The organism is Streptomyces daqingensis (assembly GCF_014645895.1).
GTDB classification, from domain to species: domain Bacteria; phylum Actinomycetota; class Actinomycetes; order Streptomycetales; family Streptomycetaceae; genus Streptomyces; species Streptomyces daqingensis.
The window spans coordinates 57672-103849 of sequence record NZ_BMMP01000003.1 but is presented as its reverse complement, the minus strand read 5'-3'; the positions used below and the strand labels follow the sequence as shown (position 1 = coordinate 103849).

The following is a 46178-nucleotide window of genomic DNA, read 5'->3' as shown; positions in this document are numbered from 1 at the left end:
ACCCGAACGACACGCAGCCGACGGCCTCCCCGACACCCCAGCACCCCCCGCACCGGCCCCGCCCACCCCCGGCCCGGCCGACGCTCCGGCCTCAGGACCGGCCGCCGCGCCGCCGCCCGCCGAGGGCCCCGCTCCCGCTCCGGCGCCCGTGCCGCCACCGGCGCAGGCTCCCGCGCCGCCGCCGGTGCCTGCGCCGGCCGACGTACCGCCGCCGCCGGCCGCCGCGTCCGCTCCGCCCAAGTGGGACCCGGCGAACCCGGCGAACTACGCCCCAGGCCGGAAGGGGGAGATCTCGCAGGTCGTCATCCACGTGACGCAGGGCAGTTACGACAGCACGATCAACTGGTTCAAGAATCCGGAGGCAGAGGTCAGCGCCCACTACGTGGTGCGTTCCGCCGACGGCGAGGTGACCCAGATGGTCGACGACGGCGACACCGCCTGGCACGCCGGTAACGGCAATCCCACGGCGATCGGCATCGAGCACGAGGGTTTCGTCGACGACCCGTCGTACTTCACCGAGGAGATGTACCGCTCCTCGGCCGCGCTGACGAGGAGCCTGGCCGACAAGTACGGCATACCGAAGGACCGGGAGCACATCGTCGGCCACGTCGAGGTCCCCGGTAACGACCACACCGACCCCGGCCCGAACTGGGACTGGGACAAGTACATGCGTTACGTGAACGAGTGACCGCGCGGCGGAAGCACCGTCCGTACTGAGGGAGGCAGCCGCCCGGTGGCTCGGCGTTCGCTGGGCCACCGGGCGGCTGCCTCGGGTCTCCCGGGGCGGCAGCGGCGCGCTCACCGCCGCCCCTGTCACATCCTCCGGGCGCCCTCCACGATGGCCTCCCGTATGCGGTTGTACGTGCCGCAGCGGCAGATGTTGCGGATCTCGTCGAGGTCGTCGTCGCCGATGTCCCGGCCTTCGGCCCGGGCCTGCCGGACCTTCGCGACGGCCGTCATGATCTGTCCCGGCTGGCAGTAGCCGCACTGGGCGACGTCGCGCTCCAGCCACGCCTCCTGCATGGGGTGGAGTCGGGCGTCCGCGGTCGCGGGCAGGCCCTCGATGGTGGTCACCTCGTCGTCGTCCGCGATGTCCCCGACGCGCACCGAACAGGGGTTGAACGCCTTGCCGTTGATGTGGCTCGTGCAGGCCCTGCAGACCTCGATGCCGCATCCGTACTTGGGTCCGGTCACGCCGAGCAGGTCGCGCAGCACCCACAGGAGCCGCACGTCGTCCTCGGCCTCGACGGTGACCTTCTCGCCGTTGAGAGTGAAGGTGTGGGTAGGCACGGGTGCTCCTCAGTGGGCGTGGTCGAGGCCGTCGGTCGGTGACTGCGGGATCGGTGGCACGGTCGGCAGCGGCTCGAAGCCGAGGTCGCCGCTGTGGCCGACGGGGAACTCCGTCGGCATGCGCCCGGTCGCGCGCCCGTAGGCGCAGGCGACCGCCGCCATCGCCGCCGCGACGCCGAGTTCGCCCGCTCCGCCGGGCTTGCCGGTGGTCGGGGGCATCACGATGACGTCCAGCTCCGGCGGCACGTTCCACTGCCGCGTGTAGAAGTAGTTGTCCCAGCTTCCTTCGAGGAAGTGGCCGTCCTTCAGGTGGAGGCTGGACGTCAGGGCGTGGGCGATGCCGTCCATGATTCCGCCCATCATCTGGGCCTCCAGGCCCCTGGGGTTGACGGCGAGTCCCACGTCCACGGCGCAGACGACCTTCGTCACCCGCGGCCCAGTGCGGGCGTCCGGGAGGTCCCGCCGCGCGGTGCCGGGCCGGCAGTCGATCTCGGCGAGGACCGCGACGACGCCGTGGTACTCGGGGTGGACCGCGATGCCCTGTGCCGTGCCCTCGGGCATGCGGCGACCCCATTCGCCCTTCTCCGCGACCTTCTCCAGCACGGCCGACGCCCGCTCGTCCTTGAGGAACTCGCGGCGGAACTCGTACGGGTCCTTCTTCATCTTCTTCGCCAGCTCGTCCACGACGAGTTCCTGCGCGCACCTGACGTTCGGCGAGTAGATGTTGCGCATGCTGCCGGTGTTGAAGCCCTTGTCGGCCTCGTTGAGGAGCTGGGTCGTCACGCCGAAGTCGTAGGGCGACTCCTGGGTCAGGGTGAAGATCGTCTCGGAGAACGTCAGGTCGCCGACGGGCAGCTTCGCCGCCATCGACGTGAGGATCTCGCCCAGACCGTGGCCGAAGTCCGTGGCGACGCTCGTGTGCCGCTGCTCGTAGCTGAGCACCTGGCCGGGAACGTAGGCCGCCCTGACCCGGGACGTCGACATGGGATGCGTGCGCCCCTGCCGGAAGTCGTCGGTGCGGTGCCACATCAGCTTGACGGCCTTGCCCGTCTTCTGGGAGATCTCGGCGGCCTCGAGGGCCGCGTCGTAGAACAGCTTCCGGCCGAACGAGCCGCCGCCTTCCGTCACATGCACGGTGACGGCGCTCTGCGGCAGGCCGAGCTTGGCGGCGATCTCCTGCTGGGCGACGACGGGTGACTTCAGTCCGGACCAGATCTCCGCCCTGTTCGAACGGACGTCCGCCACGGCGCAGTTGGGCTCCAGCGCCGAGTTGCTGGCGAACCAGAAGGTGAAGTCGGCGTCGACTGTCTCGGTGAGCGGCCCCAAGTCGGGGACGGCCAGGGGGATTTCGGCCTTGCGGAGCTCGCGGAGCACGTCCGCGTCGGACTTGCCCTCGGCGGTGCCCGGGTCCCACGTCACACGAAGTGCGCGGACCGCGTCGATGCACTGGCCGAAGGTGCGGCCGCGTACGGCGACTCCCGTCGAGACCACGGCCACGTCGGTGATGCCGGGCATCGCCTCGACGTCCGCCTTGTTGTGCACCGACTTGACCTTGCCGTTGATCGTCGGCGGGCGGCAGACCATGGCCGGGGCCGCGCCCGGCACGTCCAGGTCCATGGCGAACCTCTTGCGTCCCGTGACGGCGTCGAGGGCGTCGAGGCGGTTCTGTGGCGTGCCGACGAGCTTGAACTCCGACCGCTCCTTGAGCCGTACGGAGACCTGCTTGCTCTCCACGCTCGCGGCCTTCTCCGCCAGCGCCCCGTACGTGACGCGCCGGCCGCCCGGGGACAGCACGGCCCCCGCTCGTGTCGTCAACTCCGAGACGGCCGACCCGAGTTCGAGAGCGGCGGCTTCGAGCAGCCGGCGCCTGGCGATCGCCGCCGCGACGCGGATCGGCGTGAACGTCGAGATCGTTGTGTTGGAGCCGCCGGTGAGCTGGTTGAACAGCAGCTCCGGACGCGCGTCGGCCAGAGTGACGCGCACCTTCTCCAACGGGACGTCCATCTCCTCGGCCACGATCATCGCGCTCGACGTCGTGATGCCCTGCCCCACTTCGGCTCGCGGCAGGTCGAAGGAGACGGTGCCGTCCCGGTGCACCTGGACGGATATGAGGTTCGCCGTGGGCTTCGCGGCCAGGGTCAGCAGGTCGTTGAGGTCCAGCAGTTCGGGTGCCTGCGGAGGGCTCGGCACCGCGGCGGCGGCCTGCGGGGCGGCCACGGCCTGCACGCCGACCTCGGCCGCCGCGACGAGAGTGGGCGCCGCGAGCAGGTACCCCACGAACCGGCGGCGGCTGGTGCCGTCCTCGGGGGACCTCGCCTCCGCGTCGTCCCGGTCCGGCGCGTGACGGTGCGTGGCCATGGGATTCCTCTCGACGGACCTGGGCGGTCGAACCGCGGGCGAACTCTGCGGGCGGGCGGTCCGCGAGCCGGGGTACGACGCGCGCCGCGTCCCCGGCCGGAACCGGCACGGGTCGGGGGACACGGCCCGGCACGCCACGGCACAGGCCTGCACGCACGGCTCGGACCGTGTGGGACCACAGTGCTGCGCAGCCATGATCGTGCAGGTCGCGGCGGCGGGTCCACGGCTGTGATGTGCAGACTCTGTGCGCACCGGAGGCACGTCCGGCGAACGCGGACCTCCCCGCGGTTCGCGCCCGGCCGGTGCCGGCCGGGGCGCGAACCGGGGTCCGCCGTCCGGATGTACGTGGAGCGGGCCGCGGCGTCGAAAGCGGTGACGGGCCCTCAGGGCTGGATGACGACCCGGCCCGTCGTGATGCCGTCGAAGACGCGCTGCACCGCCGCCGCGCCCTCTTCGAGCGGCACCCGCTCGCTGACGAGCGGCTTGACCGCGCCGTCGGCCGCCAGCGCGCACAGTTCCTCGTGGCAGGCGTCCACCGCGGCCGGGTCCTTGGTGTTGTACAGGCCCCAATGCAGGCCATGGATCGAGTAGTTCTTGATGAGCGCGTGGTTGAGGCCGGGGGTCGGGACGGCCCCGCTCGCGAAACCGACGACGACGATGCGCCCTTCGAACGCGACGCACTTCGCGGACTTGGCGTACGCGTCCCCGCCGACCGGGTCGTAGACGACGTCGGCACCGCGCCCGCCCGTCTCGTCCTTCACCGCCGCGACGATGTCGTCCTGCCTGCGGTCGACGACCACGTCGCAGCCCAGCTCCCGCGCCGTCTCCGCCTTGGCCGGTCCGCCGACGACGCCGATGACCCGGGCGCCCGCGGCCTTGCCGAGCTGGACCGCCGCGCTGCCGACGCCCCCTGCCGCGGCGTGCACGAGCAGCGTCTCCCCGGGCTGCAGCCGGGCCCTGCGGTGGAGCCCGAACCACCCGGTCTGGTAGCCGATGTGCAGCGCCGCCGCCTCCGCGTCGTCCAGCGCGCCGGGCGCCTCGCGGGCACTCGCCGCCGACACGACGGTGCGCTCCGCGAAACCCCCGGCGGGCAGGACGGGCTGAGCGATGATCCGGGTACCGGCGGCGGGAGCGTCCGGGGTGTCCTCACCGGCTTCCAGTACCTCGCCGCACAGTTCGACCCCGGGCGTGAACGGGAGAGGCGGCCTCACCTGGTACTCGCCCCGGCACAGCAGCGCGTCGGGGAAGTTGACGTTGGCGGCGCGCACCTTCACGAGCAGTTCGCCCGGGCCGGGCCGGGGATCGGGGACGTCCTCCAGACGCATCACCTCGCGCGGTTCGCCGTTGCTGTGGACGCGCCATGCCTTCACCGTCGCTACCTCCGGAATGTGGGACGTGGATACCTGTGGTCGCTCGTCGAACGTGCGGGTTCCCTAGGGGCTGTCTGACAAATGGCGCCGTTCGCCCGGAGGGCGGGGCTCGCGTCGTCTGGTGCGTGCGGGTGCAAGGCGGAGGTCTGTCCTCGTAGTGGGCTACTCGGTCGGTCCGACAACGCAGCAGACGTGCGTGCCAGGCGGCGCGAGCCGGGCGGGATTTGTCAGACAGGCCCTAGGGTGCGTCGGGGGACGCGCGGACTCCGGAACCGTGGCCCGGCGCAGCGCACGCCCCTGCGCGGGCCACGGGTTCGCGTCACGGCCGCAACGCCCGCAGCAGCAGGTCGGCGAGGTGGTCCGCGACCTGCTGCGGCGTGAGCTTGCCGTCGGGCCGGTACCAGTGGCTCAGGTGGTGGACCGACCCGAAGTGGTAGTCGACCACCAGGTCGGGGGGCGTGTCCGCGTTGAAGACGCCGCTCCGCTGGCCCTCCTCGACGAGGTCGCGGAACCGCTCGTGGTAGAGGCGGCGCTCCGCCCGCACCTGCTTCTGCTTCTCGGGGCTGAGCTGGTGCATGGAGCGGAAGAAGATCTTCGCGTCGTCGAGGTTGTCGATGGTGGTGACCACGACGTCGGCGGCGGCCCTCCGCAGCCGCTGCTCGACGGGCTCGTCGGCGTCCGCGTAGGCGTCGAGCCGCTCCTTCTGGCGCCGCAGCAGCCGTCCGTAGATCTCGTGCAGGAGGTCGTCCTTGGAGCCGAAGTAGTGGTAGAGCGCCCCCTTCGTCACCCCTGCCGCCTCGACGATCTCCTGCACGGACGTGCGGTCGTATCCGCGCTCGGAGAAGAGTCGGGTGGCGGCGGCCATCAGCCGCTGCGGTACGGGCGGCGTTCCGCCCGTACCGCCCTTGTCCTTGACGCCGCTCCGGGTCGCCGCCCTGGGCGTGGCCATGAGCCCTCACCTGCCTCTCTTCCGTGCGCCGGCGTTCCGGCGTCACGCACCGCTCACTGCACCGGTCCCGCTCGCCTCACCGCTTCCACCGCGGGAACGCAGTTCCCGCCGGAGGATCTTCCCACTGGTCGTTTTGGGCAGTTCCGCCAGGATCTCGATCTCCCGCGGATACTTGTAGGCCGCCAGCCGCTCCTTGCAGTGCCCGGCGAGTTCGTCCGGCCCTGCCGCCGCGTCCGGCCGGAGGCTGACGTACGCCTTGACCGACTCGCCGCGATAGGAGTCGGGCACTCCGACGACCGCCGCCTCCCGCACCGCGGGATGGCTGTAGAGGACATCCTCCACCTCGCGCGGCCAGACCTTGAAGCCGGAGGCGTTGATCATGTCCTTCTTCCGGTCCACGACGTAGAGCCAGCCGTCCGCGTCCATGAACCCGATGTCCCCGGTGAGCAGTTCGCCGCCGGGGAAGGCCGCGGCGGACTCCTCCGGCCTGCCCCAGTAGCCGGGGACGACCTGCGGTCCGCGGACGGTGATCTCGCCGTGCGTGCCGAACGGCACCGGCCTGCCGTCGTCGCCGACGATGCGCACCACCGTGTCCGGCCCGGGCACCCCGACGGCCAGCGTGCCCGAGGCGGGGTCTACGGGCGCCCTGCGGCCGGGCGGGACGCTCGCGCAGGGCGCGGTGCACTCGGTCAGTCCGTAGCCGTTGCGCAGGTACTGGCCGAACGCCGCACCCAGCTTGTCGACGAGTGCCGGCGGCAGCGGGGCGCCGCCCGAGGCGAGGATGCGGAACGACGAGAAGTGCTCGGGGGTGGCTTCCGGGCGTGCGGCGAGCGCCATGTAGGCGGTGGAGGGTCCCACGGTGAACGCCGGCCGGTGCTCCAGGAACGCGTCGAGCACGACGCCGGCCTCGAACCGGTAGGCGAGTGCGAGGGTGCCGCTTCCGGCGATGCAGGCGGCCAGTTCGCAGACCATGCCGGTGATGTGGAAGAGCGGGGCGAGTACGAACACGCAGGAGCCGTCCGGCAGTTCATGGCCCACGTGCTGGCGTTCCGCGTTGTAGGCGATGTTGGCGTGGGTGTTCATGGCGCCCTTGGGCGTGCCGCTGGTACCCGACGTGTAGCTGATCAACGCCACGTCCGCACCGGCCGGTTCGCGCCCCCGCGGAGCGCTCGCCCTGCTCCGCGCCACCGCCAGGAGATCGTCTGCGTCGTCCGCCGGAGCGCAGCGGCCGAAGTCGAGGACACGCTCGTCGTGGCGGGTCTGGAGGTCGAGTTCGCAGGCCGTCAGGACGATACGCACCGGCGAGGCGGCCGCCGTCTCCCGCAGGTACGACTCCCACGCCCGGTCCGCGCACACCAGTGCCGTCGCTCCGGCGTCGGCGAGGACATGGGCGACTTCCCCGCCCTTGTACATGGGGTTGACCGGCACGACCGCCGCTCCGGCCTTCCACGCCCCCAGCAGCGCGATCACGAAGTGCGGGCTGTTCTGGAGCATGAGCGCGAGCCGGTCGCCCTTGGCGAGGCCGCGTCCGGCGAGGTGTGCCGCCACGCCGTCGGAGAGCGCGTCCGCCTCGGCATAGCTGATGCGTCCGTCGAAGTAGGCCAGGGCCGTCCGGTCGGGCACGGCGCGTACCGCTGCGCGGAAGGCGTGCAGGACGGTCTCGGGCGGGTCGACCGGGGCCCGCTGCGCCTCGTTGAGCAGCTTCAGCCAGGGCCTGTCCTCGTATGCCGGTGTCAACTCGCCGCCCCTGTCCGCCCGTCGGCGTCGGCCGCAGGAGCTGCCCCGCCGGGGGCGGGGGCACCGTCTGCCTCCAGCACGGCTTCGAGCTTGCGCTGCATCTTGTTCATGCCGCCCAGCCAGCGGTCCGGGTCGCCGGCGCGCGCCGCGTAGTAGCCGGCGGTCTCGGGGTGCGGCAGTACGAGGAAGCGCCGCTCGTCCATCGCCGCGAACAGGGCGTCGGCGACGGCCTCCGGTTCGATGGCCGTCTCGGCGAGGACGAGGTCGCCCGCCGGTCCCGTGCCGGCCAGCATGTCGGTGCGCACGCCCTGCGGGCACACGGCGTGCACGTCGACGCCGCGGTGGCGGTAGGTGGCCGAGAGCCACTCGGCGAAGGCGAGTGCGGCGTGCTTGGTCACGCTGTACGGCGCGGACCCGAGCATCGTGAGGATCCCGGCCGCCGAGACGGTCGCGACGAAGCGGCCTCCGCCGTCGGCGAGCCAGCCGGGCACCAGTTCACGCGCGGCCCGTACGTGCGCCATCACGTTGACGTCCCACGCGCCCTCCCACAGCTCCTCCGCCGCTTCGGGCCCGCCGTGCGGCGCGACGCCCGCGTTCGCGCAGAAGGTGTCGATCCTGCCGCCCAGGGCCTCCCGTGCGGCGGGCACGACGGTGGACGCGTCGCCGGGCACCGCGATCCCGCCGATCTCCGCCGCCACGGCACGGGCCTTGTCCGCGTCGAGGTCGTTGACGGCCACGCGTGCCCCCTCGGCGGCGAAGCGCCGCGCGTAGGCGGCACCGATTCCGCCTCCCCCACCGGTCACGACCACGCCGCTGTCGCGCAAAGACTCCATCCCGGCAACTCCCCTTCGCTGCTCCGCACGGTCTCTCCCCCGCTGCGGCAGACTAACCAGTCGGTATGTCATGGGGGAAGAGGCCCCGGGGCCTCCCTCCGGAAAGAGGGCGGCCCGGGATCAGGGCTTGCGGCCCACTCCGCCGTACGTCGTCACCGGCATGACCGGGAACGGAGTGTGGTCGGGACGCCAGTGCGTGACCGGCACCAGCCCCGGCTCCAGCAGCTCCAGTCCGTCGAACAGGTGCCCGAGACTCTCGGGGCTGCGCAGGTGGTACGGGACGGCGCCGCTGCTGTTGTACTTCTCGTGCGCCTGCTGGCGCGCCGCGCTGATGTCGGTGCCGTCGCTGAGGGTGAGGAAGCTGCCCGGGGGCAGGGCGTCGAGGAGCCGGCTCACCAGGGAGCGGGCGAGGTCGTCGTCGGGGACGTGGCCCATGATGCCGAGCATCATCAGGCCCACCGGCTCGCTGAAGTCCAGCGTGGCGGCGGCCCGTTCGAGGATCACCTCGGGGTCGCGCAGGTCCGCGTCGATGTAGTCAGTGACGCCGTCGGGCGTCGAGGTCAGCAGCGCGTGGGCGTGGACCAGTACCAGCGGGTCGTTGTCGACGTAGACGATGCGGGACTCGGGGGCGAGCCGCTGCGCGATCTCGTGGGTGTTGTCGACGGTCGGGAGGCCGGTGCCGACGTCGAGGAACTGCCGGATGCCCTCCCGGGTCGTGAGGTGCCGGACCGCCCGCGCGAGGAAGTACCGCGAGCCGCGGGCGGCGTCGACGATCCCGGGGAAGATCTTGGCGAACTCGTCACCCGCCTCGTGGTCGACGGGGTAGTTGTCCTTCCCGCCCAGCCAGTAGTTCCAGATGCGCGCCGAGTGCGGAACGGTGGAGTCGATCTTCGCAAGCAGGTCCGGATCCGGATCGTGCTGCTCGTCCGGCATCGTGATCATCTCCCCGTCGCCACTGTGGTCCGCGCCGGCCGCGGTGCCGGCGTCCCAGGTCCCAACCCTACGGCGTGCGCACCGACGGTGCGGGCTCTCTCCGCGCTCCTCCCCGACCGGCCCGCCACCCGGTCCTCCCGTGCCCGACTCGCCCTCGCGGAGGGCCGGTTGGGGCTCCCGCGGAGGGACGGGGCACGCGAAGGGCGCGTGAGGGAAGGGAGAACGTGTTGGGAGGAGCGGTGTGGGAGGGCCGACGCGTCTTGATTTCGGGGACGCGCAACGGAAACGCTCTGGTCCGGGCCGGTCGGACCTCATGTGACCCGCCGGTACTCGCCGTTGCGAGGTCTTCACGATCGATGAGAGATCTGTGAGAACTCATGAGAGCCCCGTGAGAATCCCGCTTCCCTGGGCGTGGTCCCGGCGGGCGGGGGTAGTTCACCGGACCCGGAGGGCCGGCACGACAGCGGCCCGGAACAACTGGAAAGTCAGGTACTTCGTAACGGGGGGGATCCGATTGCGCGGCAGTTGCGTCACATCGCCGACGAGTCGGGTCCAGTCCGTCGGAGGTGGGACTATTGGCCGGTTTCAGAGCCCTCGCAGAACAGGTGCGCGATCCCTACAGGGCACCTTCCCAGCGCCGCCAGGCGCTGCGTAAATGCCTGGAGCGCTTCGCTCCGTACGGGCACCGCGCGACGTGGCAACACCTTTGCGCCCGGGCGGGATTCAGCCCGGACGACCGCGATCCCGACCCGCAGCTTCTGGTCTCCGCACTGGAGGAGCTGGAGGAAGCGCGCGAGGTGTGGCTCCGGTACGAGGAACAGGTGGCGTCCCGGCGCAGAGCCGAGAAGCGGCACGGCATCAGACAGCCGGCGCCGCACGACGAATGGCACCGCCTGACGTGGGGCGGCAGGTCCCTGCTGCCGTGTGACCCCTCGACGCCGCCCACACCGCGGCTGGCGGACGTGCTGCGCCGCATGATCAGCGCCATGGACAAGGACGTGGGCAAGAACGTCATCCGCCTCGCCAGCAGCCGCGCTCCCCGGCAGGAGCTGGAGCCGATGGCCGCTTCGCGGAGCTGACGCCGACGCGGGCCGGACAGCGCCCGGGCGTCGCCGGCCCCCAGCCGCCCTTTCCCGTAGGCACCGCCGCGTACCACCGCCGCGACCCGCCGCCACGGCCCGTCCGCGAAGGCGGGCCCGCAGCGACGGCGTTGACAGGCGCCCGGCACTCCCAGCATGCTGAGCGAGCGCTTAGCACGCGGCGGCGCGAGACGTGCGGGAGGTTGCAGGATGGCGGAACCACGGGTCTTCTCCTCGACCGCCGAGCTGGCGGCCGCGGTCGGCCGGGAACTCGGCGTGAGCGACTGGCTGGAGATCGACCAGAAGCGGATCGACCTGTTCGCCGAGGCGACGGGCGACCACCAGTGGATCCACGTGGACCCGGCCCGCGCGAAGGACGGCCCCTTCGGCACGACCATCGCGCACGGTTACCTCACGCTCTCCCTGCTGCCCGACCTCGTACCGCGCGTCATGCGCGTCGAGGGAGCCCGCATGGGCGTCAACTACGGCGTGAACAAGGTCCGTTTCCCCGCGCCCGTGCCCGTCGGCTCGCGCCTGCGGGCGCGCGTGGAGCTCGTGGACGTGAGCGAGGCCGGCGAAGGCGTCCAGGTCGCCGCGAAGGTGACGGTCGAGCGTGAGGGCGGGGACAAGCCGGTGTGCGTCGCGGAGACCCTCAGCCGCTACTTCTGGTGAGGCCCCTTCCGGCGACGTGCCCCGCGGCGCGCTGCCGGAGGCGGGCCCGGGAGGGCCGGGTCACTCCGCCGGTGCGGGGCCGGCCGGTCCCGTGGACGCGACCATGCGCAGTACGAGGTCGGCGTAGAGCGCGCCGATCTCGTCGGGCGTCCTGCGTCCCGCGGGGCTGTACCAGCGGGCGACGTCGATGCACAGCGACATCACAGCGAGCGTCGTCCCGCGGATGTCCGCCACCTCGAACTCGCCCGAGGCGTGGCCGCTCTCCAGGATTCCGCGCAGGATCTCCTCGCTGCGCCGGCGGAGCCCCACGATCTCCTCGTAGTGCTCCGCGCCGAGCGCGGCCAGTTCGTACTGGACGACCCGGGCCGTGGTGTGGTGCTCGGCGTGCCACCGCACGAACGACCGCACGGCCTGCGCCAGCCGGACGGCGTCCCCGCCGCCACTGCCCGCCGCCTCGGCCAGCACGTTCACCGACCGCTCGTGCCCGACCTTGCTGATCTGGAAGAGCAGCTCTTCCTTCGTCTTGTAGTGGATGTAGAGCGCGGCCGGGCTCATGCCCGCGCGTCCCGCGATGTCGCGCGTGGTGGTGGCGTGGAAGCCCCGCTCCGCGAAGGCCTCGACCGCTCCGAGCAGCAGGCGCCGGGCGGCGTCGGGAGTGACGCCCTCGAAGGACTCGTCGGTCCGGGCCGGCTCCCCCTCGGCCTTCGCGACCGGGGATCCCGTCTCCGCTGCCATCGCGTCCCGCCCTTCCCTCGACCGGCGAACACCATACAACGGGCCCTGAGCAGATGCTTAGGTCTCGTGCGAGGGGGGTCAGGGCCCTGACGGGCACGGCACGACGGGGACCTCCGCGCGGACGGCCCCGGACTAGGGGTTGTCTGACAAATCCCGCCTGGCTCGCGCCGCCTGGCACGCACGTCTGCTGCGTTGTCGGACCGACCGAGTAGCCCACTACGAGGACGGACCTCCGCCTTGCATCCGCACGCACCAGACGACGCGAGCCCCGCCCTCCGGGCGAACGGCGCCATTTGTCAGACAGCCCCTAGCGGCGCTAGTTTCCGTTCCGGCGCGCTCTACCATGAGGCCCATGGCCCGACCGCCGAAGCCCCTGCTGAGCCGTGCGCGCATCGTCGAGTGCGCCCTCGCCCTCGTGGACGCCGAGGGCCTTCAGGCGGTCTCCACCAGGCGCCTCGCCGCGGAGCTGGGCGTCAGCGGGCCGTCCCTGTACAACCACTTCCGCAACAAGGACGAGATCCTCGACGCCGTCGCGGACACCGTGTGCGCGCAGGTCGACGTGTCGATGTTCTCGGACGGCACCGAGTGGCGGCAGGCGCTCCTCGACTGGGCCCGCTCCTACCGCGCCGCGCTCTCCGCCCACCCCAACATCGTCCCCTTCCTGGCGCAGGGCCCCGGCCGGCGCCCGAGCCAGCTGCGCATCGCCGACGCGGTGTTCGGCGGGATGACCAGCGCGGGCTGGCCCAAGGCGCAGGCCACCCACATCGGCGCACTGATGCGCTACTTCGTGGCGGGCTCGGCGCTCGGCTCGTTCGCCCGGGGCTTCATCGACGACGCGGAGATCTACGCCCGCGACTATCCCCACCTCGACCAGGCGCACCTGCTGGCGGAGCACCGGCAGCAGGTGGACGAGGGCGCGTTCGAGACCGGTCTGCGCGCGCTCGTCGACGGCCTGGCCGCACGCCGTCCCGGAGGAGCTTCCGCGCCCGCGCCCGGCCCGGTGTGACCGGGCCGGGCGCTCCCCCTTGCGCAGTGCGGCCTCAGGCAGTGCGGCGGCGGAAGAGGACCGCCGCCAGCACGACGGACACCGCGGTGACCCCCGCACACCAGGCCGCGGCCACCGCTGCGTCCGCCCCGGCCGGAGCGCCGTGCAGCAGGGCGCGCAGCGTCTCGATCACCGGCGTGACCGGCTGGTTCTCGGCGAATCCCCGCACCCAGCCCGGCATCGTCTCGACGGGGACGAAGCCGCTGCTGGCATAGGGCAGGAACATGATGACGAAGCTGAACCCGCTCGCTCCCTCCGGCGTGCGGGCCAGCAGCCCGAAGACCGCGGCCAGCCAGGACAGGGCCCACACGAACATCACCAGCACGCCCGCCGCCGCGATCCATCCCGCCGCGTCCGCCGTCGGCCGGAACCCGATGAGGAACGCCGTGGCCAGCATGAGCGCCGACGCGCAGCCGCACCGCACCAGGCTCGAGACGACGTGCCCCGTGAGCAGCGAGCCGCCCGCCACGCCCATGGAGCGGAAGCGGTCGACGATGCCCTCCTTCATGTCCCGGGTGACGCTGGTGGCGGTCAGCGCGGAGACGAAGCCCGTGCACACGAGCAGCACTCCGGGGAGCACGAAGTCCACGTACTGCTCCGTCGGCGTCCGGATCGCCCCGCCGAAGAGGTAGACGAACACCAGCATGATCAGCACGGGCAGGATGAGAGCGGTCAGCAGCCCGTCGATCTCCCGCATGGTCAGCCTGACGCTGCGCTGCGACATGGTGACGGTGTCCCGGAGGAGCGACGGCAGCCGGCCGGCGCGGGAGGGGGCGGGCGCGCGCGTATCCGTCAGCTCAGACACGGGCCACCTCCCCGCCCGTTCCGCCGGTCCGGCTTGCCAGGCCGTCCGTATCGGAGGCGGCGGTGCCGCCCGTCAGCGAGATGAACACGTCGTCCATCGAGGCCTCGTGGACGGCGAAACGTTCGACGAGGACGCACTCCGGGTCCAACTGCTGGAGCAGGCGGCGCACTTCGGCGGCCGTGCCGTCCGTCGCGACGCTCAGCCCGTGTTCGGCCGGGTCGGCGTGGAGCGCCCGCGGTCCCAGCGCGGCCCGCAGCCGGCCGAAGGCGGCGGGCCCGGACGCAGTGAGGTCCACCCTGCCTCCGCCCACCCGCTGCTTGAGCTCCGCCGGAGTGCCCTCGGCGACGATCCGCCCGCCGTCGAGCACCGCGACCCGGTCCGCGAGGCGGTCGGCCTCCTCCAGATACTGGGTCGTCAGGAGCACCGTCACGCCGGAGCGCGCGAGTTCCGAGATCACTGACCACATCGTCTGCCTGCTGCGCACGTCGAGTCCGGTGGTCGGTTCGTCGAGGAAGACGACGGAGGGATCGCCGACGAGCCCGGCGGCGATGTCGAGCCTGCGGCGCATGCCGCCCGAGTAGGTCCCGACCCTCCGTCCGGCGGCCTCGGCCAGGTCGAACCGGTCGAGCAACTCCGCCGCGCGAACCCTGGCCCCGCGGCTGCCGAGGCCCGCGAGCTTCGCCATCATCCGCAGGTTCTCCGCACCGCTCTGCAGGTCGTCAAGCGCCGCGTACTGCCCGGTGAGGCTGATGCTGCGGCGCACTCCGCCGCGTTCCCGTTCCACGTCGTATCCGGCCACCTTCGCGCGCCCGGAGTCCGGCGGACTGAGCGTCGCGAGGATGCGGACCATCGTCGTCTTGCCCGCGCCGTTCGGCCCGAGCAGCGCGGAGACGCTGCCGGTCCGCACCGCGAGGTCCACCCCGTCGAGGACGCGCACCGCTCCGTAGGACTTCGTCAGGCCCACCGCGTCGATCGCCGTGTCCAACGAGTCCACCCCCTTTCTGCGTACCACATACGCATTAACTACTGTGTAGGCTATACGCAGAAACGGACTTGTCAACGTCCTCCACGAATCGGAGCCATGAGCGAGACCACGGAGACCGGACTGCCCGCCAGCATCGAGCTGGCGTGGGGCTTCCGGGAGCAGCCGAAGAAGGGGCCCAAGCGCGCGCTGACGCTCGGCGAGATCATCGACGCCGGTGTCGCGGTCGCCTCCGCGGAGGGACTCCGGGCCGTCTCGATGAGCAGGGTGGCCCAGGAGCTCGGCGTCGCCACCATGTCGCTCTACCGCTACGTGAATGCCAAGGACGAGCTCGTCACGCTCATGGCCGACGCGGTGTTCGTCCCGGTCCCGGCGGTGCCCGAGGACGGGGACTGGAGGGCCGGGCTGACCCGCTGGGGCACGGAGTACATGGCGATCGCCCGGCGCCATCCGTGGTCCGCGGAGGTGGCCATCAGCGGCCCGCCCGTCGCTCCGAACTCGGTCAGGTGGATGGAGGCCGGGCTGAAGTGCCTGCGCGCCGCGGGACTCGGACCGGACGGGCAGATGGCCTCGCTCCTCCTCGTCAGCCAGTTCCTGCGGAGCCAGGCCCTGCTGGAGAGCCAGCTCGACGCGGCCATGCGCGCGAGCGGGCACACCGACGAGACCCTCCTGCACAGCTACAGCCGGCAACTCGCCATGCTCACGGGCCCGTCGGAGTTCCCCGCGCTGCGCGAGGTCCTGGACGCGGGGGTCTTCGACGGAGCGGCCGGGGACGCCGACGAGGACTTCCACTTCGGCCTCGGGCGGATCCTGGACGGCATCGAGGTGCTCGTCACGGGGCCGGCGCCGGCGTGAGGAGGACCGCTGACCGCCGGAGCCGACGCCCCTGAAGAAGCCGAACGTCCGTCCACCCGCCCGGAGGAGGTGCCGGTGGGAGGTGAACGGACGTACGCGGCAGGGCCGTTACCCGGTCATTCGAAGACCACCAGGGCGCGTCCGCCGCGGCCCGCCAGCATCGCGCCGAAGGCGGCGGGGATGCCGTCCAGGCCGATGCGTTCGGTGACCAGGGCCCCCAGATCGAGCCGTCCCTCACGTACGTGTTCCGCGAGTACCGGCACGTCCTGGGCGGGGTCGCAGTTTCCGTAGACGCAGCCCGAGAGCGTGCGGGCGAAGTGGAAGATCTCCAACGCGGAGAACTGCACCTGCTGTTCCTTGCCCCCGATGCCGACGACGCTCGTACGGCCGCCGCGGCGCGTCGAGTTCCAGGCCGCGCGGATGGTCTCGCCCCGTCCCACGCATTCGACCGCGACGTCCGCGCCGAATCCCCCGGTGAGCCGCCGTATCTCCTTCGCCGTCGTGTCGGAGGCGATCAGGTACTCGTCCGCGCCCGCCCTGCGCGCCAGTTCCTCCTTCTCCGGTGAGACGTCGACGGCCACGACCGTTCCGGCCCCGGCCAGCTTCGCGGACTGGACGGTGGCGAGGCCGACGCCGCCGATCCCGAAGACCGCCACCGACTCTCCGGCGCGTACGCGCGCGCTGTGGTGCACCGCGCCGTACCCGGTCAGGACGGCGCAGCCGAGGAGTGCGGCGTCCGCGAGGGGGACGCCTCCGGGGAGCGGCAGCAGCGCGTTCTCCGCTACGACGGTCTCCTCCGCGAAGACGGCCGCGCCCAGGCCGGGGTAGAGGTCCTCGCCGCCGGAGGTGCGGGCGTAGGGCACGGTGGTCCCGGCGTTCGCGTTCACGCACAGCCACGGCTCGGAGAGCCGGGCGCAGAAGTGGCATTCCCCGCACGACGGCGCCCAGTTGAGGATCACGCGGTCGCCCGGCGAGCAGCTCTCCACGCCGTCGCCGACCGCGGCGACCGTGCCGGCCCCCTCGTGTCCGAGCACCGCCGGCACGGGCTGCCGCAGCGTGCCGTTGGACAGGGACAGGTCCGAGTGGCACACGCCGGCTGCGGCGAGGCGGACCCGCACCTGCCCCGGACCGGGCTCGGGCAGGTCGATCTCGGTGATGTCGAGGGGGGCTCCGACTGCGGGGAGTACGGCGGCGCGGACCATGAGGGTGCTCCTGGCGTGAGGTTGGGCTCGGGCAGACGGCGAACAGGGAGACGGGCCGGCGGGCGGGACGGGTGCGGACCGGGCGGCGGAGGGACGGACCGCCGAAGTACGGGCGGTCTTCAGGGAGTCGGGCGGACGGGCCGGGCGCACCCGCCCGGCTCCCCTACAGCTGCAGCGACTTGGTCTGCAGGTACTCCCCCAGGCCGTACTTGCCCAGCTCCCGGCCGACTCCGGACTGCTTGTAACCGCCGAAGGGAGCCATCGGGTTGAAGCGCCCGCCGTTGATGTCCACCTGTCCGGTCTCGAGGCGGCGGGCGAAGGCGACGGCCTCCTCCTCGTCCTCCGACCAGACGGCGCCGGCCAGCCCGTAGACGGTGCCGTTGGCGATCCGGAGGGCGTCCTCGGCGTCCTCGTACTTCAGGATCGAGAGCACCGGCCCGAAGATCTCCTCCTGCGCGATGGCCATGTCCGGCGTCACTCCGGCGAAGACGGTGGGCCGTACGTAGCAGCCCCGCTCGAAGCCCTCCGGGGCGTCCGGTCCTCCGGCGACGAGCTCCGCACCGTCCTCGACGCCCCGCGCGATGTAGCCGCTGACCCGGTCGCGCTGCTTGGCGTTGACGACCGGCCCGACGCGCGTCTTCTCGTCCGCGGGGTCGCCCGGGACGTACTTGGCGACGGCCGCGGCGGCGAGCCGCACGGCCTCGTCGTAGTGGGCGGCGTCGACGAGCATCCGCGTCCAGGCGCTGCACGTCTGGCCCGAGTTGGCCATCACGTTGGCGACGCCCACCTTGACGGCCCTGGCCAGGTCGGCGCCGGGGAGAATGACGTTGGCCGACTTGCCGCCCAGTTCGAGCGCCACGTTCTTGACCGCCCCGCCCGCGGCGGCGCCGATGCGCCGGCCCACGGCGGTGGACCCGGTGAACGACACGAGGTCGACGTCCTCGTGCTCCGCCAGGGCCTGCCCGGCCACGGGGCCGAGCCCCGTGACGAGGTTGAACACTCCCGCGGGCACGCCCGCTTCGTGCACGGCCTCGGCGAACAGCTGGGCGACGAGCGGGGTGTCCTCCGCCGGCTTGAGCACCACGGTGCACCCGGCGGCGAGGGCCGGAGCGACCTTGGCGACGATCTGGTGGAGCGGGTAGTTCCACGGCGTGATGGCGCCGACCACGCCGACGGGCTCGTGGAAGACACGGGAGTTCCCGATCTTCTCCTCGAAGGCGTACCCGGCCGCCAGTTCCGCGTATCCAGCGCAGACGGCGACCGGCACGGCCGCGTGCACGGCGTGCGAGAAGCCGATGGGAGAGCCGAGTTCGGCGGTGACGGTCTCGGCGATCTCCTCCCGGCGCGCCTCCAGCGCGGCGTGGAGCGCGCCGAGACGGGCCGCGCGTTCGGAGGGCGGGGTCGTGGACCATGCCGGGAACGCCGCGCGCGCAGCCGCCACCGCGGCCGCCACGTCGTCCGCGTCTCCGGCGGGGACGGTGGCGATGAGCGAACCGTCGGCGGGGTTGGTCACCTCGATCGTGCCGGGCCCTGCCGCGGGCCGCCATGCGCCGTCGATGTACATGCCGTCGTGTGCCTGCATGGACCCAAACTAGCGCCGCTAGTTTGAGGTGTCAGCAGGGCGTCACGTGCCGTAGCTCACGTGCGGACGGGGCGCGGCGCGGCGGGCAGCGTACGTCCGGACGTCGGGCAGGCCGCTCAGCCGGTGCGCGCCCCGGCGTCCGCGCCGCTCCGCTCGCTCCCGTCCCCGTCCGCCGCGCCGGGCGCCGGCAGAGACGGGGCGGGCGCCCTCGTCGTCGCAGCAGTGACGGCCGCGCCCAGCAGCAGCGCCCCGAGCAGCACGAAAGGCGTTGCCGCACCGGCGGCTCCGGCGAGCAGCCCGGCCCCGGCGGGTGCCCCGACCTGACCCAGCCGGTTGCCCGTAAGCCGCAGCGCCAGCGCCGTGGAACGTGCCCGGTCCGGGGCGGCCTGCACGACCGTGCTCATGGTCAGCGGCTGGCCCACTCCGAGTCCGAAACCCAGTACCAGCAGCGCGAATGCGAGGCCCCACACGGGCATGGGGACGGCGAGCAGGGCGCACAGCAGGCCCGCGGTCACGCAGCTGGCGACCAGCAGCATCTGCCTGCCCAGCCAGGCCGTCATCACCGGCAGGGCCACGCGCGAGGCGACGGACGCGGCGGCCCGCAGGCTCAGCAGCACGCCGACGACGCCCGGGGCGATGCCCCGCTCCTCGCCCAGCACGGGCAGGTAGGCGGTGAGCACGTCCGTCGTGGAGAGCACGGCGAGAGAGGTGAGGATGCCCGCGGGAACTCCGCGCGCCCGCAGGATGCGCACCACCGGCACCGGGCTGCCGCTCTCCGCGGGCCCGCCGGCCCGCCCCTCTCCGCGGCGGCCTGGCCGGCCGCCCTCACGGGCGGCCCGGGGCGCCTCGATCCTCCAGAGCGTCGCGTACGCGCAGACGCTCGACGCACCCGCGGCGAACAGCGCCACCGCGCTGCTGTGGCCGCTCGTCCAGCCGGAGGCCCCGCCGCCCACCAGCCAGCCCGAGAGGACCGGTCCCGCGAGCTGGCCCATCGAGCCGCCGATGGTGAAGTAGCTGAAGTTGCGGTCGTGTTCGTGCGGTGCGCTCTGCCGCGCCACCAGGGACTGGGCACCGATCACGAACACCAGGTGCCCGAGGCCCAGCAGCGCGCTCCAGGCCGCCAGCAGCGGCAGCGAGGGCGCCGTCCCGGCCAGCACGCATCCTGCTGCGATCAGTGCGACGCCGACCGGGAGCAGCGGCCCGCACCGGGCCCGGTCCGTACGCCGGCCCAGCGGTACGGCGGCGGCGAGGGGAAGCAGCGCGAAGGCCGCCGTGATGACGCCGACGGCACCGGCGTCCGCGCCGAGTCCGAGCGCGTGGTACGAGACGGCGGGCCGCCCCATGCACACCGCGCCCTGCGCGAAGGCGAAGGAGACGACCAGCCTCAGCAGCCAGCGGCCGGGCGCGCCGCGGGCACCTGCGTCGGCGCCCGTCCCCCGGCTGCTGCCGCTTGCGCCGGTGCCGCTGGAGCCGGTCACGTGCTCCCAGCCTCCGTGCTCCCTGCCTCCGGTGGTGTCCCGGGAGCCCGGACCGCCGCGGCGCGAGCCCCTTCCTCGTCCCCGGCCGTCCCGGCAGCGGCCCCGGCGCCTGCCCCGGCGGCAGCCCCAGGGCCGGGGCCGGTGGCGGCCGCGACCCGCACGGGGAAGCCGTTGAGCACGGCCGTCCCCGACAGGGGGTCGAGCACCGTCCCGTCGAGAAGCTGGTTGACGTTCACGCCGGGGTCGGCAGCGGCCACCCGCATCCGCGTGCCCGGCCGGTCGTGGCCCCAGCCGTGGGGGAGGCTCACGACGCCGGTGCGTACGGCGCCGGTCACCTCGACCGGGACGGTCACCTCTCCCCCGGCGCCGGTGACGCGCGCGAGGGCGCCGTCCTCCAGCCCGAGGCGGTCGGCGTCCGCCGGATTGACCTGCAGGAGGCACCGGTTGGTGCCGCCGCGCAGCGAACTGACGTTGTGCATCCAGCTGTTGTTCGACCTCAGATGGCGCCGTCCCACCATGACGAGGCTCTCCGGCGAAGCCCGGCGCCTCAGCGCCTCGCGCAGCCGGGCGACGTCCTGCGCCAGCGGCGCGGGACACAGCTCGACAGTTCCCGACGGGGTGCGCAGCACCTCGGGGAGGCGTGAGCGCAGCGGCCCGAGGTCGATGCCGTGGGGATGCGCGAGGACCTTCTCCAGCGACAGGCCGCCGGGACGGGCCCCGAAGCCCTCCCCGTACGGGCCGAGCCGCAGCATCATGTCCAGCCGCCGCTCCGCGCCGTCGCGCCCGGTCAACTCGGCGGCGAGCAGCGCGGGTTCGCGGCCGTGGACCGGTGAGCCGGGATCGGCCGCCGCCTTGCGCAGCGTCCGCTCGACGACCGCGGCGTCCACCGACTCCGGCTCCGCGCCGGGCTGCCCGCCGAGGCAGAGCAGGAGCCGCGCCATGATCTCGCTCTCGGTCTTCTCGCCGTCGCCGGGTTCCACGACGGCCCGGGTGTAGCGGACCTGGTTGCGCACGGGCAGCGCGTTGAAGGCGAAGTCGAAGTGCGCGGTACGGCTGGGCCGGGCGGGCGGCAGCACGACATGCGCGTGGCGTGTGGTCTCGTTCAAGTACGGGTCGAGGCTGACCATGAACTCCAGTCGCCCCAGCGCCTGTTCGAGCCCCTCGCCGTCGGGTGCGGAGAGCACCGGGTTGCCCGCGACGGTGATCAGCGCCCGCACCTGCCCCTCCCCCGGCGTGGTGATCTCCTCCGCGAGCGCAGCGGCGGGCAGCTCGGACTTGGCCTCCGGATGCCCGCTCACCCTGCTGCGCCAGCGCCCCAGCTCGAATCCCTTGCCCTGTCCGGAGGTTCGCGGGGGGCGAGCGGTCGCCGAGAGGGGGAACATGGCGCCGCCCGCCCGGTCGAGGTTGCCGGTGAGGGCGTTGACGACGTCCACCAGCCAGTTCGTGAGCGTCCCGAACTCCACGGTGGACGAGCCGATCCGCCCGTAGACGGCGGCGCTCGGTGCGCGGGCGACCTCCCGCGCGAGGGAGCGGATCTCGTCGGCCGCCACGTCGCACGCGCCTTCCACGGCTTCCGGCGTGAAGTCGGCGGCGAGCGCCCGTACTTCGTCGACGCCGCTGAGATGCCCGGCGAGCGGGCCGGCGTCCACCAGGTCCTCGTCGAAGAGCACTTGGACCATGGCCATCAGCAGGAACGCGTCGCTTCCGGGGCGGACGGCCAGATGCCGGTCGGCGAGTCTCGCCGTACGGGTGCGCCGCGGGTCGACGACGGTCAGACGGCCGCCGCGGCGCCGCAGCCTCTTCAGCCGGCCGGGGAAGTCGGGGACGGTGGCGAGCGAGCCGTTGGACTCGACCGGGTTGGCGCCGAGGATCAGCAGATGGTCCGTGCGGTCCACGTCGGGCACGGGGATGGCCTGCGGGTCTCCGAAGAGCAGCCCGCAGGAGACGTGCTTCGGCATCTGGTCGAGGGTGCTGGCCGTGTAGAAGTTGCGGGTGCGCAGCGCGGCGAGGAGCAGGGGCGGGTAGAGCGCTCCGGCCATGGTGTGGACGTTGGGGTTCCCCAGGTAGAGGGCCACGGCGTCCGGGTTCCCGCCGGCGAGCACGGCGCCGAGCCCGTCGGCCGCGGCTGCGAACGCCTCCTCCCAGCTCGCCTCGGCGAGGACGCCGTTCGCGTCGCGTACGAGCGGTCTCGTCAACCGGTCCGGGTCCGCGTCGAGTTCGCCGAAGGTGGCGCCCTTGGGGCAGACGAAGCCCTGGCTGAAGACGTCCTCCCGGTCGCCCCGCGCACCGGTGATCCGGCCTTGGCTGACCGTGACGGACAGGCCGCAGGTCGCCTCGCACAGGGGGCAGATGCGCAGGGCCGTGACCGCCCCGGCGGGGTCGTGGCCCGCCTCGGCTTCCTGTTCGGACGGACCGTTCGACGGGTCGCTCACCCCGGGTGTGCCGGTCGCGGACATCGCACTCCCTCTCACGGTGGTGTCACTCCGTGCCACGCACTGTAAGGCCTGTTCCGGCGCCCTTCACAGGGCGCTTCACGGACCTGCCGGAGAACGTGACGGGGATCGTGGCCACCGCAACGGTCCGGTACGCGCGGACGCCGGCAGGGCGAACTCGCCGCGACGAGGCGTGATTGACGCGGCGAGCGGGCATTCCTATGGTCATGCGCAGGAATACAGGGGGATCGATGAGCGGCGGGAGCGTGTGATGGGCCTCGGCACCGGTCTGAGCAGCGGAACCAGCGACCAGGACGGCCGGCACGGACAGGACGGCGCCGATCCCGGGCACGGCCGGGACCGTGAACGGGCACGCAAGACCGCGGAAGGCCTGACGTACCTGTCCGGCTTCGGCAACGAGCACAGCAGCGAATCCGTGCCCGGGGCGCTCCCCGTGGGCCGCAACTCGCCGCAGCGCGCACCGCTCGGCCTCTACGCGGAGCAGCTGAGCGGCACGGCGTTCACCGAGCCCCGCGCCGGCAACCGCCGCTCGTGGCTCTACCGCATCCGGCCCTCCGCGGCCCACCCCCGGTTCGAGCGCGTCGGCAACGGAAGCTGGCGCAGCGGACCCTTCACCGAGGCGGTGCCCGACCCCAACCGGCTGCGCTGGAACCCGCTTCCGGACCCGCCGCAGGGCACGGACTTCGTCGACGGCGTGTGGACCCTGGGCGGCAACGGTGACGTGGCGCAGCGCTCCGGCATGGCGGTCCACCTCTACGCCGCGAACGCCCCGATGACGGACCGGGTGCTGTGCGACTCCGACGGAGAGCTGCTGATCGTCCCGGAACGCGGCGGCCTGCTGCTGCGCACGGAGTTCGGGCTGCTCAGCGCGGAACCCGGCCACGTCGCGCTGATCCCGCGCGGGGTGCGTTTCAGCGTCGAGCTGCTGGAGGAGTCCGCCCGCGGGTATGTCTGCGAGAACTACGGGCAGCCCTTCGTCCTCCCCGAACTCGGCCCCATCGGCGCCAACGGCCTGGCCAACCCGAGGGACTTCATGGCCCCCGTCGCCTCCTTCGACGAGCAGGAGGCGGACCGCCCCGTCCAGGTGATCAACAAGTTCTGCGGCAACCTCTGGGCCGCCGACTACGGCCACTCGCCGCTGGACGTCGTCGCCTGGCACGGAAACCACGTCCCGTACGTCTACGACCTGCGGCGCTTCAACGTGATGGGCACCATCAGCTACGACCACCCGGACCCGTCCATCTTCACTGTGCTCACGTCTCCGTCGGACACCCCCGGTCTCGCGGGCGTCGATTTCGTGGTCTTCGCGCCGCGCTGGCTGGTGGGTGAGGACACCTTCCGTCCGCCCTACTTCCACCGGAACGTGATGAGCGAGTACATGGGCCTCATCGAGGGCGCCTACGACGCGAAGGCCGAGGGGTTCGTGCCGGGAGGCGGCTCGCTGCACAACATGATGTCCGCGCACGGACCGGACCGCGAGACGTTCGAGCGGGCCAGCGCCGCCGAGTTGAAGCCGCAGAAGATCGACGACGGCCTGGCGTTCATGTTCGAGACCCGCTGGCCCGTCCTCCCCACCGCGCAGGCCCTCGAGGCGGACCACCGGCAGTCCCGTTACGACGAGGTGTGGCAGGGTCTGCAGCGCAACTTCCGTCCTTGACCCGCACCGAGGCGGGGCCGGTCCGCGTCCGCGGCCGGAGCACCCCCGGAGGGCACCGTGACCGTCTTCGCTCCCGACTCGCTGGAACTCAACCGCAAGCTGCCGCTGTGGTACCAGGTTTCGCAGTCGCTGCGCGCCTCCATACTCGGCCGCCCGCCGGAGGCTCCGCTGCGCCTGCCGACGGAGGAGCGGCTCGCCCAGCACTACGGAGTCAGCGTCCTGACGATGCGTCAGGCGCTGAAGGAGCTGGAGAACGAGGGGCTGATCTCCCGGCACAGGAGGCGCGGCACGTTCATCGAGCCCGACGCCCGCAGGTCCCGGCCGGTCCGGCTGCTGGGCTCGGTGGACACCATCGTGGCCCAGCAGTCCGGGGAGCGTACGACGCTGCTCGGCCACGGCCCGGAGGACGTGCCGTCCGAACTGGCCGAATACTTCCCGCAGATCGCGCGGACGACCTCCTACCGCAGGCTCCGGCACGACCCGGACACCGGTGAGGCGACGAACTGGGCCCAGAACTTCATCCACCCGGGAACCGCTCCGCGCGTCGATCCCGCGGACCTCGAACGCGGCTGGCCGATGACGAAGGTACTCCGGGACCGTGCCGGCGTACGGATCAGCAGGATCACCGACACCGTCGAGGCGCGCCTGGCCGACCCCGAGACGGCGCGCCTCCTCGAAGTGCCCCTGCTCAGCCCGATCATGCACTACACGGGGGTCACCTACGACCAGGACGGCGTGGTCGTGGACGTCGCCCTGATCCACTACCGCGGGGACCGCTTCTCCTTCTCGGTGACCGTGGAAGCCCAGCTCGGCAACTGAACGCCCGCGCAACGGAGTCGGCACCGCTCCGGACGACGGGTGCGGGTCACCCGTGACGGCTGTCGGCCCGCGCTCGTAGCATCGAGCGGTGAGCGCAGACCGGCCCGGCCCCGAGGACGCACCTCTCGACGCACCCCTGCTCGACGAGGTGATGCCCTGGTCCGTGCCGCCGCTGCGACTGGGCAGGACCTGGGTCCGCGCGCCCGATCCGGCCTGGCTGAGGGCCCGTTGGACGGCGCTGACGCGCACCGAGGACGAAGGCGAGCGCGCGGCGCTCTTCGAGGCGAGCCGCTCGCGCACGCTGCGCAGCGCCGTCGCGCCGCTGCCCGGCCGTCCCGCGCCGGAACACCTCCTCGCACACGAACGGGGAGGCTGCCCGGCGCCGGTACAGGTGCTCCACGGCCCGTACGACCAGCAGTGGCTGATCCCGGACAACCGCCTCATCGACGGCGCACGCGCCCAGTTGTGGAGGGTGAGCGACGCTCACCAGACGCATCTCGTCGAGACCGGTCACGATGCGGGCCGGTCCGGACCGCTGCTCGCCTTCACGGCCCTGCTGCCCGACGGCCACACCCCCGCGGGCCGGCCCGGCCGCATCCGGCCCCTCCACCGGCGCCCCGGCGGCCTCGAACCCAACGTCCTGCCCGGGCTGCTGGACCACCTCACGAGCCGGCTCGGCGTCGCAGTGGAGGCGGAGGACCTGCTGGCGTGGATCGCCTCCGCCGTACGCGCGGGACCTGAAGGCCGGGCCGTCCCGCTGACTTCGGACGCCGCCCTGTGGGAGCGGGGCGTGTCCCTGGGCCGGCGGGCACTGTGGATCCACACCCGGGGAGCACGCTGTGGGCCGGGGAGCGGCGGAACGGCCGGGCCCCGGCTGCCGGGGGGCCAACGTCCGTACGTCCGCGCCCCGTTGCCGGCCGTCTGCGAGCCGGAGGACGTGGCCTACGACACCGGGGAGCGGGTCCTGCGGGTGGGCGAGGGGCGGGTGGGCCCCGTGGACCCGGCGGCGTGGGAGTTCGAGACCGGCGGGGTGAGGGTGGTCGAGGAGTGGTTCTCGCAACGCGCCCGGCCCTCGGCCCCGGGGACTCTGGAGGCGCTGCGGCCACGAGGACGGCCGCAGGAGTGGGCGTCGGAACTGCTGGAGCTGCTCACGGTGCTGACGATGCTGGCCCGGCTGCGGACCGGGCAACGGGACCTGGCCCGGCGGCTGGAGGAGGGGACGCTCAGGGCGGCGAGAACAGCCGCGGAGGGAGCCGGTCCGGGCGTCGGACGGGCGGAGCTGGAGAAGGCGGGACTACTGCCGCCGCCTGCGGCGGCCCGCCGCCCTGCCTCCGTGCTCGATCTCGCCGAAGAAGGGCCCGGAGGCCAACTCGCGCTGCTGTGAAGGCAGTCGCGGGCGCGGGAGGCGCCGTCTGCGGGGGCCGCTGAACGGGGCCCGGGCGAACGAACTGGGACGGCAGCCGTACGACGGCCACCGTCCCGGAGCGCAGGGGAGGTCTGGAAAGCTCTCTCAGCCGCGCCCACCGAACAACGTCCGGCGCAGCTTGCGCAGCGGTGCGAACAGCGAGACGCGCGCACTCCGGCTCGTGCTCCGGTGCCGCGCGGCGTCACGCCGCGTGATCTCACGCATCAGCGTCGTCGCCTCTTCCGTCTGGCGCTGCGGCACGGCGGGACCCGCGAGCACAGACAGATGCCGGTCGAGACGCGAACTCGTCGCGCCCGTACCGCATTTGATCGCAGGCACTCGCGCCCTGCCGCTCACTGTTATCTGTTCCATGACACTCCCCACCCGTACGAGGGCACTCGGCCCGGGCAGAGTAACCCTATCGCCCGACCGCTACTCGCGTGTATCCCGGTCACAGGATTCACCTGCCCCACAACGGAGTTGACGAACACCGCACGCGGCACCCGAGTCCGATCGGTCCCGCTCCGGCTGCCTTTCGGCGCAGTCCCGGGGCAGGCGCCGAACCGCCCCGAAACCTGCGTGCGCATGCGCCGGTCTTGCCGGATCATGGCATTCATGTCAGTCGACCGCCGCCCGGCGCACCCCGGCACCGACAGTAGCGAGGCGACCGCCGTACCGGCCTCTCCCGAGGCAGCCCTTCCGGTACGGCTCAACTTCGGCCATACGGATTCACCGTCCGACGTCATCGACGCGCTGCTCCTCGGCCGCTTCACCAGCGGCGAGCAGCCGTTCTCGCGCAGCCACTCCGTCAGCCGCGTCAAGAAGGGCCGGACGCTGCTGCCCCCGGGGGCGACCGTGCTGCGCGAGGCACGGGCCGACGGGCAGCACGCCGTCCTCGCCGAGGGCGAGGGCTGGACGGCCGCGGTCTCCCGCTGGAACCAGGGAGCGGACGTCACGCTGACCGCCGTGAGCGACGAACTGGCGGAGAAGCGCCTCAAGGAGGCCGTCGACGGGGCGGAGGACGAACCGGAACCGCAGTCGGACAAGGTGTCGATGGGGTTCTGGTACCACTCCCCGATGCGCGGCCCCCGCCGCTCCACCCGGTCGATCACGGCGGCGACGTGGAAGGAGGTCCGCCCCAACTACACGGCACGGGTGGCGGACGCCATGGACTCCCTGATGGAGATCACGCCCGACGCGATCTCCGGGCGGCTGCTCCTCCTGCACGGCCCGCCCGGCACCGGCAAGACCTCCGCGCTGCGCACGCTCGCCCGCGCGTGGCGGGAATGGTGCCAGGTCGACTGCGTCCTGGACCCGGAGCACCTGTTCAACAACATCGGCTACCTGATGGACATCGCCATCGGCGCCGACGACTCGGAGGCCGAACAGCAGCGCTGGCGGCTCCTTCTGCTGGAGGACTGCGACGAGTTGATCCGCGGCGAGGCCAAGCACGCGGCGGGCCAGGCCCTCTCGCGGCTGCTCAACCTGACGGACGGGCTGCTCGGCCAGGGACGCAACGTCCTCGTGGGCGTCACGACCAACGAGGACCTGGAGCGCCTGCATCCGGCGGTGGTGCGCCCCGGACGCTGCCTCGCGCGTATCGAGGTCGGCGCGCTGGAGCGCGAGGAGGCCGTCGAATGGCTCGGCACCCCGGAGGGCGTAGGGCGCGAAGGGGCCACGCTCGCGGAGCTGTTCGCGCTGCGCAACGGCGTCTCCCCCGCGTCGGTGCGGCCCACCGACGCGGCGGGCCCCGGCCTCTATCTCTGACAGGTGGTCAGTGACGGGATATCTCCCACAGGTATCCACGGCAGGCGGCCGCGCCCGCCAGGTGTCGACATGCGGACATGTCGTCGGCACCTCCGGCCGGCGCTCCGCCCCGTCCGCGCAGGCTGAGGCAGCAGCCGGCCGGCTCACGCGAAGGCGCCGCGCGGGTCGGACGACGCGGGGAGTGGGGCCAGCGCGCCGTACGTGCCGTACGTGCCGGCGATAACGAGTCGTGTGATGTCGGTGCCCGCTGCAAGAATCGCCGCATGGTCGATAACGTCGCGGAACTCGTGGAGCGCTCGGCGCGGGGTGAGCGCTTCAAGTACCTCTACTTCTGGGGACATCAGCCGCTCCGGGACGGTGGTGTCGGCAAGGGCTGCCTGAGCCAGTGGTGGCCGGCCCCCTTCACGGCCGAAGGCGTCGAGTACGCCACGGCAGAGCACTGGATGATGGCCCGGAAGGCCCGCCTCTTCGGGGACGCCGAGGCGGAGCGCCGGGCCGTCGCGGCCCCCGGCCCGCGGCAGGCGAAAGCAGTGGGGCGCAAGGTGAAGGACTTCGACCAGGATGTGTGGGAGCGCGAGCGCTACGGCATCGTCGTCGAGGGCAACGCGCGGAAGTTCGAGCACCACGCCGAACTGCGCGAGTACCTGCTGGGCACCAACAGCCGCGTCCTGGTGGAGGCGAGCCCGCTGGACCGGGTGTGGGGCGTGGGCCTGCCGGCCGACGACGAGCGGGTCCGTGACCCCGCGCAGTGGCGGGGGCTCAACCTGCTGGGCTTCGCGCTGATGGAGGCGCGCACGAGGCTCCTCACACGGACGACGTCGCAGTCCTCGCCTTCCTGACACCCGGGGCGGGGGCGCCGGCGGACGGGCAGGCAGGATCGCGCGGGCCGCCTGCCCGGGACTACCACGCGCCGCCGTGACGGGTAGGCCTGTGCAGGCGGCGCCGCCTCCGACTGCCCGCGAGCGCAGCGCAGTTGAGCGGCGTTTCGCACCCTTTTCGCCTTCCGTGGCGGTACAACCCTTCAGCGGCTTCACATGTCTGATGGGGCGACAGTACATATACGGGGGAAAGGTCCCGACATGCGCATGCAGCCATCCAGTCCGGCCCTGGCCGGCACGCTCGCGGCCGTGGCCGCTCTCGGCATCACGCTGGCCGCGAGCGGCCCGGGAGCCGCCGCGGAACCGGCGAAGAAGACCCGGGCGCCCGGCTTCCTCGCACCCGGAGACCTGCCTCCGCACTCCTCCTCGGCCTGGTTCGCGGGGAAGGTCACGGCGGGCCTGCCCGAGCAGCCGTTCTGCGTCGACGGCGCACTGCCCTCAGCGGGCAGCCATCACCGCGAGTACCACACGGAGCTGGACACCAGCGCCACGCAGATCAGCGTCGTCGCCCGGAACGCGGCGGCCGCGGCGAAGCTGACCCGCTCCCTGGAGAGGAAGGTCGCCGCCTGCGCTGCGGACTGGCTCCGGGAGACTCCGGGCGGCACGGCGTCCTGGCAGAGGTACGGCAAGGTGGCGGCCGGCGACGGCGCCCGCGTCTACGGGGTGCATGTCTCGATGCCCGAGTCCGAGCCGAGCGTGCACCTCTTCGGCGTCGGCCGCGACGGGAGGACCGTCACCGTCGTCCGCTGGGGCGAGATGGGCGACCTCGGGCAGGCCCCCGTCCCCGCTTTCAAGCAGACGACGAAGACCGCCGTCGGGAAGCTCAACTGATCTGCGGCAGGCGGGAGTTGTGAACCCTGGCGGTCGCCCTGCGCACCGCGCCGCCGGGGCTCCCCGCTCGGGCCTGCCCGTCGCGTACCGGGGGCTCCTCGCCGGGTCCGGGTCCGGGTCCGGGTTCCGGCCCCGTCAGTCGTACGTCGCGCGCAGGGCGTCCTCGACGGCGGCGAGCGCCGCACCGCGGTCCAGGCCGAGGCGCCGCACCCGCCGTACGTACGATTCCGCCGCCTCCGCCGCCTCCCTGGCCGCCGCGTCCCCGGCTGCCGCGACGAACGTGCCGTGCCGCCCGCGCGTCTCGATGACGCCGTCGGACTCCAGCGCGCGGTAGGCCTTGGCGACGGTGTTCGCCGCGAGACCCAGCTCCTCGGCGAGGCCGCGCACCGTCGGAAGCTTGTAGCCCGTGGGCAGCTTGCCGCCGCGTGCCTGATCGGAGATCTGCGAGCGGAGCTGCTCGTAGGGGGCGTCGGACGCTTCGGGGTCGATGGCGATCTGCAACGGCACGTGGTCTCCGGATCTGTCGGGGCGGGCGACGGCGAAGGGCGGCGCGGCCACGCAAGGCGGCCGGCGGCAGCGCGGTGCCGATTCTCCCCCAGGCGGCCGGGGCCCGGGATGCGGCCACCCCGCCGCGGCCGGCCTGCCGACCGGAGGCGCCGTGGGCGGTGCCGTACGGAGTGGCGTCGTATGGGCCGCGCCGTGCGGGCCCGGCCTCAGAGCGCCGCGCGGTTGCCGGTGTCCACAGGCTGGTTGTTGTGGATGCCTCTCTGGGCGTGCCCCTTGACCTGGTCGGCCGTGAGGGCGTAGCCGGTCCCCGCGTCACTGGTCGAGCGGGCGAAGATGACGCCGAGCACCTTGCCGTCCTTGCTCAGCAAGGGGCCCCCGGAGTTGCCCGGACGGACGGTGGAGCGGATCGCGTAGATGTCGCGCGTACTGAGGTTGTCGCCGTAGATGTCCTGGCCCTGCGCCGTCACCCGCTGCGCCACGGCAGCGGCCCGCAGGTCGAGGCTTCCGTTCTGCGGGTAGCCCGCGACGACGCCCGGCGCGCCGCGGGAGGCGTCGCCCGCGAACTCCAGCGCTGGCGCCTGCAGTCCTGGTACGGCGAGGACGGCCACGTCGGTCGCGGAGTCGAAGACCACGACCCGCGCCTCGTACCGCGTGCCGACGCCGCCCACGCGCACTGTCGGTTCGTCGACACCGGCGACGACGTGCGCATTGGTCATCACGTGCTGGCTTTTGTAGACGAAGCCGCTGCCTTCCTGCCCGCGCGCCCCTCCGTCGACGTTGGCCACGCCCTCGACCTTGACGGTGCTGCGCTTGGCCGCCTCGGTCGCCGCCCGCGTGACGGAGTCACCCGAGGGTTTCGCGACCGTGGCCCCCGGTTCGTTCTCGAAGGGGTTGAAGACAGGGGGGAACCCGGCGGTGGCCAGCGCTCCCGCGGCGTCGTTGAACCATGTGGAGGCCTGGTCCGGCATGCGGTCCTGCACCATGCCGAGGATCTGGGAGCTGCGGATCTCCTGGTTGAGCACGGGCGAGGGCGAGACGGCGAGGGCGCTCGCAGCGACCCAGCCGACGACGAGGACCGCGGCCGTGTTCACGGCCACTCCCCCGGCCCCGTCGGCCCAGCGCACCGGCGTCCAGCTCATGGAGCTGCGCAGGCGCCACCCCAGCGGGGAGGCCACGGCCTGACCCACGGCGGCGGGTACGAGCACGGTCAGCAGCGCCACGACCGTCGCCTCGGTGGTGCCGGGCGCGACCTTCTTCAGGACGAACGGCAGGAGCCACACGCCGACGACGGCCCCGCCCACGAATCCGGCGAGCGAGACGCAGCCGGCGACGAGCCCGCGCTGGTAGCCGGAGACGGAGAAGACCACTACCGCGAGCAGCAGCAACACATCCAGCAGGTTCACCGTGCACCCCTTCCGCCCACTCGCCCGGCCTGCCCGCGTCCGCTCCCTTCCGGCGCACGCGCCTGCGATTGTGCCCTGACCGCCCTTGCGCTTTCCCTATGTTGTTGAACACAACGCCGAACAGCGCGCGGTTGGTTCCAGAACCGGACACATTCGGGACGTTTCGCGGCGGGTCACGGCAACCGCACCACTGACGCTCAATCGCCCCTTTCGTCACCCCGGTCCGACCCGGAGGCCGCCGCCTCCCCGTCGGGATCGAGGCGGCGGGCGACCCGCCCCAGCCCTTCCGCGAGAAGGTTCAGCTCCGCGTCGTCGAGCACGTCGATCAGGGCCTCCCGCACGGCTGCGACATGGCCCGGCGCGGCCCCCTCCAGCACGCGCCGGCCCTCGTCCGTGAGCACGGCGTAGACACCGCGCACGTCGGTGGGGCAGGAGCGGCGGCGCACGAGGCCGCGCTTCTCCAGCCGGCCGACCTGGTACGTGAGGCCGCTCTTGGAGGTGACCACGCTACGGGCGAGTTCGGTCATGCGGATCTCCCCGCCGGGGGCCTCGCCGAGGTGGACGAGGATCTCGTACTGCGGGTGGGAGAGGCCGCTGCCCTCCTTGAGCTGCTGCTCCAGGTGATGCCCGACCCGGTTGCTCGCCAGCAGGAAACCCTGCCAGGCGGCCATCTCGCGCGCGTCCAGCCACCGGGGTTCGCTCATGGAGCCATCCTAGGGTTGTTCAAATTCGAATCAAAGCGTAGGGTCGAAAGCGTCGAGTTCAAATTTGAACTATCACGGACCAGGGAGTTACACGGGATGACATCCCCTCAGACCGCCTACAGCGACCCGCCCGCCACCGGCCCGGCCTCCCCGGCCCATGCGGACAGACGCTCCAGCGCGGACACGGAGCACGCCCACGGAGCCGGGCTGCTGGTACTGCGTCTCGCACTCGGCCTGACGATGGCGGCTCACGGCACGCAGAAGCTGCTCGGCTGGTTCGACGGCCCCGGGCTGGAAGGCACAGGTCAGTTCTTCGCCTCCTCCGGTTACCCCGCGCCGGAGGCGATGGCGCTGGTCGCGGCGCTGACGGAGACACTCGGCGGGCTCGCGCTCGCACTGGGACTGCTCACCCCTCTGGCCGGTGCCGCCGTGCTCGGCACGATGCTCAACGCTCTGGCCGTGAAATGGGGCGGCGGCTTCTTCGCACCCGAGGGGGTCGAGTACGAGGTGCTGCTCGCGGCAGGTGCCGCCGCACTCACCCTGACCGGCCCCGGACGCTACGCGGTCGACCGCCTGCTGCCCGCGCTCCGCGCACACCGCCTCTCCCGGGGCGTCGCGGCCCTCGCGCTGGGCGTCGTGACGGCCGCGGCCGTCCTCCTGCTCCGAGGCTGAGGCCCGATGCCCGTCCACCGCACGATCCGGCGCCCCGAGCCCGCCGCATACCGGCCGGGTCACCGTCACCGAGGAGGCTGAACCGCCATGACTCACCCGCCGCACAGCGGCGGCACGCACGACGCGTCCGCCCGCGCCCCCGGAACCGCCGCGCAGACGGACGCGAAAGGCGTCCGGATGCCCGTGCTCTACCTGAGCCACGGCGCGCCGCCGCTGGCCGACGACGCCCTGTGGACGTCCCAACTCGCCGCGTGGAGCGCCCGTTTGCCGCGGCCCGAGGCAGTGCTCATGGTCTCGGCGCACTGGGAGTCCGCTCCCCTGTCCCTCTCCGCGACGCGGACGCTGCCGCTGGTGTACGACTTCTGGGGCTTCCCGGAGCGCTACCGCCAGGTGCGCTATCCGGCGCCCGGCGCTCCCGGACTGGCCGCACGCGTACGGGCGCTGCTCGCCGGCTCCACCGTCCACGAGGACTCCGGACGGGGTCTCGACCACGGGGCGTACGTGCCCCTCGTCGAGATGTACCCGGACGCCGACGTGCCGGTGCTGCAGATGTCGATGCCCACGCTCGACCCCGGGCGGCTGCTCCGGATCGGCCGCAGACTCGCTCCCCTGCGGGACGAGGGGATCCTCATCGTCGGAAGCGGCTTCTTCACGCACAACCTGGACGGCCTGCGGTGGGGAAGCGGCGTCGACGAAGCCCCCGGCTGGTCACGGGAGTTCGACGACTGGGGCCGGGAGAGCCTCGCCCGGGGCGACGTGGACGCCCTGCTCGATTTCGAGCGCAGGGCTCCCGCGGGCCGGATCGCCCATCCGCGCACCGAGCACTTCGCGCCGTTGTTCGTCGCGCTCGGCGCCGGCGAGGACGACATCGGCGGAGCCCGCACCGTCATCGACGGATTCTGGGCCGGACTGGCCAAGCGTTCGGTGCAGTTCGGCGAGACCGCCCCGCCGGTCTCGCCGACGGCGGACGGTGCGGCCCGCCCGGGCGTGGGGACGCCCCTGCTTTAACCGACCGTGAGCCACTCCTTAAGCGGACCATAAGGATGGGCAGTTGAGGGCTCGGACTGCTGAAACAGCAGCTGAGCGGCGCTAACTTGCAAGTGGCCCCGGCCTCCGTGCCCCCACGGGGAGGCCGGGGCCGTATGCGTCAACCCCCCACCTTCAGGAGTCACAAGATGTCTGCTCGTCGTACGGTGGCGCGCATAGCGGCCCTGGGCGCGGCGCCCCTGGCACTCACGATGCTGAGCGCGGTGCCCGCCGGTGCACACGGATCCATGACCGACCCGGTCAGCCGCGTCTCGACGTGTTTCGCGGAGGGCCCCGAGAACCCCCGTTCCGCTGCGTGCAAGGCCGCCGTACAGGCAAGCGGCACCCAGGCGTTCTACGACTGGAACGAGGTCAACATCCCCGACGCGGCGGGCAGGCACAAGGAGATCATTCCCGACGGGAAGCTGTGCAGCGCCGGCCGCGACAAGTACAAGGGCCTCGACCTGCCCCGCACGGACTGGCCGGCCTCCAGGATGAGCGCCGGCACCCACACGTTCTCCTACCAGGCGACGGCGCCGCACAAGGGCTCCTTCGAGCTGTACATCACCAAGTCCGGCTACGACGCCTCCGAGCCGCTGAAGTGGTCGGACCTCGAATCGAAGCCGTTCGCGAAGATCACCGACCCGCAACTGCAGGGCGGCGCCTACACGTTCGAGGGCAAGGTCCCCCAGCGCAGCGGCCGGCACCTCATCTTCTCCGTCTGGCAGCGCTCCGACAGCCCCGAGGCGTTCTACACCTGCTCCGATGTGACGTTCGGCGGCGGCAAGGCCGGCGGCCCCGGCGGCGGCACCCCCACGGCGTCCTCGACGCAGGCGGCGACCGTGCCCGACTCCGGTCAGGTCTCGGAGGGATTCGAGAAGTCGACCGTGGAGAACGAGGGCAGGGGCGGCGGTCACTCCGGAGCCCACGGCCACGGCGCGCACGAGGAAGGCGCCGGCTCCCCTGAGAGCAGCACCTCCCGTCCCGCGGCTCCCGCACCGAAGACGCAACTGGCCGACACGGGCGCCGAGACGCATACCGGCACCATCGCCGCAGCCGGAGGGTCCGTGCTCCTCCTGGGCGGCGCGCTGATGCTGGCCGGTCTCCGCCGCCGGGCAGCCGGCCGTGGCAGGAGCTGACCCGTGCTCGTAAAGTGCGAGTACGAACCGGGCGTACGGGATTCGTACGCGGTCTACGGGACGGGGGACGCCGGATGGAGCCGCTGGGGCCGGCCACGCCGGTGCGGGAAGTCACCTCTGAGGCCGAACTGGTCGAACTGCTGGGCTCTCCGGCCCCCTACGCCGCGCAGAAGGCACGGACCTCGCTGCACGCGGTCGACCGTGAGTGGCTCGCACACTCGCCGCTGTGCCTGATCGCCACTTCGGGGAGCGACGGCACGTGCGACGTCTCCCCGAAGGGCGATCCGCCCGGTTTCGTGAAGGTGCTCGACGACCGCACGGTCGCCATCCCCGACCGGCCCGGCAACAAGCGGCTCGACGGGTTCAGGAACATCCTCGTCAATCCGCACGTGGGCCTCGTCCACCTGCTGCCGGGGCGCGGTGACACCCTGCGGATCAACGGAAGGGCGCGCATCGTGCGCGAGGCGCCGTTCCTGGACTCCATGACGGTCAGGGGCCACCGGCCCGCCGTGGCGCTCGTGGTGGAGATCGAAGAGATCTTCCACCACTGCTCCAAGGCCTTCCTGCGCTCCTCCACATGGGACCCGGGAACCTGGCGGCCGGACGCCCTTCCGGGCAGAGCCCGGATCTCGAAGGCGCTGGAGAGGCCGGACGAGCCGCTGGCGGTACTGGAGGAGCACTACGGCCCCTCGTACGCCGAGAGGCTGTACGAGGGGTAGCCCTTCTCCCGCTCGGTGCTCCGCCCCGGCAGGCGAAAGGCGCCGTCCGATTCCGTACGCGGACGGCCCCGGCGCCCGCCGGGAGCGGATCCTGGCGGACGCCGGGGCCTGCGGAGAGCCGAAGCGGTTTCAGAGCCGAAGCGGTTTCTAGGAGAGGCAGGTCGTCTCGGTGGCGTTCTCCGGGTCGAGGGCGTTGGCCGTCTCGTGCCAGGCCACCCTGTCGGTCAGCGCGATCATGAGGTGCTCGGAGATGTCGGCCGGGCAGAGGTCCTGCACCACGACGTTCTTGACGTCCGGCCCCTCGAGGAACTGCGTCTTGTAGGGCGTGACGACCTCGTCGTACTTCGTGGCGATCACCGTGTACTTCACGCCGGGCACGGTGTCCCCGCCCTCGTTGAGGCGCTTGATGAAGTCCGAGCCCTCCTTCTGCTGCATCAGCGAGGGGCCGAGGTCCTCGATCGCGTCCCCCACCGGCGGGATGAGGTCGACCAGTTTCGTGAGCCCGTTCAGCGTCGTTCCGTGGTTGCTCGGGGCGATACCGACCAGGGCGTTCACCTTGTCGGCGCCGTCGAGGAACTTCAGGTAGTAGCGGGGCATCATGCCGCCCTGCGAGTGGCCCACGATGTCGACCTTGCCGGTACCGGTCGCACCGCGCACCTTCTCGACGAACGCGGCCAGTTGCTCGGCCGACTTCTCTATCGGGCCGAGGCCGTAGATCAGCGGAATGCCGTTGTACTTGCCGTAGTCGAGGGAGAAGACGCAGTAGCCGCGGTTCTTCAAGTACGGGGCGAGACCCAGCCAGTTGTCGACGGCGTTGCCTCCGGTGCCGTGGACGAGGACGACGGGCCGGGGGTGTTCCTTGGAGGGCTTGCAGTCGTAGTCGTTCCAGCCGCCGCCCGCCACCTTCGCCGCGGCGTCCTTCTTGGCGGCGTTCTTCTTCGCGGCTGCCTTCTCGGCGGCGTCCTTCTTCGCTGTCTTGGCTGTGGGAGCGGGGGCGGAGGGCTCCGCCGCCGTGGCACCCGCCGAAGTGACGGGCAGGGCGACAGCGAGGGCGACCACCGCGGCGGCGGCGGGTGTGCGGGCGTGTTTCCAGGACAGCTTCATGCCGTCTCCTCGTGGGGGTGAGGGGGCGTGGCCTCGTGGTGGGGGGCGTGGGGTTACTGGCGGTTGCATGGGGGCCACGGGGGGTGACCTGAGTCACATTGCCGAAGCACCGTCAATTTACGTAGCGGTAACTTGGCAGGGCCATAGGGCTGCTTGTGAAGATTCAGTGACGGCCCCGGGTCCGTGTAGGCTTCCGCGGCACCCATCCACCGGCCGACCAGGAGCGGAAGGACACGCGTGGTTCAGCGGATCACCTCCCGCAACGCCCGTTTCCAGCAGTGGCAGTCGCTGCTGAGCAACAGGAACAAGCGCCAGAGGGCAGGTGAGTTCCTCGTCCAGGGCGTACGGCCCATCAGCGTCGCCGTCCGGCAGGGCTGGCCCGTACGGACGTTGATCCACTCGACCGAGCGCCCGCTGTCACGCTGGGCCGAGGAGCTGCTGCGCGACGTCAGTGCGGAGCGCGTGGCGATGGACCCCCGCCTCCTCGCCGAGCTGGGCGAGAAGAACGAGTCGGCTCCCGAGGTCGTCGCAGCGATGGAGATGCCCCCCGACGACCTCTCCCGCATCGAGGCGGGCGGCGACTTCCTGGGCGTGCTGTTCGACCGGCCCACCGGCCCGGGGAACATCGGGACGGTCATCCGCTCCGCCGACGCCTTCGGTGCGCACGGACTGATCGTCACGGGCCATGCGGCCGACGTCTACGACCCCAAGTCGGTGCGCGCGAGCACCGGTTCGCTCTTCGCGCTGCCCGCCGTCCGCGTTCCCAGCCACCGCGAGGTCCTGCGGTGGCTGGAGGAGAGGCGGGAGCACGGGCTGGGGATCACGGTGGTCGGCACGGACGAGGACGGCGAGGCCGAGCTCTTCGACACGGATCTCACGGGGCCCGTACTGCTGCTGGTCGGGAACGAGACCAAGGGGCTCAGCGCGGCCTGGCGCGAGCTGTGCGACCGCACGGTGCGCATCCCGATGGCGGGGTCGGCCAGTTCGCTGAATGCCGCCGGCGCGGCCACCGCCGTGCTCTACGAGGTCTCCCGCCAGCGCATCGCCGCGGCGCGCGCCGCCGGGCGGAGCTGACCCGGGAGTCCGGCCGTACGCGGGCGATCGGCGGCGGGCTGCCCGCGGCTTGCTCCGGTACCGTCCGCGAGGCGGAGCTCTCAGAGGTCACGACGGCGCCCGGGGACGCGGTCGGACGCGAACTGCTCGCGCTCGTACCGGAGTCGGCGAGGCCGGCGGACGAACTCGCCTCCTTCGAGGAGCTCGTGGCCGAACGCCGCCTCGTCATCCGCCTACGGGTGAACCGGCTGTACGGGACGGCACCGGACATCGGCTGAAGTCCGGCGCGCGGGGCGGCCGCTCAGGCTGCGTCGGGGCTGTCGGCGAGCCCCGCGGGATGGACCGCCGACGCACCGAAGCGCTGACGGGCCCGGTCCGCGGCGGCCTCGGCACGCCGGGCCTTCTCCTCGCGGGGGTCCAGGGAGAGCTGCCGGGGGGCGAGTTCGGCCGGTGTCAGCTCCCCGGCCCGCAGGGAGACCGCCCGCACCCGGGCCCGCTGCAGCCCGAGAGCGTCGTGCAGGGCGTAGGCGACGGCGGTCAACGCCGGTGTGTGCGCGGTCGGTTCGACGAGCGTGCGGGTGCGGGTGGTGGTGGACCGGTCGGCATAGCGGACGGTGAGGCTCAGCGCACGGGCGGCCTGCCCCTCCGCACGCATGCGGAAGCCCAGCTCGTCGGCGAGGGTGAGCAGCGCGCGGCGGCGGCCGGAGGCGTCGAGTTCGTCCAGGTCGAACCGGTACTCCGAAGCGACGGAACGCGCGGGGGCGCTGGGGACCACGGACGACGGATCGATGCCCCGGGCGCGCTCGTGGAGGCGGCGCCCGGTCTTGGCGCCGAGTATCCGCTGCAGGGTGGCGGGTTCCGCCTCGGCGACCCGCCCGACGGTGTCCAGCCCGTACGCGCAGAGGGTCCGGGCGGTCGACGGGCCGATGCCGTGCAGGGCGGCGACGGGCCGGCCCGCGAGGAACCCGGCGGCCTCCCCGGGCCGCACCACCCGGACGGTGCCCGGCGGGCCCGACTGCGCCGCCATCCGCGCGAGGAGCGGGTTGACGGCGACGCCGACGGTGCAGTCGGTGGCGTGGAGGGCCAGCGCGCGGACACGGAGGAGGCGGGCCAGCGCGGGTGCGTCGCGGTCGAAGTAGCGCAGTGCGCCCCGTACGTCGGCGAGCGCCGCGTCGGGCGGCAGCGCCTGCACGACGGGGGTGAAGTCGGAAAGGAGACCGAGGAGTTCGGGGAACTCCGCGCCGAGGCCCGCGCCTTCTCCGTACGGCGGGCCGCCGTCCGGGCGGTTCCCGGCATCCGGGCGGTTCCCGGCGTCCGCGAAGTGCACGTACAGCACGTGGAGCCGTTCGTCCGGCCGCTCGTTCTGCCCGCTCATCCCGCGCTCCCCGGACTGGAGTGCCAGAGCTTGCGCAGGGCCCTCGGGGAGTCGGCGGCGTCACCCGGGGGGCGCAGGTCGGCCCATGGGTGCATCTCGTAGCCATGGGCGACCTGGATCGTGCGCCCGGGCTTCCCCGCCTCTCCGGTCTCCCGTTCCGCGTCCCGTGCCGGCTCCTGGCCGTCGCCGGTGCCCGGACCCTTCGGGGCCTCGGCCAGGCGCGCGGCGACCGCGTCCAGGCCGCCGGTGCGCCGCAGCTCGACCAGTTCCGACAGGTCCCACGCCGCCGAGCCGACCACGCTGAGACTGCGCGGCCCGCGCCGCTGGACCACCCCGCGCACCAGCAGCAGCCAGGAGTGGAAGACGGTGTGGGCGCAGGCCGCGTGGGCGTCGTCGAAGAACGCGAGGTCGACCAGGCCCGTGCCGTCGTCGAGGGTGCTGAAGATGACACGCCGTCCGGAGCGGATCGGCGGGGTCTGGGTGGCGGCCTTGGCCCCGGCGACAAGGACCGTCTCGCCGTGCCGGGCGGACCGCAGCCCCCGCGCCGAGTACGCGCCCAGCTCCCGCAGGAACGCGGTGTGGTCGTCCATGAGGTGCCGCGAGGTGTCCATGCCGAGGACGCCGAGTTCCGCTCCCAGCCGTTCACCCGCGTCGAGGTCGGGCAGCCCGGCCGGCTCGGGCACCGCGGCCTCGCCCAGCGCCAGCTGCCCTTCGCGCGCGCCGGAGGCGGCGCGCCGGCCGCGGTGGAGTTCGGCGATGTGCAGCAGCAGGTCGCGCCGGTTGCCGTCGGGTGCGAACGCGTCCAGCGCGCCCACCTGGGCGAGCTTCTCGGCGACGGGGCGGGGCGGACGGGCCCGGCGCCACAGATCGGCCAGCGAGTCGTAGGGCTGGCCGGCCTCGATCCGCTCCGCGTCCGCTTCGCTGATGCCCTGCACCTCGGCGAGGGCGAGGCGTACGCCCCACCGGCCGGCGGAGGCGGAGGAGCCCTCAGGACCGTCCTGCGCGGCCGGTGCGGCCGGGGACTCCGGCGTACCCGACGGTGTACCCGACGGGGCCTCAACCCCCTTTGAATCAGACACCAGTTCGATGCGATAAGCGGCCGAGGACCGGTTCACGTCCAGGGGCAGCACCCGCACCCCGCGTCGCCGCGCGTCCGCCAGCAGCAGCCGCTTCGGATACATCCCGGGATCGTGCTCCAGTACACCCGCGTAGAAGGCGGCGGGATGATGGGCCTTCAGCCACGCCGACTGGTAGGTGGGCACGGCGAACGCGACGGCGTGCGCCTTGCAGAAGCCGTAGGACCCGAACGCCTCCACGATCTCCCAGGTCCGCCGGACCGCCTCGTCCGCGTACCCGCGCCGGGATGCCTCCTGCCGGAACCAGGCGCGCACCCTCCCCTGCCGCACCTCGTCCGAGAGCGCACGCCGCGCCTCGTCGGCCATCGCCCGGCCGCACCCGGTCATGACCGAGATGATCTCGATGACCTGCTCGTGGAAGACCACGACGCCGTACGTCTCGCTCAGCGCCGGCTCCAGGTCCGGGTGCGGGTAGTCCGGGGGCCGCCGTCCGTGCCGGGCCTCGATGAAGGGCCGCACCATGTCGGCGACGACCGGCCCCGGCCTGAACAGCGAGATGTCGACGACGAGATGGTGGAAACTCTCCGGCTGCAGCCTCCCGACCAGGTCACGCTGGCCCGGCGACTCGATCTGGAAGCAGCCGAGGGTCTCCGCGGACCGGATGAGCGCGTACGTCTCCGGATCGCCCTCCGGCACCTTCTCCAGCTCGACCCTCTCGCCCGCCGCCCGCTCGATCTCGGCGACGGCGTGCGCCATCGCGGACTGCATCCGCACCCCCAGCACGTCCAGCTTGAGCAGCCCCAGCTCCTCCACGTCGTCCTTGTCGAACTGCGACATGGGGATGGGGGCCCCGCCCTCGCCCGGAGGGCCGAGGGGGATCTCGCCGCTGGTGGGCACCACCGGCGTACGGGCGCGGAGCGAGGAGTCCGAGAGCAGCACCCCGCACGGGTGCATGGCGACCCCGCGGGGCAGAGCGTCCAGCGACTCGACCAGGTCCCAGAAGCGGGGGCCGTACCGTTCGACGTCCACGCCGCGCAGTTCCGGAAGCTCGCCGAGCGCGGCGCGCGCGTCCCGCGCCCGGATGTGCGGGAACGCCTTCGCCAGCCGGTCGGTCTCGGCGGGGTCCATGCTCAGCGCGGCGCCCACGTCGCGGATGGCGTGCCGCACCCGGTAGGTCTCGGGCATGGCGACGGCGGCGACGCGCTCCTCGCCGAAGCGGTCGAAGATGGCGCGGTAGACCTCCAGCCGCCGTGCGGACTCCACGTCGATGTCGATGTCCGGGAGGGCCGCCCTGCGCGGTGAGAGGAACCGTTCCATGAGCAGGTCGTGTTCGAGGGGGTCGGCGTGTGCGATGCCCAGCAGGTGGTTGACCAGGGACCCCGCCCCCGAGCCGCGCGCCGCGACCCGCACGCCCATCGCCCGCACGTCCTGCACGACCTGCGCGACGGTCAGGAAGTAGGAGGAGAAGCCGAGTCCCTCGATGATCCGCAGCTCGTGTTCGAGCCGCTCCCAGCGCTTCCGCTGGGACTCGTACCTCCGCGCGACCATCCCCGCGGCGCAGCGCGAACGCAGCACACGCTCCGCGGTCCTCCCCCGCGTCGCGGCGGGCCCGCCCGGGCCGGGACGCCCGCGCCCGCCGCCCCTGCCCGCGCCCACGAGCCACGGCTCGGGGAAGTGGACCCGGCCGATGCCGATGTCGTACTCGGGGTCGACGCGGCAGTCCTCGGCGGCCTCCTCGGTCAGCGCCAGCAGCCGGTGCGCGGTGTCGCTCCGGTAGCCCGCCGCCTCCGCGACGCGCAGCGCGACCGCCTCCATGGCCTCCGGCCCCTTCAGCCACCGCTCGCCGCTGTCCAGCCCCTTCCGCGGGTCGACGGGCACCAGGCGCCGCGCGGCGTCCAGGACGTCCGCGACCGGGCCCTGGCTGGGGTCGGCGTAGCGCACCGCGTTGGTCAGTACGGGCCTGACGCCCTGCTCGGCGGCGAGCCCCAGCATCCGCGCGGACTCCCGCAGCGGTACGCACCCCGCGACCTCCAGCCGCAGCGCCGTGCCGAAGATCTCCCGCCAGCCGGACAGCAGCCGCGCCGCCTTGTCGGGGCGCCCGGAGGCGAGCGCGCGCCCCACGTCGGACTCGGGCCCGAGCAGTACGGTCAGCGCTCCGCCGTAAGCACCGCCCAGGGCCGCCAGGTCGTCCCACTCCAGCTGGGGCCGCTCGCCTCCGCCGGCGTGCGCCGCGCTCACCAGCCGGCACAGCCCGTCCCATCCGGTGCCGCCGCGGGCCGCGAGGAAGACGACCCGCTGTGCCGATTCGTCGATGAAGGCACCGCCCCGGACCGGCGTACGGCGGCGGCGTACCGCGCTCGTGCGCTCCGGGCGCTCCGCGACGGCCAGGTCCGCCCCGTAGACGGGGCGCACCCCGGCGTTCGCGCTCGCCCGCGCGAAGCGCACCGCTCCGGCGAGGGTGTCGCGGTCGGTGAGCGCGACCGCGTCCATTCCGCGCTCGCGGGCACGGTCGGCCAGCGTCTCGGGATGCGACGCCCCGTACCGCAGGGAGAAGCCGGAGGCGACATGGAGATGCACGAATCCAGGCACCGCACGCACCTCCCACCGCACTCGCATCCCTGCTTGCCGAATGCCCTCCACCATAGACCAGTACTCGAACCCGCGTTCGAACGGTGTCGGATGGCTTCTCCGCAGCTCACCACCGGTGGGGGCCTGCCGCGGACGGCTCCCCAACCGCGGCACAGGAGCCCTGCGTTCGAACACGGGGCGCCCGGCGGCAAGGCGCGGCCGCCCCGTCCCGTCCCGCCCGGCCTCCACCCGCTCGGACTCGGCCTCGCTCACCGGGCAGCCGGGCGGGGACCGCTCCGCTCGGCCCTCGGCAGAACCGCGCCCCGCCGCCCCTCCCCGTACGTCACCATCGGCCGCATGGCTGAACGCGTCGCCGTCCTCTCCGACGTCCACGGCGTCCTCCCCGCCCTGGAGGCGGTACTGGCCGAGCCCGAGGTGCGGGCCGCCGGCACCGTCGTCGTCGCCGGCGACCTCCTCGCCGGACCGCAGCCGCTGGAGACGCTGGAGATGCTGCGGGCGCTCGGCGACCGCGCCGTGCTGATCAGCGGCAACGCGGACCGTGAGCTCGTCGCGCTCAGCCGGCGGCCCCCGGCCGCGGAAGGCCCGGCAGCCGGGACGGACGGGGCGGAGGCGCCCGCTCCCCCGCCCGTCGACGCCTGGGCCGCCGCACAGCTGCGTCCCGCCGACGTCGAACTGCTGGCGGGGCTGCCCCGTTCCGCCCTCCTGGAGGTCGACGGGCTGGGGCCGGTGCTCTTCTGCCATGCCACTCCGCGCGACGACGCGGAGACCGTGCTCGTCGACTCCCGCCCGGAGCGCTGGGCGGAGGTGCTGGCCGGCGTGGACCCCGGTGTGCGGGCCGTCGTGTGCGGCCACACCCACATGCCGTTCGTACGGCTCGCCCACGGGCGGCTGGTGGTCAACCCCGGAAGCGTCGGCATGCCCTACGGGCGGCCCGGCGCCCACTGGGCGCTGCTCGGCCCGGGGGACGGAGTGACCCTGCGCCGCACCGCGTTCGACTGCGCGGCGGCCTGCGAGCGCATCGCCGCGGAGTCCGGCTTCGAGGGCGCCGCGCAGTGGGCGGACGAGTACGTGTACGCGCGCAACAGCGCCGAGGACGCCCTGGCGGCTTTCGGACCGGGCGACGGGCGCTACCCCTCCGGCCGGCCCAGCGGGTAGGAGACGCGCTCCCGCCAGCGCGACCCGTCCCAGACGACCAGGCCGACCTCGGTGACTTCGGTCGATATCGGGAGCAGCGGCCCGAGCCGCGCGGCGAGGGCCTCGTGCGCGGCGTCGTCGCCGTGCGGCGCCTCGCTGACGGCGACCGTCAGATGGGGCTCGAGCCCGCCGTCGAAGATCCCCCGGTAGGGCTCGGCCTCCGGCCAGGCCCGGGTGACCTCCTTGGTGAGGACTTCGACCGGGTCCTTGGGCAGAGGATCGAGATAGAGCACCCCCGGGTAGCGGCCGAACCCCTCGAAGGACAGCGTGAAGGCCTCGTGCGCGGCGAACAGGGCGGCCAGCTCGCGGTGTACGGCCTCGCCCAGCCGGTTCACGTGCAGAAACGGATAGAGCACGGTGATGTGCGCGGAGGACCCGGTGCGCACGAATGGGTCGGCCTCGGGAACCCTGACGGACAGGGCGGTGTCGCCGACGACGTCCGGCCAGCCCCCTCCGTCGCTGCCGTCGCTTCTCGTCATGATCGGACATGCTTGCACGGAGGGCGGCTGTGACCGATGTCAAAGAATTGGCAGATCGTAGAGGCAGCAAGGCAGGGTAGAAGAGCCAGCGCCGCTCCCGCGCGCACCGCGCGAACGGGACGGTCGCCCCCGCACAGGACACTCACAGAAGGAGCCCCATGAGGATCGGGATCGTCGGAGCCACGGGCCAGGTCGGCAGCGTGATGCGGGAGATTCTTGCCGAGCGGAAACTCCCCGTCGACCAGCTGCGGCTGTTCGCCTCCGCCCGTTCCGCCGGGCGCACGCTGCCCTGGCAGGGCGGCGAGGTCACCGTCGAAGACGCCGCGACGGCCGACTACTCCGGACTGGACGTCGTCCTGTTCTCAGCGGGCGGTTCGACGTCGAAGGCCATCGCGGAGAAGGTCGCCGCGCAGGGCCCCGTCGTCATCGACAATTCCTCCGCGTGGCGGCTGGACCCGGAAGTCCCGCTCGTCGTCTCGGAGGTGAACCCCGAGGCGGCCCGGCGCAGGCCCAAGGGGATCATCGCGAACCCGAACTGCACCACCATGGCCGCCATGCCCGTGCTGCGCCCCCTGCACGAGGAGGCGGGGCTGAGCGGCCTCGTCGTCGCCACCTACCAGGCGGTCTCCGGAAGCGGCCTGGCCGGCGTCGCCGAGCTGAACGAGCAGGCGTCCAAGGCGATCGAGACCGACGCGACCCGGCTGACGTTCGACGGCGACGCCGTCGACTTCCCGCAGCCGGACAAGTACGACCGCCCCATCGCCTTCAACGTGCTGCCGATGGCCGGCTCGATCGTCGGGGACGGCCTGGACGAGACCGACGAGGAGCAGAAGCTCCGCAACGAGAGCCGCAAGATCCTCGACATCCCCGGCCTGAAGGTCTCGGGCACCTGCGTGCGGGTCCCTGTCTTCACCGGCCACTCGCTCCAGGTCAACGCGCGCTTCGAGCGGGCGATCACCCCGCAGCGGGCACGTGAGCTGCTGGGCGCCGCACCCGGCGTCGAGCTGTCCGAAATCCCCACGCCGCTTCAGGCGGCGGGCAAGGACGCCAGCTACGTGGGCCGTATCCGTGCCGACGAGACCGTGGAGCACGGCCTCGCCCTGTTCCTCGCCAACGACAACCTGCGCAAGGGCGCGGCGCTGAACGCCGTCCAGATCGCGGAGCTGGTCGCCGCGGAGTGACGTCCCCGGTGACGTCTCCCGCGAGCGCTTCCGGCTGACGTGTGAGGCCGGGCGCGAGCCGCACCACCAGGAACGACGGAACCCCCGGGCTGTGCCCGGGGGTTCCGCTGTGTTCCGTGACAGTGCTCAGTGCGCTTTCACACCGGCATGTGCCCTGTCAGTGCCGCGGGGAGCCGCTTCAGGGAAGCTGGGCGCCCGTGGCCTCGAGGGCGGTCGTCACCGGCTGGAAGAAGGTCTCGCCG

41 protein-coding genes and 1 pseudogene (1 of these 42 only partly in view) are annotated in these 46178 nt (G+C 72.8%); 19 read left to right on the top strand and 23 right to left on the bottom strand.

The genetic code is table 11. The features are described 5' to 3' along the window. Positions 1-688, top strand: a 688-nt coding sequence (locus tag IEY56_RS05430) for an N-acetylmuramoyl-L-alanine amidase (RefSeq protein WP_229711631.1), incomplete at its 5' end; no start/stop codon positions are given. 125 nt (positions 689-813) lie between these two features. Here IEY56_RS05430 and IEY56_RS05425 read toward each other — a convergent pair. The 7 genes from IEY56_RS05425 to IEY56_RS05395 all read right to left on the bottom strand — a co-directional run bounded on the left by IEY56_RS05425 (position 814) and on the right by IEY56_RS05395 (position 9470). Beyond that, on the bottom strand, positions 814-1290 hold the full coding sequence (locus IEY56_RS05425; protein WP_189035935.1) for a (2Fe-2S)-binding protein: 477 nt from the start codon (positions 1288-1290) through the stop codon (positions 814-816). Between the two features lie 9 nt (positions 1291-1299). Then, entirely contained in the window at positions 1300-3648 is a 2349-nt protein-coding gene (locus IEY56_RS05420) for a xanthine dehydrogenase family protein molybdopterin-binding subunit (RefSeq protein ID WP_189035934.1), read from the bottom strand. 383 nt (positions 3649-4031) lie between these two features. Beyond that, positions 4032-5018, bottom strand: coding sequence for an NADPH:quinone oxidoreductase family protein (locus IEY56_RS05415; RefSeq protein WP_189035933.1), 987 nt, complete (start codon positions 5016-5018; stop codon positions 4032-4034). A 319-nt stretch (positions 5019-5337) separates the two neighbouring features. Then, complete coding sequence (locus tag IEY56_RS05410; protein ID WP_189035932.1) at positions 5338-5967, bottom strand: TetR/AcrR family transcriptional regulator; 630 nt, start codon at positions 5965-5967, stop codon at positions 5338-5340. A gap of 42 nt (positions 5968-6009) precedes the next feature. Continuing rightward, complete coding sequence (locus IEY56_RS05405) at positions 6010-7704, bottom strand: AMP-binding protein (protein ID WP_189035931.1); 1695 nt, start codon at positions 7702-7704, stop codon at positions 6010-6012. Further along, positions 7701-8537, bottom strand: a complete 837-nt coding sequence (locus IEY56_RS05400; protein ID WP_189035930.1) for an SDR family oxidoreductase — start codon at positions 8535-8537, stop codon at positions 7701-7703. The genes IEY56_RS05405 and IEY56_RS05400 overlap by 4 nt, the downstream gene beginning before the upstream one ends. Before the next feature lie 120 nt (positions 8538-8657). After that, entirely contained in the window at positions 8658-9470 is an 813-nt protein-coding gene (locus tag IEY56_RS05395; protein WP_189035929.1) for an SAM-dependent methyltransferase, read from the bottom strand. A gap of 575 nt (positions 9471-10045) precedes the next feature. On the opposite strand from IEY56_RS05395, the gene IEY56_RS05390 reads away from it, so the two are divergent. Both IEY56_RS05390 and IEY56_RS05385 read left to right on the top strand, forming a co-directional pair. Further along, positions 10046-10549, top strand: a complete 504-nt coding sequence (locus tag IEY56_RS05390; protein WP_189035928.1) for a hypothetical protein — start codon at positions 10046-10048, stop codon at positions 10547-10549. Between the two features lie 210 nt (positions 10550-10759). Then, positions 10760-11221 carry a MaoC family dehydratase gene (locus IEY56_RS05385; protein WP_189035927.1) on the top strand — a complete coding sequence of 154 codons (462 nt, stop codon included), beginning with the start codon at positions 10760-10762 and terminating at the stop codon, positions 11219-11221. Between the two features lie 60 nt (positions 11222-11281). On the opposite strand, the gene IEY56_RS05380 is transcribed toward IEY56_RS05385, so the two are convergent. Then, positions 11282-11956 carry a TetR/AcrR family transcriptional regulator gene (locus IEY56_RS05380; protein WP_189035926.1) on the bottom strand — a complete coding sequence of 225 codons (675 nt, stop codon included), beginning with the start codon at positions 11954-11956 and terminating at the stop codon, positions 11282-11284. Between the two features lie 352 nt (positions 11957-12308). Between IEY56_RS05380 and IEY56_RS05375 the strand changes: the two genes are divergently transcribed. After that, complete coding sequence (locus tag IEY56_RS05375) at positions 12309-12962, top strand: TetR/AcrR family transcriptional regulator (RefSeq protein ID WP_189035925.1); 654 nt, start codon at positions 12309-12311, stop codon at positions 12960-12962. A 34-nt stretch (positions 12963-12996) separates the two neighbouring features. On the opposite strand, the gene IEY56_RS05370 is transcribed toward IEY56_RS05375, so the two are convergent. Both IEY56_RS05370 and IEY56_RS05365 read right to left on the bottom strand, forming a co-directional pair. Further along, on the bottom strand, positions 12997-13725 hold the full coding sequence (locus IEY56_RS05370) for an ABC transporter permease (protein ID WP_189036218.1): 729 nt from the start codon (positions 13723-13725) through the stop codon (positions 12997-12999). 73 nt (positions 13726-13798) lie between these two features. Continuing rightward, positions 13799-14791 carry an ATP-binding cassette domain-containing protein gene (locus IEY56_RS05365; protein WP_189036217.1) on the bottom strand — a complete coding sequence of 331 codons (993 nt, stop codon included), beginning with the start codon at positions 14789-14791 and terminating at the stop codon, positions 13799-13801. 96 nt (positions 14792-14887) lie between these two features. On the opposite strand from IEY56_RS05365, the gene IEY56_RS05360 reads away from it, so the two are divergent. Continuing rightward, entirely contained in the window at positions 14888-15643 is a 756-nt protein-coding gene (locus tag IEY56_RS05360) for a TetR/AcrR family transcriptional regulator (RefSeq protein WP_189035924.1), read from the top strand. 116 nt (positions 15644-15759) lie between these two features. Here IEY56_RS05360 and IEY56_RS05355 read toward each other — a convergent pair whose 3' ends face one another. The 4 genes from IEY56_RS05355 to IEY56_RS05340 form a co-directional block, all read right to left on the bottom strand. Beyond that, on the bottom strand, positions 15760-16845 hold the full coding sequence (locus IEY56_RS05355) for a Zn-dependent alcohol dehydrogenase (RefSeq protein ID WP_189035923.1): 1086 nt from the start codon (positions 16843-16845) through the stop codon (positions 15760-15762). A gap of 163 nt (positions 16846-17008) precedes the next feature. Continuing rightward, the gene (locus tag IEY56_RS05350; protein ID WP_189035922.1) at positions 17009-18427 is read right to left on the bottom strand and encodes an aldehyde dehydrogenase family protein; all 1419 of its coding nucleotides are present in this window, start codon (positions 18425-18427) and stop codon (positions 17009-17011) included. Positions 18428-18543: 116 nt separating this feature from the next. Then, complete coding sequence (locus tag IEY56_RS05345) at positions 18544-19818, bottom strand: MFS transporter (RefSeq protein ID WP_229711676.1); 1275 nt, start codon at positions 19816-19818, stop codon at positions 18544-18546. A gap of 83 nt (positions 19819-19901) precedes the next feature. Beyond that, positions 19902-22361, bottom strand: coding sequence for a molybdopterin-dependent oxidoreductase (locus tag IEY56_RS05340; RefSeq protein ID WP_189035921.1), 2460 nt, complete (start codon positions 22359-22361; stop codon positions 19902-19904). A 247-nt stretch (positions 22362-22608) separates the two neighbouring features. Between IEY56_RS05340 and hmgA the strand changes: the two genes are divergently transcribed. The 3 genes from hmgA to IEY56_RS05325 all read left to right on the top strand — a co-directional run bounded on the left by hmgA (position 22609) and on the right by IEY56_RS05325 (position 26218). Continuing rightward, on the top strand, positions 22609-24015 hold the full coding sequence (gene hmgA, locus IEY56_RS05335) for a homogentisate 1,2-dioxygenase (RefSeq protein ID WP_189035920.1): 1407 nt from the start codon (positions 22609-22611) through the stop codon (positions 24013-24015). Between the two features lie 57 nt (positions 24016-24072). Beyond that, complete coding sequence (locus tag IEY56_RS05330) at positions 24073-24834, top strand: GntR family transcriptional regulator (RefSeq protein WP_189035919.1); 762 nt, start codon at positions 24073-24075, stop codon at positions 24832-24834. Between the two features lie 151 nt (positions 24835-24985). After that, positions 24986-26218 (top strand): type ISP restriction/modification enzyme, encoded by a 1233-nt coding sequence (locus IEY56_RS05325; RefSeq protein ID WP_189036215.1) that lies wholly within the window; start codon positions 24986-24988, stop codon positions 26216-26218. A 126-nt stretch (positions 26219-26344) separates the two neighbouring features. Here IEY56_RS05325 and IEY56_RS05320 read toward each other — a convergent pair whose 3' ends face one another. Beyond that, complete coding sequence (locus IEY56_RS05320) at positions 26345-26611, bottom strand: hypothetical protein (protein ID WP_189035918.1); 267 nt, start codon at positions 26609-26611, stop codon at positions 26345-26347. Positions 26612-26854: 243 nt separating this feature from the next. Here IEY56_RS05320 and IEY56_RS05315 point away from each other — a divergent pair, with 243 nt between their 5' ends. From IEY56_RS05315 to IEY56_RS05305, 3 genes are all read left to right on the top strand, one after another. Beyond that, entirely contained in the window at positions 26855-28006 is a 1152-nt protein-coding gene (locus IEY56_RS05315) for a DUF5925 domain-containing protein (RefSeq protein WP_189035917.1), read from the top strand. Positions 28007-28269: 263 nt separating this feature from the next. Beyond that, on the top strand, positions 28270-28845 hold the full coding sequence (gene ybiA / locus IEY56_RS05310; RefSeq protein ID WP_189035916.1) for a riboflavin biosynthesis intermediates N-glycosidase: 576 nt from the start codon (positions 28270-28272) through the stop codon (positions 28843-28845). Positions 28846-29085: 240 nt separating this feature from the next. Beyond that, on the top strand, positions 29086-29715 hold the full coding sequence (locus tag IEY56_RS05305; protein WP_229711629.1) for a hypothetical protein: 630 nt from the start codon (positions 29086-29088) through the stop codon (positions 29713-29715). Positions 29716-29850: 135 nt separating this feature from the next. Here the strand turns inward: IEY56_RS05305 and IEY56_RS05300 are convergent, their stop codons facing one another. From IEY56_RS05300 to IEY56_RS05290, 3 genes are all read right to left on the bottom strand, one after another. Further along, entirely contained in the window at positions 29851-30222 is a 372-nt protein-coding gene (locus IEY56_RS05300; protein WP_189035915.1) for a GntR family transcriptional regulator, read from the bottom strand. Positions 30223-30428: 206 nt separating this feature from the next. Then, positions 30429-31625, bottom strand: a complete 1197-nt coding sequence (locus tag IEY56_RS05295) for a MarP family serine protease (RefSeq protein WP_189035914.1) — start codon at positions 31623-31625, stop codon at positions 30429-30431. A gap of 197 nt (positions 31626-31822) precedes the next feature. After that, positions 31823-32329, bottom strand: a complete 507-nt coding sequence (locus IEY56_RS05290) for a MarR family winged helix-turn-helix transcriptional regulator (protein WP_189035913.1) — start codon at positions 32327-32329, stop codon at positions 31823-31825. A gap of 96 nt (positions 32330-32425) precedes the next feature. Between IEY56_RS05290 and IEY56_RS05285 the strand changes: the two genes are divergently transcribed. The 4 genes from IEY56_RS05285 to IEY56_RS05270 all read left to right on the top strand — a co-directional run bounded on the left by IEY56_RS05285 (position 32426) and on the right by IEY56_RS05270 (position 35885). Then, on the top strand, positions 32426-33001 hold the full coding sequence (locus IEY56_RS05285; protein ID WP_189035912.1) for a DoxX family protein: 576 nt from the start codon (positions 32426-32428) through the stop codon (positions 32999-33001). A gap of 177 nt (positions 33002-33178) precedes the next feature. Beyond that, positions 33179-34009 (top strand): dioxygenase family protein, encoded by an 831-nt coding sequence (locus tag IEY56_RS05280; protein WP_229711675.1) that lies wholly within the window; start codon positions 33179-33181, stop codon positions 34007-34009. Positions 34010-34176: 167 nt separating this feature from the next. Continuing rightward, positions 34177-35166: a lytic polysaccharide monooxygenase auxiliary activity family 9 protein gene (locus IEY56_RS05275; RefSeq protein ID WP_189035910.1), complete on the top strand. Its 990-nt coding sequence runs from the start codon at positions 34177-34179 to the stop codon at positions 35164-35166. 74 nt (positions 35167-35240) lie between these two features. Then, entirely contained in the window at positions 35241-35885 is a 645-nt protein-coding gene (locus tag IEY56_RS05270; RefSeq protein WP_189035909.1) for a pyridoxamine 5'-phosphate oxidase family protein, read from the top strand. Positions 35886-36032: 147 nt separating this feature from the next. Here the strand turns inward: IEY56_RS05270 and IEY56_RS05265 are convergent, their stop codons facing one another. Further along, the gene (locus tag IEY56_RS05265; RefSeq protein WP_189035908.1) at positions 36033-36989 is read right to left on the bottom strand and encodes an esterase/lipase family protein; all 957 of its coding nucleotides are present in this window, start codon (positions 36987-36989) and stop codon (positions 36033-36035) included. Between the two features lie 237 nt (positions 36990-37226). On the opposite strand from IEY56_RS05265, the gene IEY56_RS05260 reads away from it, so the two are divergent. Continuing rightward, complete coding sequence (locus IEY56_RS05260; RefSeq protein ID WP_189035907.1) at positions 37227-38063, top strand: RNA methyltransferase; 837 nt, start codon at positions 37227-37229, stop codon at positions 38061-38063. A 68-nt stretch (positions 38064-38131) separates the two neighbouring features. Further along, positions 38132-38320: pseudogene (locus IEY56_RS28280) on the top strand (PPOX class F420-dependent oxidoreductase); the annotation flags it as partial. Positions 38321-38343: 23 nt separating this feature from the next. On the opposite strand, the gene IEY56_RS05255 reads toward IEY56_RS28280, so the two are convergent. Both IEY56_RS05255 and IEY56_RS05250 read right to left on the bottom strand, forming a co-directional pair. Next, positions 38344-39417, bottom strand: a complete 1074-nt coding sequence (locus IEY56_RS05255; protein WP_189035906.1) for a DNA polymerase Y family protein — start codon at positions 39415-39417, stop codon at positions 38344-38346. Continuing rightward, the gene (locus IEY56_RS05250; protein WP_189035905.1) at positions 39414-43109 is read right to left on the bottom strand and encodes a DNA polymerase III subunit alpha; all 3696 of its coding nucleotides are present in this window, start codon (positions 43107-43109) and stop codon (positions 39414-39416) included. Before IEY56_RS05250 ends, IEY56_RS05255 begins: the two co-directional genes overlap by 4 nt. 309 nt (positions 43110-43418) lie before the next feature. On the opposite strand from IEY56_RS05250, the gene IEY56_RS05245 reads away from it, so the two are divergent. Beyond that, positions 43419-44237 carry a metallophosphoesterase family protein gene (locus tag IEY56_RS05245; protein WP_189035904.1) on the top strand — a complete coding sequence of 273 codons (819 nt, stop codon included), beginning with the start codon at positions 43419-43421 and terminating at the stop codon, positions 44235-44237. Here IEY56_RS05245 and IEY56_RS05240 read toward each other — a convergent pair. Beyond that, positions 44210-44755, bottom strand: coding sequence for a 2'-5' RNA ligase family protein (locus IEY56_RS05240; protein WP_189035903.1), 546 nt, complete (start codon positions 44753-44755; stop codon positions 44210-44212). The genes IEY56_RS05245 and IEY56_RS05240 overlap by 28 nt on opposite strands. Before the next feature lie 158 nt (positions 44756-44913). Here IEY56_RS05240 and IEY56_RS05235 point away from each other — a divergent pair, with 158 nt between their 5' ends. Next, a complete protein-coding gene (locus IEY56_RS05235; RefSeq protein WP_189035902.1) occupies positions 44914-45936 on the top strand; it encodes an aspartate-semialdehyde dehydrogenase in 1023 nt (340 codons plus the stop codon). A 178-nt stretch (positions 45937-46114) separates the two neighbouring features. Here IEY56_RS05235 and IEY56_RS05230 read toward each other — a convergent pair whose 3' ends face one another. Continuing rightward, positions 46115-46178, bottom strand: the final stretch of a protein-coding gene (locus IEY56_RS05230) for a S1 family peptidase (RefSeq protein ID WP_189036213.1). It continues 974 nt past the right edge of the window; 64 of the gene's 1038 nt are visible here — the last part of the coding sequence; its start codon lies beyond the right edge, outside the window; the stop codon is at positions 46115-46117.

What these genes read in the sequence shown, in the direction of transcription:
- IEY56_RS05420 (WP_189035934.1), bottom strand. Translation starts at nt 3,648, where the DNA reads ATGGCCACGCACCGTCACGCGCCGGACCGGGACGACGCGGAGGCGAGG.
- IEY56_RS05410 (WP_189035932.1), bottom strand. Translation starts at nt 5,967, where the DNA reads ATGGCCACGCCCAGGGCGGCGACCCGGAGCGGCGTCAAGGACAAGGGC.
- IEY56_RS05400 (WP_189035930.1), bottom strand. Translation starts at nt 8,537, where the DNA reads ATGGAGTCTTTGCGCGACAGCGGCGTGGTCGTGACCGGTGGGGGAGGC.
- IEY56_RS05395 (WP_189035929.1), bottom strand. Translation starts at nt 9,470, where the DNA reads ATGCCGGACGAGCAGCACGATCCGGATCCGGACCTGCTTGCGAAGATC.
- IEY56_RS05385 (WP_189035927.1), top strand. Translation starts at nt 10,760, where the DNA reads ATGGCGGAACCACGGGTCTTCTCCTCGACCGCCGAGCTGGCGGCCGCG.
- IEY56_RS05380 (WP_189035926.1), bottom strand. Translation starts at nt 11,956, where the DNA reads ATGGCAGCGGAGACGGGATCCCCGGTCGCGAAGGCCGAGGGGGAGCCG.
- IEY56_RS05375 (WP_189035925.1), top strand. Translation starts at nt 12,309, where the DNA reads ATGGCCCGACCGCCGAAGCCCCTGCTGAGCCGTGCGCGCATCGTCGAG.
- IEY56_RS05370 (WP_189036218.1), bottom strand. Translation starts at nt 13,725, where the DNA reads ATGTCGCAGCGCAGCGTCAGGCTGACCATGCGGGAGATCGACGGGCTG.
- IEY56_RS05360 (WP_189035924.1), top strand. Translation starts at nt 14,888, where the DNA reads ATGAGCGAGACCACGGAGACCGGACTGCCCGCCAGCATCGAGCTGGCG.
- IEY56_RS05355 (WP_189035923.1), bottom strand. Translation starts at nt 16,845, where the DNA reads ATGGTCCGCGCCGCCGTACTCCCCGCAGTCGGAGCCCCCCTCGACATC.
- IEY56_RS05350 (WP_189035922.1), bottom strand. Translation starts at nt 18,427, where the DNA reads ATGCAGGCACACGACGGCATGTACATCGACGGCGCATGGCGGCCCGCG.
- IEY56_RS05340 (WP_189035921.1), bottom strand. Translation starts at nt 22,361, where the DNA reads ATGTCCGCGACCGGCACACCCGGGGTGAGCGACCCGTCGAACGGTCCG.
- hmgA (WP_189035920.1), top strand. Translation starts at nt 22,609, where the DNA reads ATGGGCCTCGGCACCGGTCTGAGCAGCGGAACCAGCGACCAGGACGGC.
- IEY56_RS05325 (WP_189036215.1), top strand. Translation starts at nt 24,986, where the DNA reads ATGCCCTGGTCCGTGCCGCCGCTGCGACTGGGCAGGACCTGGGTCCGC.
- IEY56_RS05320 (WP_189035918.1), bottom strand. Translation starts at nt 26,611, where the DNA reads ATGGAACAGATAACAGTGAGCGGCAGGGCGCGAGTGCCTGCGATCAAA.
- IEY56_RS05315 (WP_189035917.1), top strand. Translation starts at nt 26,855, where the DNA reads ATGTCAGTCGACCGCCGCCCGGCGCACCCCGGCACCGACAGTAGCGAG.
- ybiA (WP_189035916.1), top strand. Translation starts at nt 28,270, where the DNA reads ATGGTCGATAACGTCGCGGAACTCGTGGAGCGCTCGGCGCGGGGTGAG.
- IEY56_RS05305 (WP_229711629.1), top strand. Translation starts at nt 29,086, where the DNA reads ATGCGCATGCAGCCATCCAGTCCGGCCCTGGCCGGCACGCTCGCGGCC.
- IEY56_RS05290 (WP_189035913.1), bottom strand. Translation starts at nt 32,329, where the DNA reads ATGAGCGAACCCCGGTGGCTGGACGCGCGCGAGATGGCCGCCTGGCAG.
- IEY56_RS05285 (WP_189035912.1), top strand. Translation starts at nt 32,426, where the DNA reads ATGACATCCCCTCAGACCGCCTACAGCGACCCGCCCGCCACCGGCCCG.
- IEY56_RS05280 (WP_229711675.1), top strand. Translation starts at nt 33,179, where the DNA reads ATGCCCGTGCTCTACCTGAGCCACGGCGCGCCGCCGCTGGCCGACGAC.
- IEY56_RS05275 (WP_189035910.1), top strand. Translation starts at nt 34,177, where the DNA reads ATGTCTGCTCGTCGTACGGTGGCGCGCATAGCGGCCCTGGGCGCGGCG.
- IEY56_RS05270 (WP_189035909.1), top strand. Translation starts at nt 35,241, where the DNA reads ATGGAGCCGCTGGGGCCGGCCACGCCGGTGCGGGAAGTCACCTCTGAG.
- IEY56_RS05265 (WP_189035908.1), bottom strand. Translation starts at nt 36,989, where the DNA reads ATGAAGCTGTCCTGGAAACACGCCCGCACACCCGCCGCCGCCGCGGTG.
- IEY56_RS05255 (WP_189035906.1), bottom strand. Translation starts at nt 39,417, where the DNA reads ATGAGCGGGCAGAACGAGCGGCCGGACGAACGGCTCCACGTGCTGTAC.
- IEY56_RS05250 (WP_189035905.1), bottom strand. Translation starts at nt 43,109, where the DNA reads ATGCGAGTGCGGTGGGAGGTGCGTGCGGTGCCTGGATTCGTGCATCTC.
- IEY56_RS05245 (WP_189035904.1), top strand. Translation starts at nt 43,419, where the DNA reads ATGGCTGAACGCGTCGCCGTCCTCTCCGACGTCCACGGCGTCCTCCCC.
- IEY56_RS05240 (WP_189035903.1), bottom strand. Translation starts at nt 44,755, where the DNA reads ATGACGAGAAGCGACGGCAGCGACGGAGGGGGCTGGCCGGACGTCGTC.
- IEY56_RS05235 (WP_189035902.1), top strand. Translation starts at nt 44,914, where the DNA reads ATGAGGATCGGGATCGTCGGAGCCACGGGCCAGGTCGGCAGCGTGATG.